This window comes from Treponema pedis (assembly GCF_017161325.1).
In the GTDB taxonomy this organism is placed as follows: Bacteria; Spirochaetota; Spirochaetia; order Treponematales; family Treponemataceae; genus Treponema_B; species Treponema_B pedis.
On record NZ_CP045670.1, the window covers coordinates 1 to 57,671 of the forward strand.

Annotated in this window: 46 protein-coding genes, 1 other RNA gene, 1 pseudogene and 1 riboswitch (1 of these 49 running past the window's edge); of the genes and pseudogenes, 24 read left to right on the plus strand and 24 right to left on the minus strand. The window is 37.1% G+C overall.

Translation table 11 applies throughout. The features are described 5' to 3' along the window. Together dnaA and ssrA are read left to right on the plus strand one after the other, a co-directional pair. Positions 1-1,389 carry a chromosomal replication initiator protein DnaA gene (gene dnaA / locus DYQ05_RS00005; protein WP_024468789.1) on the plus strand — a complete coding sequence of 463 codons (1,389 nt, stop codon included), beginning with the start codon at positions 1-3 and terminating at the stop codon, positions 1,387-1,389. Between the two features lie 78 nt (positions 1,390-1,467). Further along, positions 1,468-1,817: a transfer-messenger RNA gene (ssrA, locus tag DYQ05_RS00010) on the plus strand. A 113-nt stretch (positions 1,818-1,930) separates the two neighbouring features. Here the strand turns inward: ssrA and arcA are convergent. Continuing rightward, positions 1,931-3,160, minus strand: coding sequence for an arginine deiminase (arcA, locus tag DYQ05_RS00015; RefSeq protein WP_194076034.1), 1,230 nt, complete (start codon positions 3,158-3,160; stop codon positions 1,931-1,933). A gap of 380 nt (positions 3,161-3,540) precedes the next feature. Here arcA and asnS point away from each other — a divergent pair, with 380 nt between their 5' ends. From asnS to DYQ05_RS00030, 3 genes are read left to right on the plus strand one after another with little or no spacing between them, the layout of a single operon-like run. Then, positions 3,541-4,962, plus strand: a complete 1,422-nt coding sequence (gene asnS / locus DYQ05_RS00020) for an asparagine--tRNA ligase (protein ID WP_206183602.1) — start codon at positions 3,541-3,543, stop codon at positions 4,960-4,962. A gap of 50 nt (positions 4,963-5,012) precedes the next feature. Further along, positions 5,013-6,419, plus strand: coding sequence for a D-alanyl-D-alanine carboxypeptidase family protein (locus tag DYQ05_RS00025; RefSeq protein WP_206183603.1), 1,407 nt, complete (start codon positions 5,013-5,015; stop codon positions 6,417-6,419). Positions 6,420-6,441: 22 nt separating this feature from the next. Further along, positions 6,442-7,044, plus strand: a complete 603-nt coding sequence (locus DYQ05_RS00030) for a precorrin-8X methylmutase (RefSeq protein WP_206183604.1) — start codon at positions 6,442-6,444, stop codon at positions 7,042-7,044. Positions 7,045-7,123: 79 nt separating this feature from the next. Here DYQ05_RS00030 and DYQ05_RS00035 read toward each other — a convergent pair whose 3' ends face one another. Beyond that, complete coding sequence (locus tag DYQ05_RS00035; RefSeq protein WP_252722809.1) at positions 7,124-8,146, minus strand: radical SAM protein; 1,023 nt, start codon at positions 8,144-8,146, stop codon at positions 7,124-7,126. A gap of 250 nt (positions 8,147-8,396) precedes the next feature. Here DYQ05_RS00035 and DYQ05_RS00040 point away from each other — a divergent pair, with 250 nt between their 5' ends. Continuing rightward, complete coding sequence (locus DYQ05_RS00040; protein WP_206183605.1) at positions 8,397-10,538, plus strand: methyl-accepting chemotaxis protein; 2,142 nt, start codon at positions 8,397-8,399, stop codon at positions 10,536-10,538. A 99-nt stretch (positions 10,539-10,637) separates the two neighbouring features. Here the strand turns inward: DYQ05_RS00040 and DYQ05_RS00045 are convergent, their stop codons facing one another. The 7 genes from DYQ05_RS00045 to DYQ05_RS00075 form a co-directional block, all read right to left on the minus strand. After that, positions 10,638-11,567 (minus strand): tetratricopeptide repeat protein, encoded by a 930-nt coding sequence (locus DYQ05_RS00045; protein ID WP_024467601.1) that lies wholly within the window; start codon positions 11,565-11,567, stop codon positions 10,638-10,640. A gap of 119 nt (positions 11,568-11,686) precedes the next feature. Then, the gene (locus DYQ05_RS00050; protein WP_024467602.1) at positions 11,687-12,460 is read right to left on the minus strand and encodes a TPM domain-containing protein; all 774 of its coding nucleotides are present in this window, start codon (positions 12,458-12,460) and stop codon (positions 11,687-11,689) included. Next, a complete protein-coding gene (locus DYQ05_RS00055) occupies positions 12,454-13,503 on the minus strand; it encodes a TFIIB-type zinc ribbon-containing protein (protein ID WP_194076037.1) in 1,050 nt (349 codons plus the stop codon). Before DYQ05_RS00055 ends, DYQ05_RS00050 begins: the two co-directional genes overlap by 7 nt. Positions 13,504-13,539: 36 nt before the next feature. Continuing rightward, positions 13,540-14,727 carry an SPFH domain-containing protein gene (locus DYQ05_RS00060; RefSeq protein WP_024467604.1) on the minus strand — a complete coding sequence of 396 codons (1,188 nt, stop codon included), beginning with the start codon at positions 14,725-14,727 and terminating at the stop codon, positions 13,540-13,542. Between the two features lie 77 nt (positions 14,728-14,804). Then, positions 14,805-15,752, minus strand: a complete 948-nt coding sequence (locus tag DYQ05_RS00065; protein WP_206183606.1) for a cation diffusion facilitator family transporter — start codon at positions 15,750-15,752, stop codon at positions 14,805-14,807. A 133-nt stretch (positions 15,753-15,885) separates the two neighbouring features. Continuing rightward, a complete protein-coding gene (locus DYQ05_RS00070) occupies positions 15,886-17,892 on the minus strand; it encodes a DUF4139 domain-containing protein (protein ID WP_206183607.1) in 2,007 nt (668 codons plus the stop codon). 147 nt (positions 17,893-18,039) lie between these two features. Continuing rightward, on the minus strand, positions 18,040-19,101 hold the full coding sequence (locus DYQ05_RS00075; RefSeq protein ID WP_024467607.1) for an adenylate/guanylate cyclase domain-containing protein: 1,062 nt from the start codon (positions 19,099-19,101) through the stop codon (positions 18,040-18,042). Positions 19,102-19,296: 195 nt separating this feature from the next. Between DYQ05_RS00075 and DYQ05_RS00080 the strand changes: the two genes are divergently transcribed. The 4 genes from DYQ05_RS00080 (at position 19,297) to murJ (ending at position 23,944) form a co-directional block, all read left to right on the plus strand. After that, positions 19,297-20,430: an LptF/LptG family permease gene (locus tag DYQ05_RS00080; RefSeq protein ID WP_206183608.1), complete on the plus strand. Its 1,134-nt coding sequence runs from the start codon at positions 19,297-19,299 to the stop codon at positions 20,428-20,430. Next, positions 20,427-21,500: an LptF/LptG family permease gene (locus DYQ05_RS00085; protein ID WP_206183609.1), complete on the plus strand. Its 1,074-nt coding sequence runs from the start codon at positions 20,427-20,429 to the stop codon at positions 21,498-21,500. The genes DYQ05_RS00080 and DYQ05_RS00085 overlap by 4 nt, the downstream gene beginning before the upstream one ends. Positions 21,501-21,592: 92 nt before the next feature. Then, positions 21,593-22,324 (plus strand): adenylate/guanylate cyclase domain-containing protein, encoded by a 732-nt coding sequence (locus tag DYQ05_RS00090; protein ID WP_029410104.1) that lies wholly within the window; start codon positions 21,593-21,595, stop codon positions 22,322-22,324. 6 nt (positions 22,325-22,330) lie between these two features. Further along, on the plus strand, positions 22,331-23,944 hold the full coding sequence (gene murJ / locus DYQ05_RS00095; protein WP_206183610.1) for a murein biosynthesis integral membrane protein MurJ: 1,614 nt from the start codon (positions 22,331-22,333) through the stop codon (positions 23,942-23,944). 151 nt (positions 23,945-24,095) lie between these two features. Here murJ and DYQ05_RS00100 read toward each other — a convergent pair whose 3' ends face one another. Next, complete coding sequence (locus DYQ05_RS00100; RefSeq protein ID WP_024465513.1) at positions 24,096-25,472, minus strand: sodium/glutamate symporter; 1,377 nt, start codon at positions 25,470-25,472, stop codon at positions 24,096-24,098. Between the two features lie 199 nt (positions 25,473-25,671). On the opposite strand from DYQ05_RS00100, the gene DYQ05_RS00105 reads away from it, so the two are divergent. Beyond that, positions 25,672-26,208: a hypothetical protein gene (locus tag DYQ05_RS00105; protein ID WP_206183611.1), complete on the plus strand. Its 537-nt coding sequence runs from the start codon at positions 25,672-25,674 to the stop codon at positions 26,206-26,208. 223 nt (positions 26,209-26,431) lie between these two features. Here the strand turns inward: DYQ05_RS00105 and DYQ05_RS00110 are convergent, their stop codons facing one another. The 5 genes from DYQ05_RS00110 to DYQ05_RS00130 all read right to left on the minus strand — a co-directional run bounded on the left by DYQ05_RS00110 (position 26,432) and on the right by DYQ05_RS00130 (position 31,295). Then, entirely contained in the window at positions 26,432-27,544 is a 1,113-nt protein-coding gene (locus tag DYQ05_RS00110) for an amidase domain-containing protein (RefSeq protein ID WP_024468954.1), read from the minus strand. A 2-nt stretch (positions 27,545-27,546) separates the two neighbouring features. Further along, positions 27,547-28,044, minus strand: coding sequence for a hypothetical protein (locus DYQ05_RS00115; RefSeq protein WP_020963829.1), 498 nt, complete (start codon positions 28,042-28,044; stop codon positions 27,547-27,549). Positions 28,045-28,215: 171 nt separating this feature from the next. After that, the gene (gene miaA, locus DYQ05_RS00120) at positions 28,216-29,211 is read right to left on the minus strand and encodes a tRNA (adenosine(37)-N6)-dimethylallyltransferase MiaA (RefSeq protein WP_080658415.1); all 996 of its coding nucleotides are present in this window, start codon (positions 29,209-29,211) and stop codon (positions 28,216-28,218) included. Positions 29,212-29,237: 26 nt separating this feature from the next. Then, positions 29,238-29,444 carry a DNA-directed RNA polymerase subunit omega gene (locus tag DYQ05_RS00125; RefSeq protein WP_020963831.1) on the minus strand — a complete coding sequence of 69 codons (207 nt, stop codon included), beginning with the start codon at positions 29,442-29,444 and terminating at the stop codon, positions 29,238-29,240. Between the two features lie 237 nt (positions 29,445-29,681). Beyond that, complete coding sequence (locus DYQ05_RS00130; RefSeq protein ID WP_252723412.1) at positions 29,682-31,295, minus strand: ATP-binding protein; 1,614 nt, start codon at positions 31,293-31,295, stop codon at positions 29,682-29,684. 206 nt (positions 31,296-31,501) lie between these two features. Here DYQ05_RS00130 and DYQ05_RS00135 point away from each other — a divergent pair. From DYQ05_RS00135 to DYQ05_RS14255, 3 genes and pseudogenes are all read left to right on the plus strand, one after another. Next, a pseudogene (locus tag DYQ05_RS00135) lies at positions 31,502-32,401 on the plus strand (hypothetical protein). 10 nt (positions 32,402-32,411) lie between these two features. After that, complete coding sequence (locus DYQ05_RS00140; RefSeq protein ID WP_206183612.1) at positions 32,412-34,025, plus strand: hypothetical protein; 1,614 nt, start codon at positions 32,412-32,414, stop codon at positions 34,023-34,025. A 201-nt stretch (positions 34,026-34,226) separates the two neighbouring features. Beyond that, entirely contained in the window at positions 34,227-34,349 is a 123-nt protein-coding gene (locus DYQ05_RS14255; RefSeq protein ID WP_290121710.1) for a hypothetical protein, read from the plus strand. Positions 34,350-34,440: 91 nt separating this feature from the next. Here the strand turns inward: DYQ05_RS14255 and DYQ05_RS00145 are convergent, their stop codons facing one another. Further along, on the minus strand, positions 34,441-35,700 hold the full coding sequence (locus DYQ05_RS00145) for an OmpA family protein (protein WP_194076043.1): 1,260 nt from the start codon (positions 35,698-35,700) through the stop codon (positions 34,441-34,443). 215 nt (positions 35,701-35,915) lie between these two features. Here DYQ05_RS00145 and DYQ05_RS00150 point away from each other — a divergent pair, with 215 nt between their 5' ends. Together DYQ05_RS00150 and DYQ05_RS00155 are read left to right on the plus strand one after the other, a co-directional pair. Continuing rightward, positions 35,916-38,180: a methyl-accepting chemotaxis protein gene (locus tag DYQ05_RS00150; RefSeq protein WP_024466688.1), complete on the plus strand. Its 2,265-nt coding sequence runs from the start codon at positions 35,916-35,918 to the stop codon at positions 38,178-38,180. Between the two features lie 43 nt (positions 38,181-38,223). After that, the gene (locus DYQ05_RS00155; protein WP_206183613.1) at positions 38,224-39,447 is read left to right on the plus strand and encodes a M20 family metallo-hydrolase; all 1,224 of its coding nucleotides are present in this window, start codon (positions 38,224-38,226) and stop codon (positions 39,445-39,447) included. Between the two features lie 27 nt (positions 39,448-39,474). On the opposite strand, the gene DYQ05_RS00160 is transcribed toward DYQ05_RS00155, so the two are convergent. From DYQ05_RS00160 to DYQ05_RS00175, 4 genes are all read right to left on the minus strand, one after another. Next, positions 39,475-40,200, minus strand: a complete 726-nt coding sequence (locus tag DYQ05_RS00160; RefSeq protein ID WP_024468961.1) for a pseudouridine synthase — start codon at positions 40,198-40,200, stop codon at positions 39,475-39,477. A gap of 6 nt (positions 40,201-40,206) precedes the next feature. Beyond that, positions 40,207-40,758 carry an SMC-Scp complex subunit ScpB gene (scpB, locus tag DYQ05_RS00165; RefSeq protein WP_020963840.1) on the minus strand — a complete coding sequence of 184 codons (552 nt, stop codon included), beginning with the start codon at positions 40,756-40,758 and terminating at the stop codon, positions 40,207-40,209. Beyond that, positions 40,742-41,500 carry a segregation and condensation protein A gene (locus tag DYQ05_RS00170; RefSeq protein ID WP_024468962.1) on the minus strand — a complete coding sequence of 253 codons (759 nt, stop codon included), beginning with the start codon at positions 41,498-41,500 and terminating at the stop codon, positions 40,742-40,744. The genes scpB and DYQ05_RS00170 overlap by 17 nt, the downstream gene beginning before the upstream one ends. 77 nt (positions 41,501-41,577) lie before the next feature. Beyond that, a complete protein-coding gene (locus DYQ05_RS00175; RefSeq protein WP_152513032.1) occupies positions 41,578-41,802 on the minus strand; it encodes a hypothetical protein in 225 nt (74 codons plus the stop codon). Positions 41,803-41,945: 143 nt separating this feature from the next. Between DYQ05_RS00175 and DYQ05_RS00180 the strand changes: the two genes are divergently transcribed. Further along, positions 41,946-43,505: a hypothetical protein gene (locus tag DYQ05_RS00180; protein ID WP_024468963.1), complete on the plus strand. Its 1,560-nt coding sequence runs from the start codon at positions 41,946-41,948 to the stop codon at positions 43,503-43,505. A gap of 130 nt (positions 43,506-43,635) precedes the next feature. Here the strand turns inward: DYQ05_RS00180 and DYQ05_RS00185 are convergent, their stop codons facing one another. From DYQ05_RS00185 to cfpA, 3 genes are all read right to left on the minus strand, one after another. Continuing rightward, entirely contained in the window at positions 43,636-46,566 is a 2,931-nt protein-coding gene (locus DYQ05_RS00185; protein WP_024468964.1) for a putative PEP-binding protein, read from the minus strand. 16 nt (positions 46,567-46,582) lie between these two features. After that, complete coding sequence (locus DYQ05_RS00190) at positions 46,583-47,632, minus strand: hypothetical protein (protein ID WP_206183614.1); 1,050 nt, start codon at positions 47,630-47,632, stop codon at positions 46,583-46,585. 92 nt (positions 47,633-47,724) lie between these two features. After that, positions 47,725-49,776, minus strand: a complete 2,052-nt coding sequence (cfpA, locus tag DYQ05_RS00195) for a cytoplasmic filament protein CfpA (protein ID WP_206183615.1) — start codon at positions 49,774-49,776, stop codon at positions 47,725-47,727. 167 nt (positions 49,777-49,943) lie between these two features. Here cfpA and DYQ05_RS00200 point away from each other — a divergent pair, with 167 nt between their 5' ends. From DYQ05_RS00200 to DYQ05_RS00225, 7 genes are all read left to right on the plus strand, one after another. After that, positions 49,944-50,606 carry a vWA domain-containing protein gene (locus tag DYQ05_RS00200; protein ID WP_024468146.1) on the plus strand — a complete coding sequence of 221 codons (663 nt, stop codon included), beginning with the start codon at positions 49,944-49,946 and terminating at the stop codon, positions 50,604-50,606. A gap of 206 nt (positions 50,607-50,812) precedes the next feature. Beyond that, positions 50,813-51,184: a hypothetical protein gene (locus DYQ05_RS13315; protein ID WP_252723414.1), complete on the plus strand. Its 372-nt coding sequence runs from the start codon at positions 50,813-50,815 to the stop codon at positions 51,182-51,184. Next, entirely contained in the window at positions 51,162-52,295 is a 1,134-nt protein-coding gene (locus tag DYQ05_RS00205; RefSeq protein WP_252723415.1) for a pallilysin-related adhesin, read from the plus strand. The genes DYQ05_RS13315 and DYQ05_RS00205 overlap by 23 nt, the downstream gene beginning before the upstream one ends. A gap of 71 nt (positions 52,296-52,366) precedes the next feature. Then, entirely contained in the window at positions 52,367-53,083 is a 717-nt protein-coding gene (locus DYQ05_RS00210) for a rhodanese-like domain-containing protein (RefSeq protein ID WP_024469826.1), read from the plus strand. Between the two features lie 37 nt (positions 53,084-53,120). After that, a riboswitch (cobalamin riboswitch) is annotated at positions 53,121-53,304 on the plus strand. A gap of 215 nt (positions 53,305-53,519) precedes the next feature. After that, positions 53,520-54,515, plus strand: coding sequence for an ABC transporter substrate-binding protein (locus DYQ05_RS00215; RefSeq protein WP_252723416.1), 996 nt, complete (start codon positions 53,520-53,522; stop codon positions 54,513-54,515). 11 nt (positions 54,516-54,526) lie between these two features. Then, the gene (locus tag DYQ05_RS00220) at positions 54,527-55,597 is read left to right on the plus strand and encodes a FecCD family ABC transporter permease (protein WP_206183616.1); all 1,071 of its coding nucleotides are present in this window, start codon (positions 54,527-54,529) and stop codon (positions 55,595-55,597) included. Continuing rightward, positions 55,598-56,362, plus strand: coding sequence for an ABC transporter ATP-binding protein (locus DYQ05_RS00225; RefSeq protein WP_206183617.1), 765 nt, complete (start codon positions 55,598-55,600; stop codon positions 56,360-56,362). It begins immediately after the preceding gene. Between the two features lie 569 nt (positions 56,363-56,931). Here DYQ05_RS00225 and DYQ05_RS00230 read toward each other — a convergent pair. After that, positions 56,932-57,671: the 3' portion of a M28 family peptidase gene (locus DYQ05_RS00230; protein WP_029410715.1), read on the minus strand. 229 nt of this gene lie beyond the right edge of the window; 740 of the gene's 969 nt are visible here — the last part of the coding sequence; its start codon lies beyond the right edge, outside the window — the gene reads right to left on this strand; it ends in the stop codon at positions 56,932-56,934.

Consider the following 57,671-nt stretch of genomic DNA (forward strand, 5'->3'; position numbering starts at 1 on the left):
ATGAGTGAATGGAACTACGAACTTTTTTGGGACGAGATTATTTCTCAATTTAAAAATGAATTACAGGAAGCGTCTTTTTCGATGTTTTTCGCAGTTATAAGATACAAAGCTTCAACAAAAACATCAATAATCATTGAGGTACCCTCACAGTTTATAAAAATTCAAATCATGCAAAGATACCAGGCGGATATAGAACGCAAGCTTTTGGAAATTTCAGGACAAAAATTGTTGGTCGAATTCGAGGTAAGCACGGTACCTATAACAAACAGCCAAAATGAACCCGAAGAAGATACACATTCTTTAAATACAAAAACAATCGTTAAACCGGCTCCGAAAAAAAACGAAAGCAGAGGTGCTCATCCGAGTTTAAACGAGGATTATAATTTTGATGATTTTATTGTAGGCCCCAACAACAACTTTGCCGTTAATGCCGCTCTTGCAATCACAAAAAATCCGGGGACATCGTATAACCCGTTTTTAATTTACGGAGGCGTAGGACTCGGAAAAACCCACTTAATGCAGGCTATAGGCAATGATATTTGGAAAAATACAAAACTCAAAGTAATTTACGTAACCGCCGAAAATTTTACAAACGAATTTGTAGAATGTGTTCAAAAAAAAGCAATGCCCTCATTTAAAAGTAAATACCGTACGGCGGACATACTTTTAATAGACGATATTCACTTCTTTCAAGGAAAGGCGGAAACCCAAGAAGAGCTTTTTCATACCTTTAACGAACTTTACGAAAGAAACAAACAAATAGTATTTACCTGCGACCGTCCGCCTTCGGAATTAAAAAACCTTTCAAAAAGGCTTCAATCAAGATTTGAACGCGGTTTAAACGTTGATTTACAAACTCCCGGCTTTGAAACACGCTGTGCAATTCTTTTAAAAAAACTTGAAAAACGCAGTGTAAAAATACCTGAGAAAGTCGTACAAATGGTTGCAAAAAACGTTTCTTCCAATGTTCGTGATTTGGAAGCAGCTCTTACAAAGCTGATAGCTTATGCCGAACTTACTAAAAAAGAGATAACGGAAGCCCTGGCCCAAAATTTACTTCGCGACTTTTTCGGCTCTACACGGCAGCGCAATGTAAGCGTCGATATTATTCAAAAAACCGTTGCCGATTATTTCCGCATTTCCATTTCGGACATAAAAGGCAAAAAACGAACAAAGAGCTTTGCATATCCGAGGCAAATTGCCATGTATTTATGCAGAAAAATGACGGAATGTTCTACAACCGAACTCGGAAATGAATTCGGCGGAAGGGACCATACAACAATTTTACACGGCTGTAATAAGGTGGAAGACCTTATGCGGGCGGACCCCGGTACGGAAACTACCATACATGAACTGCAAAAACAAATAAAAGAAAATATAAACAAATAAAACCGCACAACTGGGTTCAATCCGATAAATACTCTTGACTTTTCTTTAAAAATATAGTAATTTTAATCAACTATCTTTGGGGATGTTCCGGTTTCGACCGGAAAGACGGAGGCTTAGGCTGCAGGCGGAGTGCCGACCTCCAGATTCGGCAAAAATTATAACTGCCGAAAATAACGACAGTTTCGATTACGCCTTAGCTGCATAATCGCGGAACCTGCACTGCACTGCTCCGAGCGGAGCAAGGTTCCGACGCTGACCGGAGCTTAGCTTTTTAACGGTGTGCAAACGTTAAAAGGGACTTTTTTTGCAATAAGGATTCGACGCTTGCGGTGCTGCTACCGAATCCCGACAATTACCTCGCACCGATAAGCCTGTAGATGCTTCTGATTCCCTTTTCGGGACGGGGGTTCAATTCCCCCCATCTCCAAACCTTACACTTTTAAACGTACCGCAAAATCTGCGGCTGACTGCAATTTTTTACTATACAGTTAAACCGATTAAAAACCCTTCCGATTGGCATAAACAGTCGGAAGGGTTTTATTTACAAATCTTCACGGAATAAAGGCATACTCATACATCTCGGGCCGCCTCTTCCTCTGGAAATTTCGGCACTCGGTATTTCTACAACTTTTATTCCCTTTTTAAGCAACAGTTCATTCGTAATATCGTTGCGGTCATAAACGATTACCGTACCCGGTTTTATACAAAGAGTGTTGGAACCGTCATTCCACTGTTCACGTTCGGCTGCAATTTTATCGCCGCCCGCGCATTGTATTAAATCCACAGCTTTTGTACCCGTGTGTTTCGCAAGAATATTTTTTAACTCATCTTGAATAAACTCTACATGAAGTTCTCCGTCTTTTGCTCCGCGCGTTATTTCAAAAACTTCCAACGGCCCCAATATTCCGGGGTGTATTGTAAATTTATCATAATCTATTTGAGTAAATACCGTATCCAAATGCATAAAGGCCCTCTTTGCCGGTATTTTAAAAGCAAGAACGGTTTCTATTGAAGATTTTCGTTTAAAAAAGACATTGTGAGCCAATACTTCTATAGCGGAAGCCGTAGTACGCTGCGAAATTCCTATAGCCAATACCTTTTTGCTTATATTAAGAATATCGCCGCCTTCAATATTGTCGGCAGTATAACGGTCATAAAATTTTTCGACCTTACCCGCATAATCTTTATGATAGTTAAAAATATATTCCCCGTAAATGGTTTCGCGGCAGCGTGTCAGGGAAAACATTTTATGTAAACTTACACCGTTACCTATGCATGCAAAAGGGTCCCGCGTAAAATATAAATTAGGCATAGGGTCTACCAATAAACTGTCTTTATCCAAAACCCTGGAGGTTAAAGAATTGGGATTTGTTACTCCCAGCTCCCTTACCTTTATACCTGCCATTGTTTTTAAAATCAAAGCCTTAGAATCTTTTATACCGTTAAGAAAATCAAAAAGAGCCTTTTTATAAAATTCCGATGTAACACCCGCTTCATCTATATATTGCAATAAAAATTTTTCACGTATTTCAGAGCTTTGAGCAAGCACATCTTTTGCCAAATCTTCAAGATAAACAACCTCTACTCCATTTTCTCTTAATTTAGCCGCAAATTCGTCATGTTCTTTTTGTGCATTTTTTAAAAACGGAATATCATCGAACAACAGTTCTTCAAGAGTATCGGGGGTAAGATTTAATAACTCATCATCGGGTCTGTGAAGCAACACTTTTTTCAACTGCCCTATTTCGCTGGTAACATGAATCGGGTTCATATTGGTCTCCTTATATCTATATTATATTATAGGTCAATATTGTACAAAATAAAATAAAAAAATGCAAGTCCGAAATATAAATAAAGTATTTATAAAAATAAAAATTTTTACTTAAAAGGTATTGACATTTATTTTGAAATTCTGTATATTGTATTCACACACAGAAAATACACACTATTATTCTATTCACAAGCTGCCCTTTCTCCTCCTTTTCGGGCAGCTTCCTTTTTATTAAGCGGAATATCCATTGTTTTATCTTTCCATAGAATAAATTCTTTTAAACGGTAAAAAATTAAAATAAAAAATAACAACTCTTATAAAACCGTTAAAAAACGGCAGCCTTGACACTTAAAGGATTCTAAAATATAATACTCCCCATTATGATTGACTTAATAAAAGATATTTTAACCTCCGAACCTAAGGGCCAAACTATCGATGTTTACGGCTGGGTTCGCACAAAACGGGAAACTAAAAATTTAGTTTTTATCGAAATTAACGACGGGTCGTGTTTCGCTTCGATTCAAGCAGCTTTCGACCGCGAAAATAATCTCGATGAAAATACGGAAAACGTTTTAAAGAAAATTTCTACAGGCGCTTCCGTAAAAGTTTCGGGCAAATTAATTCCTTCTCCGGCTCAAGGTCAGGCCGTTGAAATCAAAGCGGAAAATATCAATTTGTTCGGTAATGCTCCCGTTGAAAATTATCCTTTACAAAAAAAGCGTCATACTTTTGAATTTTTGCGGGAGATTGCACATTTACGCCCGCGTACAAATACATTCGGTGCCGTTGCCAGAATGCGAAGTCAAATGGCTTATGCAATTCATGTATTTTTTCAAGAACGCGGCTTTCAATATGTGCATACGCCGATAATTACAGGCTCCGACTGTGAAGGCGCAGGTGAAATGTTTCATGTTACAACTTTAGACATTGAAGAAACCGTAAAAAAGGCATTAAAAGAAAAATGCGAGCCTGAAAAATTCAGCATTGATTATTCACAGGATTTTTTCGGAAAACAAACAAACTTAACCGTTTCGGGACAGCTTGAAGGCGAAACTTATGCTACAGCCCTTTCGCGCATTTATACTTTCGGGCCTACTTTCCGTGCGGAAAATTCCAATACTACGCGCCATTTATCGGAGTTTTGGATGATTGAACCTGAAATGTCATTTTTTACCATAAAAGAAAATATGCAGCTTGCCGAAGATTTTATCGTTTTCTTATTAAAATGGGCATTGGAAAAATGCGGCGAAGATTTAAAATTTTTCGACGAAAGAATAAAACAAGGTCTTATCGATACGTTAAAGCATGTAGCGGAAACCCCGTTTACACGGCTTACATATACCGAAGCGGTTGCGGAACTCGAAAAGCATAAAGATAAATTTGAATTTAAGCCGTATTGGGGCTGCGACTTACAAAGCGAGCATGAAAGATTTTTAACGGAAGAAATTTACAAAGGGCCTGTAATCGTTACCGATTACCCTAAAGAAATAAAATCGTTTTATATGAAATTAAACGATGACGGAAAAACCGTACGCGGTATGGACGTGCTTGTTCCGGGTTTGGGAGAAATTATAGGCGGCTCCGAACGCGAAGAAAATCTTGAAATTCTGCAAAACAGAATCAAAGAGCTTAAACTGCGCGAAGAAGATTATTGGTGGTACTTGGATTTACGCCGCTACGGCACGGTTCCTCATTCAGGCTTCGGCTTGGGATTTGAAAGACTCCTTTTATATGTTACGGGTATGGCAAATATTCGCGACGTTATTCCCTTCCCGCGTGCACCGAAATTGGCGGAATTTTAATTTTCCTTAATCGGAACATTATTTTAAATTTAAAAACCGGCGGAATAAAAATGATAAAAGGCGGCAGAATTATTTTAAAATTTATTTTAATTTGTTTTGCCGCCGTTTTTATTTTTGCTTCAGCGTGTGCCGCCTTTCTTTTTAAATACGGTACCGATTTAAAAAATGCCGAACCTTTTTTTGTAACGGAAGAAAAAAAAGAAAATGCAAAAAAAGAGTTTTATAAAAAAATAAATTTTAAACCTCAACACGTTCATCTTAATTCCGTAGAAAATTTTTTACCGGTAAAAAACAATCTTAATTTAAATGCAGCATCTTATATTTTACTTGATGCAAAAACGGGTACGATAATTTTACAACACAACGAAAACAAAGTAATACCTCCCGCCTCCCTTACAAAACTTGCCGCAATTTATACGCTTATGAAAAATAAAAAGTTTCAGGACGGAACAAAAATCGTAAAGCCCCCGAAAGAGGCATGGGCGGTTTTTTTGCCGCCCAATTCCGCGGAACTGGGGTTAGGAAAAGCACAGCAACTAAGCATAAAAGAATTACTTTTGGGAATGTCGGTGTGCTCCGGGAACGATGCCGCATTAGCCGCCGCAATAATTGCGGAAGGTTCGTCCGAAAAATTTGTAAATCTTATGAATTACGAAATGAAAAACTTAGGTTTGGAAAAAACTTACTTTACGGAACCTACCGGTTTAAGCGAAAAAAATAAGACAACCGCAAAAGAATTTGCAGCGTTTTCACTTAGGTATGTCAATACCTATCCCGATAATTTAAAACAGCTTCATTCAATTGACGAAATAGAATATCCTTGCGAACACAATATGATTATTAAAAAAAATAAAAACGGTCATATTGTAAAATACAGCCCTGTAAAAAAACTTGCGACAAATACTCTTTTAAAAAAAATAAAGGGCTGCGACGGTTTAAAAACCGGTTTTATTTATGAATCGGGCTTTAATATTTCGCTTACCGCCGAACGTAACGGAATGCGTTTTATTGCGGTAATCTTGGGCGGTGAAGGAAGCAGCATAAGCGAAGGAATTTCCATACGCGAAAAAAACGGAATTAAGATTATGGATTTTGCATTCGACAATTTTAAAACCGCAGATATTTCAAAAGAAAATATTATAAACAAAAAAATTATAGTTTTAGGTTCCGAATTAAAAGCAAACCGCTCAGCGGTAAAACCTATTCTTGCATGTACCGATTTTTCGGAAAACCATTTAACTCTTTTTAAAGACGACGAAAAGTATATTGAAAAAATTATAGAACTTCCGCAAACCGTAAATGCGCCGTTATATGCCGGACAAAGGTTAGGACAAATAACATATAAAATAAAAAATTCAAGTATAATTTTAAAAACAATTCCGCTTATTTGCCCTGCCGATATAAAAGCAGGTTCGGAGTTCAGAAAAAAAATAGATAAATTTTTAATGGGGAGTTAATTTATGTATATAAAAAAAACCTATGGAAATCGAAGCTAAGAGCATGGATATAATCGAACAAAGTATGAGCGACACCCGGTTTTCTCCTGAAGAAAAAATTATTGCAAAACGTATGATTCACACGACAGGCGATACCGATTATAGAAAAATAATCATTTTTAAAAATAATTTTGTACAGGCCGCAAAAAATGCAATGCAAAAAGGCCTTACAATTTTTACCGATACAAAAATGGTTTCAATAGGAATAAATAAACCCGCTCTTTTAAAAACAAAAAATAATCTTTTGTGCTTAATCGATGATGAAGAAGTTTTAGCACTTTCCGAAAAAAACGGTACAACCCGCTCTTCCGCAGCGGTAGATATAGCCGTAAAACGCGGTGCCGAAGCCTTTGTAATCGGAAATGCTCCTACAGCCTTATTCCGCCTTTTAGAATTGTGCAAAGAAAAAAAAGTTACCCCGGAATTTATAGCGGGAGTTCCGGTAGGCTTTGTAGGTGCGGCGGAATCCAAAGAAGCCTTACGCAAGGAAAACTTTCCTCAAATTTCCACGGAGGGAACAAAGGGCGGAAGTAATGTTGCAGCTTCAATTATAAATGCTTTATTATATATGCTGGTAGAAAGATAATTGACAACCTCGCATTAAAATCGCAGGCTACGGTTTACAGCCCGAAACGGATTAAACCCTCCCGAACGAATAAACCGCATTATAAAATTTCTCCTTGAGTCCAATGCCAAAGAGGCTTTGAAAGGGAAGATGAAAAAGTTTGTACGCGGTTAAAATCCGGAAGCCAATCATCAGAAGGAACAAGTTCTTGATAAAAACCGTTGTCTATTTTTAATGCCGATAAAAAATTTCTTAAAATTATGTCCTCAGAATTTTTAAGCATTCGGTTTTCAAAAAGAGAAACGAACTTTGCTTTAGGGTTTGCCTTTATAGGAGTATATTGCGTCATAAGGGAAAGCAAGGCTTTGTCTTTTAAGTTTTGCGAAAACCATTTTAAAACGGCCTTGGTATCTTCCATACGTGAAGGCAGAGCCAAATGCCTGACGATTACTCCGGAAACAAGTTTTCCGAAAGGGTATCTTATATCATCGGTATATTCCAATTTTAAAGGAGATATTTCAGCCATTTTTAAAATTGCTTTTAACGCCGTTTCAGGATAGTCGGGAGCTTTAAAAACTTGATAAGAAATTTCAGGGTTTAATGTTTTTAAATCCGGAAGCCAGCCGTCAACACAATCCGATAAAAGCCCTATAGCCTCTTCCGTTTCGTAAGCGGAAGAATTCCATACAACGGGAATATTCAGTCCTCTTTTTTTTGCAAGACTTAGTCCTGCCGCAATTGCAGGAATTGCATGGCTTCCTGTTACAATGTTTATGTTTTCGGCATTATTCGACTGTAAAAGCAAACAAATATCCGAAAACTCTTTTAGGGTTACACCCCTTCCAGTTTCCTCTTGCGATATTTGGTAATTTTGACAAAACGAACAGCGCAAATTGCAGCCCGTTATAAAAATCGTTCCCGAGCCGGTTTTTCCGGTTACGGGAGGCTCTTCTCCAAAATGAAGCCCCGCCCATGCGACCCTCAATAAATTCGTTTCTTTACAAAAACCCGTTTTTCCGGCATTACGGTTTACTTTACATCGTTTAGGACATAAAATACAGCTTTCATATTCTTTAAAAATAAATTCGTCGGACGTTAAAGAGTCTAAGGTACAAGAAGGCACAAAAAAATTCCCCATAAGAAATGAATATATAAGATACACGGCAAAAATACAAGAGCGGAGAAACTAATTATAAATAAAAAATCGATTTTAAGTTATCGATATGCTACTAGACCAAAAGAAAAGAAACGCTTATACTATTGGTGTATCAGGTGTATAAAAAAGTAATTTTCAATTAAGGAGAACTTGACAAAATGAAAGAAAAGTGTATAACCTACCCCCCCCCCCCCCCCCCCAACCGGGAGATAATAAAATGAAAGGGAAAAAATCCTTTTCTCTGCGGGCAAAGTTTATTATTATTCTCACCGCTGCAATTATTGTATTGGCGGCAGGAATTTGTACGGTTATCGGCATACAGTTGTATATTATGAATACGGAGCAATTCAATCGGTTTATCGAACAGGAATTTTCCGCTATTAACCAAACCGTTCAGCTATTCACACGGAACAATAAAAATACGGTAAACGTCCTTTCCGAACATTCGGCAATAAAAAATGCGGGAAAAACACTCCGTAACCAAACACCGGAAGGAGAGACATACGTACGGGACCGCACCGAAGCCGATATACAAAATGAACGGACAATACTTTCCGTATTGGCAAATATTGAAAAAAATTATCCCGAATTTGTAGAAGTATATATAGGGACGAAATGGGGAGGAGAAGCGACCTCTGCCGGAAAGGAAGAGGAAAAAGGATATGACCCGCGCACCCGTCAATGGTATAAAGAAGCTGAAAAAAATACAGGTAAAATAATTATTACAAATGCATATATTTCCACAACAAAGGAGCCGGTTATTACCTTCGCAAAAACGATAACATCGGAAACGGGAGAGTTTATCGGTTGTTTAGGTGCCGATGTCAGCCTTACCGAATTAACTTCTTTTATCAATACCGTCAAAATAGGTAAAACGGGCTATGCGATGTTGGTGCAAAATGACGGAATGATTCTTGCAGATCCTAAACACCCGCAAGCGAATTTTAAAATGCTTAAAGATTCGGGAGTTCACGCTTTTACACAATTACAGTTGAATAACAGTACGGCCGTATCTATTGAAATGGACGGAGAAAATTGGAGCGCTCGTATTTTTTCTATAGAAGAACCGGATTGGAAAGTAATTACCTTGGTTGAACAGTCCGAAATGCTTACACTTTTTACACGGCTCGTTCAAAATATGGCGTGGATTTCCGCAGTACTTATTATCGCCGTACTTATAACCGGCTTTGTTTTTTCAAGCCGGCTCGGCTTTTATTTTAAACAGCTGCAAACGGTTTTTGAAAAAATTGCCGCAGGCGACATTACCGATAGAATCCGTTATAAAAACAACGATGAAGTCGGACAGCTTATGTATTACTTTAATCAAACCCTCGATAATATGAGCGGCATACTCCGCTCCTTAATAAGCGAATCGCAGGAAATGAACCGCATAGGAGAGATTTTATCAAGCGATATGACCGAAGCGGCAAGTGCCGTGCAGCAAATAAACGGAAACATAGAACAGGTAAAAAAACAAATATTAACGCAATCGGCAAGCGTTACCGAAACGGCGGCAACCGTCGAGCAAATTATCCGCATTATAAAACAGCTTGCAGAAAGTATTAATGCGCAAAACGAAAGTATCGGGCGCTCCTCTTCTTCCATAGAACAAATGGTTGCAAACATAAATGCAATCACCGAAACCTTACAAAAAAACAATATTCTGATAAAAACGCTTTACGAAAAAAGCATAAAAGGAAAAGAAGGCGCAAGCACTGCAAATTCGGTTGTTATGCAAATAGCCGAAAAATCCGATTCTCTTTTGGAAGCAAGTCAGATTATTCAAAACATTGCGGAACAGACAAATCTTTTGGCAATGAATGCGGCAATAGAGGCCGCTCATGCAGGAGAAAGCGGAAAAGGCTTTGCCGTTGTTGCCGATGAAATACGCAAACTTGCGGAAGAGTCTAATTCGCAAGGTAAACAAATAGGAGCCGCCCTTAAAGAATCGATTGAAATTATCAATCATTTAATTGCCGCGGGTACCGGAGCGGAAAAAACATTTGATGAAGTGTATGAGCTTGCGCATAATATTTCGGAACAGGAAGATTATATTACCGCTTCGATGCAGGAGCAAACGGAAGGAAGCCGCGAGGTGCTTGAAGCTATCCGCGATATAAAAGACGTAACGGAAAAAGTAAGGTCGGGTTCCGAAGAAATGCTTATGGGAAGTAAAAATGTCGCACAAGAGATGAAAAAACTGAACGAGCTTACCGGAACTATTGCAGACAGTATGAATGAAATGGCTTCAGGCTCGGTACAAATAAATAATGCGGTACAGGAAGTAAACGAAATTGCACAAAAAAATAAAAACAGTATAGAAAAAGTAGTACTGGAAGTCGAAAAGTTTAAAGTATAAAAATTTTAAGGCGGTCTCCGAGCTCCTGACGGATTTTCAGAGGCCGCCCGATTATTTTAAAATCGATAAAACCGTTTTGTTACAAATCGGCAATTATCTTTATTTTTTATGTAAAATTTTTAAAACCCATTCTTCATAGTTTGCGGGCTTTTCTTCATTTTTTAAATCGAAATATTTTTCCGCATTTTTTTCAAAACCGTTCATATCATTTAAACAATAATCGGCAATTGCAAGATAATAATAAGCATCAGGATAATCTTTCCCGCAATTTAAAAAAGCATCTTTTTTTATCTGTTTATATTTATTCGTATTTATTAAAGACCACATATAATTGGCGTAAACGGCAAAATATTCGGGAAGCTCCGGCATATTCGGAGCGGCATTGTAATAAGCCTTTTTTAAATATTTATTATAATTATCAATATCTTTTAACATTTTATATGCCATAGCGGTATTATACAAAATATGAGGATGTGAAGGTTTAAGTCCTTCCAAAACCTTATAATACATTAATGCCAGCTCCGGCCTATTATTTTCTACTAATAAGCTGTCGGCAAGAACCGTTGCTGAATTAAAGTTAATTTTAGCCGCTTTTTTTAAATATTTATTAAATTCGGAATTTTTACCTTGGAGTCTCAATGTCGTACACAGATTTATATATCCTTCAAAATATTCGGGATAATACTTTACCGATTCCTTTCCATACTTTACGGCCTTATCCAAATCTCCAATCATAAGGTATAAATATGTAAGTTCGCTGCAAACATATTTATATTTAGAGTCCTTGCCGTACACAAATTGTAAAAATTTTTCGGAAGACTCAAAGTCTCCTATATCAATAAACGCAAGCCCCAAAAAATAGTTTACTTCTAAATTTTGAGGATAAGTACTGTATAACTCTTTCATTTTTTGAAGAGATTCGTTTACATATCCGTTATAATATAACTCTTTAGCTTCTTCGATATCATTTTGAGCGTAAATGTTAAAAGTTAAAAAAAACGCAACAAGAATAACCGAAATTTTTTTCATATTTTTCTCCTGTAAAAATTTTATAATCTAAGTTTAAAAGAATATACATACAAAACCGTTTATCTTAACTCCGTTTATTATAGCATAAAAAACGCTTTTGACTATCTTTAACACTTTTTCTAAAAACTCCTGCCTCCTCCTCCGTGGCTTTCACCGCTTGAAGAAGTATGCGTACTGCTTTTTCCGCTTGAAGAATTTTCGTTCGATTTCGGAATTATCCTGCTTACGGTATTTGTAGAAAGAAAAACATCTTTTACGGGATTAAACCGTGCAACGGAATTTTTATCCGTATTGTAAAAGGCTTGAACCTTCTTTGCCTTATAGCTGCTTTGAGTCCCGAAAAATTTAGCGAAAAACATCATAAGCCCGACCGCTAAAGAAACCGCAACTTCCATAAACGAAAGAGAATTATAAAAATAACCTGAAAGTCTTTTTATATATGCATTAAAAGCCGCCTTATATTCTCCGTCTTTTAACCCTCCGTCTATTACCGTGTCAAGAAGTTTTTCAATTCTTGAATCGGTTATTGCAAAGATTGTTTTTTCTCCATGTGTTGAAATATGCACATGACGGCTCCCCGACGTTCCGTTTCCCGTTACAAACAACAATAAGGAGCCTTCCTTTTCAGGCCCTTGACCGTAACCGTTATAATCGAAATAATCGTCGGCAAATTCTTCAGGTGTTTTTCCTCCGGTTTCCGAAACTATTACTATTACCGTATCGGATTTACTTTTTTCTGAAACCTTTTTAAGGTAGTCCGTAATTTCGGCAGCTTCATCGGCCGTTAAAATACCTTCATTATCCACTAAAAGCTCTTTTCCGAAAACAGGTATAACCGCAAAAAGAAAAAATAAGCATATAAAAAAAGATAAAGAAAATTTTTCGGTTACCATATAAATAAACCTCCTAAAATTAAAAGTCCTGCCGCAGCTGCTGAAACAAGGGCTGAAAACAGAGCCAGCCTTGTCTTATCGAGAGGCAGCTCGCCGAAGGATTTTCCCGTTTGGCCGTTGACGGCAAACACGTATGTTTTTCCTTTATAAAGGTAGGTTAAAATCCATGAGGGAAGAAGTACATAACGGCAATCTTTTATCGAATAAACGGACTCATCTTTTTCATCTTCGATTGAAGAATAATCGGCAGAATCTCTAATTGCATTTATAGCTGTTGTTTTTGCTTTTTCCGTAAAGACAGGTTCCGCTTCTTCTTTTTTTATATCGTATTGTTCGGCAAAAAAACCTGCCAGATAACCTGCAGAAAAATCTATTTGTTCATCTTCATCATAAATGCTTATTCCGTTAATAAGGTTTTTATCTATTTTTGTAAAGGCCAATTCTTTAATATTATTTATATCGATTTTTCCCGAACGGTTGATATCATATTTATCGGTTTTGGTATATTCCTTATCGCCCGATGTCCAGCTTGAAACCGAAACGCCTACCGCATGATAGTTTATATCCGCTTCGATATCCGCCTGCCAATACGGAAGATAAATCCCGGTTATTTTATCTTGAGTGCTTTGCGAGGTAAAATCGGAAGGCACATACCGTTTTCCGCGTACCCATTCTTTAAACTTCGATACGGCTTCTTTTTTATCAATTTTAAAAGGAATAACCTTATCCGGTTTAAATTCACCCGAAAGCCTGTCGTTTAAAATGACGGGGCTGTGGCAATAATAACAAAAAGAAGCGCTGGAAGTCTCCCCCGCCGCAACTTCAGCTCCGCAATTGCCGCATACATACTGTTTTATTCCGTTCCCGCTGCCGGAAGAAAGAGGCTCTTGAGCGGAATCTTTTTTTGCCGCCGACCTTTCAAGGTAACTTGTCAGCTCTTCTTCGCTGTATTTATTAAAACAATACTCGCATTTAAATCCTCCGATTTTGGGATTAAATTTTATAGGAGCCCCGCAGCCGGGACATTTGTAGTTTAAACTCATTGTATCCTCCTCTAAAAACAAAAAGTTTTGAATTACCTACTGTAATTTTGTTCCGCACTCAGGGCAGAATTTAGCTCCCGGTTTTATTTCGGCACCGCAATTGGGGCAGCCGCTTCCCGCCGGTTTAGGCTGTCCGCAATTTGAGCAGAATTTACCTCCGTTTTTTGTCCCGCACTCGGAGCAAAACCATTCGCCGGCTTGTTTTTCGCCTGCCGCCCGTTGAGCGTCTTGCCGTTGCTGCATATTGGTTTGGCTTGCCTGTCCCATAAAACCTCCGGCGGCATTCATACCCATTCCCATGCCCATAAACGCCATTCCGGCGCCTGCGGGGTTTGAGCCGGCCGCTTCCATACCGCGTGCAACGGAACCTTGTACAAAGCCTTCCCGAACGGACGGGTCGCCGAGCATTGCACCCTTATTGCGCATATTGATAAGTTCTTTCGATTCGTCGTCATAAGAAATACTTGCAATACCTACCGCAAGTACTTCCATACCGCGCAATTCTTTCCAAGAATCGTCCAATATTTGCGCCATATGCTTACTAAGCAAGGTTCCTTTTGAGGGCAGGAAAGAAATTCTCTCTCCTTCCATAGACATTTGACTTATGGCGGCTTGTAAGGCTTCTAAAAACTCCGTAAGGTATTGTTCATTTATTTCATCGATATGAAGATTAACGGCATCACGCGGGCAAGCTTCCTTAAAAAACTTTATCGGGTCCGTAATTTTAATTGAGTAATTTCCGAAAGCCCGCAAAAATAATTCCGCATTATAAAAGTTATCAAAGTACTGCAAGGGATTGGGCGTGCCGAATTTTATACCCTTTATTTCCTGCAAATTTATATAAAACACTTCCTGTTTTGACGGTGCCGTTCCCCCGAATTTAAAACGGGAAAAGGTTTCTTTTATTGCCTCCCCGAATTGCCCGCCGAATAAAGACGGAGCGGAAGAATTTTCCACCTTAAAATAGCCCGGTTCCGCAGAATAATCGACAATTTTTCCGCCGTCCACCAACATCATAAATTGGTTTTGATTTACATGAATAATTGACCCGTTGGAAATTATATCACTTGAACCCTTTTTATTTGTATTTCTTTTATCCGTACGTACGGGAACTCCCTTTGCTAAAACGATACCTTCACCCATTTCATCGGCTTCTATAACCTCAAGCCATTGGTCGGCAAGTCCGCCGCCCGCTGCTCCCAGTGCTGCTGCTATTAAACCCATATAAATCTCCTTGTTTATTGAATTTATAATACATAATATATCATAAATGTCCGATTATCAACATTTAAATAAAAAAATTATTTTTCTATTACGTCTTTTTCGCATAAGCCGAAACCTTCCTCTTCGTTATTTTCAACTCCGTAGGGCTCAATATGTACCATAATGTCATATACATTTTCGATTTTTTCTTTTACTGCCGAAGTAACCTGTTCGGCTATTTTATGAGCTTCATATACACTTATGTCCGCGGCAACTTCTATATCCAAATCTATATCCAAAAGATTTGCCATTCTTCGGATTCTTGCACGGTGCGGATTAAAAACTCCTTTAACGGAATTTACCGCTTCAAATAATTGTTTATATAAAATTTTATTTGTATTCCCGTCCATAAGCTCAACATTAAGCTCTATAAAAAGCTCAACTCCCGATTTTATAATCCACAATCCGACTAAAATAGCGGTAATCGCATCAAAAACGGGCATACGGAAAAAGTAAGAAATTCCTAAGCCGATTAAAACGGAAACCGATAAAACAACATCGTTTGTCATATTTTTTGCATTTGCCTGAATCATCATACTTTCGGCTTTTTTCCCCAGTATGTGTTGATTTAACGCCAAAAGAAGTTTAACCGCAATTGAACAGGCCGTTACCGCAACGGCAAGGATATGAGGCAGCTCCATTACCGCTTCGCCGTAAAATACTGCAATCAATTTTTTTGAAGAGGCTATAAAAAGCTGTAAGCCGGCTGTTAAAATTATAAATGCCAAAATAAGAGAAGCCATAGTTTCGGCACGTTGATGCCCCCAAGGGTGCTCTTTATCTGAAGGTATGTTAATAATAAAACTTACAAACAAGGTCATCATAGAAATTGCAATATCGGTTGCGGAATCTATACCGTCGCCCAAAACGGACAGGCTTCCGGAATAAATACCTATAACAAGTTTTGCCGTGCAAATAATAATATTACCGATAAGAGCCGTAAGAGAAGCTATTCTTACAAGCCTTATTCTTTCATCATGGTTCATACTCATAGGAAAATTATACAATAAAAGGGACGTTTATTTCTACATTGCAGAATTTATTTTTACCGTAAAATATGAAAATATATAAAATCGCCCCCTTTTAGAAACTCCCTTTTTTAAAAGGCGGTCGAAAATTTTACAGGTTAATCTTTTTTAAGTATTCCTTAAAATTGTTTTCCTCCGTTTTAAGTTTTTTATTCGCTTCTTTGATTTTAACTTTTAATCCGTCCAAATCGTTTTCCAGTTTTAAAAGTTTGTCTAAAAATTCTTGTCCCTGACGGCTTTCGGAACCTACAGCTCCAAGATTTTTTCTTACACGGTCCTGCTCTTCGGAAAGCTGTTTAAATTCACTTTGCAAATTATTGTATTCGCTTTTTGCAAATGTAATTTTTTGTTTTTCTTTTATAATCTCTTCAAAAACCTTTCTCAATTTTTCCGGCATATCGGCATTGGAGGCTATCGAAATATATTCCGAATCGCTCATATTATAAACGGTATAAACGGATTCTTCAATTTTTTCTTCCTTCACGGTAAATTGTATTTTATTCCGTCCTTCCGCATAAACTTTAAAGCGGTATTTGTTTGCGGTTTTTTCCATTAAGTTTTCTTCGGTTAATAATTTAAAATCGTATCTTATAGGATGCTCTATAACCAAGGTCTTTTTTTGTTTTCCCGCATTTTTAACCGTATAAGCGGAATCTAAAATCGTTTTGTTTAAAACGGTTAAAACGCCTTCTACAATTTTTACCTTTTCAATATTATATACGGGCTTTTGTATCTTAAAGGCTTCGACTTCGATATCATCGCCGAAAGCGATTATACGTTTTTCACCTTCAGGTAAAAATTCCAAAAGCGCATCTCCTACATATTTTCCGTTATCGAAAACCGTAATGGGCCCGGGAGGCAGTTTTAACCCCGAAGTATTTTCAAAGCTGATACAAAGTTTAGGATTCACGGCAACCGTTCCCGGTATATTTGAAAATACCGAAAATTTTTCGGCAGGCATAGAAGAAAGAGATAAAGGAATCATTGTGCTTTTTTGTCTATCTAAAGTTATAGGTTTAGTCGGAGTAAACGCGAACATTTCACCTACACTGCTGTCGGTTTCAATTCGGTTTTCAAAATACTCGGCAGAATCGCCGTAAGATTCTTTATACTCTTCATCATATAAAGAAGCATTCGACTGTTCAAGCGCCATGTCCATTTCTTCGCTAAGTCTTCGTGCCGAACTTTTCGGAGCTTTCATGTCTTTCATTGACGATGAAAAGGTTTCAGCTTCCGCCGTTTGCGCAATAGCCAAGGGAATTTCAGGGCGATAAGTATAATACGGTTTATATAAATTTTGTTTAAAGCCTACGGGGCGGCCTGTCGTAAGAGTAAGTTTAATATCCTTCCAATCCAAATCGGTGGAGTTATCCACTATTGCCCATGCCTGAAAAGCAGCCGAATCGGTTCCCATATCTATGCGGTAAGAGGGCTTCCAAATAGGAGCTTCCATTATATACGATAAGCGAACCGTACGTTTCCCGGTTCCCCAGACGTTTACGGTAATTACTTTGCGGTTTTTCGCCGAGGCGTTTAAAATCAAATTAAGAGCTGTGTTTAAATCCGCATTTAATTTTTCATCGGTAAATTTAAAAGACTGAATATCGTTAAAAGAAACAAGACGAATGCCTTTTTCCGAAGCAAGCGAAATAAAAAAATCACCCTCCGAAGCCGCATTTTTAGTATCAACGCTTAAAATTTTACCCGTTATTTTATTCGGTGTAAGAATTTCGATTTCGGCTCCCTTTTGGGCTTTTAAAATATCGTAAATACTTGCAGATGAAAAAAGGTTTACTTTTAAACTTTCGAGGGCTTTTTGTAAAGTGTTTTCCGATTCATAATTTATATTCAGTTCTTTTGCGGCGGGGTCCATAAACACAAGCGATTTTAAAACATCATTTATTTGAGACGGAGAAAACGATAAATTAAGCTTTCCCTCTCCCGTTACCGCTCCTTCGTGCAAATAGTGTGCAACCCCGGAAGAGTAAAGCGTAACTTTTTTTAAAGGAATATCCTCTTCCCCGAAAAACCCCGAATTTTGTGCGGCAGCCGTAAGAGTACAGGCGGATGCGGCAAGTGCAAAAAAAATTTTTTTCATAACTTCCTCCATTATTTATAAACACAAGGTCTTTTTAAAAAGCAGGCTCCAAAACAAAGCCCGACACTTCTATGATATCACAGTTTTACTTAAAAACCAAGCGGGAGGATATTTTAAATATAAAGAAGCCTTACATAAAATTCAATTTTATTCTACTCGAACGTGATAAATAACCGATTCGTCTATTATCCCTTTAAACTTAATACGCTGTCTTTGGACAGTTTGGGTAATTGCGGAAATGGACTGCTTTATTCCGCTGTCTTGAAAAAGCTCTTCGGAAATAACAACCTCATTAGGTTTTGCGGCATTTTGAATACGGGCAGCCATATTAACCGTAGTACCGAAGTAATCCAGCCTGTTGTTTAACGTTACCACTATTGCAGGGCCTGAGTGAATTCCGATTTTTACCTCTATAGTTTCATTTTCAGGTTTACCCTTATATTTGGCTATAAGCTGTTTTTGAGCTTCAAGAGCCGCATCGACAGCCTTTTGAGGATTGACAAAAACGCCCATTACGGCATCTCCTATCGTTTTAACCGGAACGCCCTCAAATTCCTTAATTACATCAAACAGAATTTTAAAATGCTCCCTAACCAATCCGAAAGCCCTTACATCTCCGAGTTTGGAATACATATATGTCGAACCCTTAATATCCGTAAATAAGATTGCGGCTCTCATAATTTGAAGCGACTGGTCCGAAATGAGAACATCGGAGCCCATAAGGTCCCTATACATATTATTTTGAATTAAATCAATTCCTCTTATAATATTGGGATTAATCCATGTACGATAATTTCCGCTTGTAACATCTTCCATTATTTTTTTTAAATAATTTTCTTTTATGTAAGGCGGCAGTTGTTTTATATTGGGGTGAATGGAAAAGCAAACTTCAATGTTATCATCTAAGGTATTGGAAAAGGCTTTATTACATGCGGGGCAAAAATTCTCCGTTGTAGCTTCGTGCATAAATAAGGTTTCGTGAGCCACCCCTCCGCAGGCGGGGCAATGATATACCCAGTCAATGATAAAAAATCCGTCGCTTACGCCCTGTATAAAAATATTTAAGGCGGTTTCTCTGCTTAAATTCAAATTATCGGCCAAACCGTATACGTCAATATGAAATAGCCGTTCATCCGGCAACCCCGATAAAGCGGCGGCGACCTTATCTGCCGATACCTGTTCTTTTTGGTAGCGTAATTTTATGTCCATAGGATACCCTCCATAGTAAACTAACATATAATATATGCCGGCGGTTACAATTCGTCAATAGTATATGAAATAAATTTTATTGCATTTATTTAATCCGGAACATACCGTTTTTTTTAAATATTTTCATTTTTTACCATTATTGACGGTAACGGAGAAAAGGCGTATAATATTACTTTTAAAATAACAGCACGGATTATGGGAAAAATTCAGTTTAAAAACAAAATTATTTTTATGTATATCTTTAAAGAACTGCTTTTATATTTTGCAGTTTCTTTTTTATTTTTCTTTTTTATTTTCTTTGTAAACCAAATTCTTTTAATGGCTGAAGAAATCCTTTCAAAAAAAGCCCCCGTTAAAGATGTTTTGCTTTTGCTTTTTTATTCCCTCCCTTTTATAATAGCCACTACAGCCCCTTATGCTGCTCTTGTGGGAACCCTTATGTGTTTAGGCCGCTTTTCCGCGGATTATGAATTTATTTCTATGAATGCCTTAGGCATTTCTTCATCGTTTATTCTTATACCGGTATGCGCCGTAGGTCTTTTAATTTCGGTAGGCTCTTTTATTACAAACGATATATTAATTCCGTCCGGTACTATTAAATTTAATGAAGTGCTTTATAACATAGCTTCTTCAACTCCCGCCCTTGAGCTGGAATCTTATTCAATTAAAAGGAATGAAAATTCGGTAGTAGTTACTGGGTTAATAAAAGATAAGACAGTTCATAATCTTTTAATAATAGATTCAAGCCAAAAAGATGTAAAACGCTACTTATCCGCGGCAAAAACAAATGTCGAAAAGTCCAATGATACTGCAATCATTATGCAGCTTGAAATGCTGAACCCCAGACTGCTTAATTTGGACGCGAACGATGCTTCAAAATTCGATACGGTTTACGGAGAAAGCATTATTTACAATGTGCTTGCAAAAGATGTCGCCCCCAAGTTCATTTCCAGCGGCGGACCGGACAAAATGACATCGCGCGATTTAATAAAAGATATACGCGAAAAAAGGAGTAATCCCGATACCGACGAGCGGTATTTAAATATTTACGTTATGGAATTGCACAGAAAATTTGCAGTTCCTTTCGGAGCATTGTTTTTTGTTTTGCTTGCAGTTGCAATAAGCCGCTCCGGTAAAACTTACGACCAAAGCATAGGCTTTATCGTAGGTCTTTTAATTTCGGTTGCATATTGGGCATTTTTAATAGGCGGACAAATGCTGTGCCTTGAAGCCGATGTAAATATAAACGGGGCTTTCGTAATGTGGTTTCCCAATATTCTTTTGGCGGCGGTTACCGTAATACTTACAATAAGGCGGACATTTAAATGAAACTTATTCAACGCTATCTTTTACAATTATTTATACCCACGTTTATTGTTGCAATGTTGTTTTTTATCCTGCTGCTGCAATTGGGCGACTTATTTGCACACATTGTCGAATATCTGCAAAACGGTGCCGGAATGACGGATATTTTAAAACTGATGGCTTTATACATACCTAAATGTATTTCATACTCGGTACCGCTTGCAATTTTATTTGCAGGTTCTTATACAATGGGTAATCTTTATGTAAAAAACGAACTTACGTCAATTTTTTCCGCAGGTATTTCTCTGGGCAAATTTACCTTACCTATGCTTGCTTTCGGTTTTTTGCTTTCACTCGGAATGATTTTTTTTGAAGATAAAATCGTTATAAAATATTTTTTTGAAAAAACGAAACTTTCAAACCAGCTTTTAAAGAACGAAGAAAGTTTAAATTCTTCGGATATAGTAATTTTATCGGAACTTGGAAAAATAGTTTATCTTGCAGATTATTATAATGCCGTCGAAAAAACTTTATCTAACGTATCCATAGTTAAACGAGATGATAACGGCAATCTTTCATTGATAATAAAATCTCCTTATGCGGTTTGGAGCGAAAACGGTTGGAAAATGGATACGGTATCGGTATACACTTTTAATGAAAAAAACGAAGCGGCACACACTTCCGTATTTCCGGATAATTTAATTTTATCGGAACCGCCTGAAAATTTTCAACAAAACTTAAGCTCCGTAGATGAAATGACTATCGAAAATGCAAAAATATTTATTACAAACCTCAAAAAAAACGGGCTGCCGTATTATGAAGAACTTTCAAAATATTACCGGCGCTTTTCGTTTCCGTTTACTATTTTTATAGTACTGTTTTTTTCAATTTCGCTCGGAGGAAAATTTAAAAAGAATATCTTGCTTATGAGTATTTTATTCAGTTTAGGAATTGCAACTCTTTTTTATATCACCGAAATGATGACAATGATGTCGGCTAAATGGGAATATATTTCTCCGCTGGCGGGAGCATGGACCCCTATTTTAATATTTTTTATAATAAGCATTCTTTTGCTTAGAACCGCACGTACATAATATTTGAAATAAAATATTCATCTAAATAAATTCCCTAAGCATTTTCAATTTTACAGGTTGCTTTTTTTTTTATCCTTTGATATACTATGAATATGATTAGCTTAGATAACATTGAAAATTTAACGACGGCGGTATTCAGCGATGAAGTAATTGAAATAGATTCTTCAACTTTACAAGGTTTAAAAAAAATGCCGGTCGATATTTTCGATAATGTATATTTAGGTGAAGTCAAACCCGATGCCGTTATTCTTTGCATTGATATACGCGGCTTCAGCAATTTTTTTTGCGCTCATGATGAAAAAACCGTATTCTCGTTAATTACTTCGTTTACATCAAATTTTTTATCCTGTGTTAATCAGTTCGGATACAAGTGTTCATACTATAAACTTTTAGGCGACGGAGCTTTAGTTATTTGGGATAAAACGGATTCAGTTACTTTAAAAGAAGCTATTACGGTTTTTGAAACCTATAACGAGTTCCTTAAAGAAGAATTGTTCGCTCCGTATCCCGAACTGGGCTTGGGAGGAGCTCTTGTAATGGAGCAGGTTTATAAATATGAAATATCCGCCGAAACTTCGCAATTAAAATATAGAGATTATGTCGGCTACGGAATTAATTTAGTATGCCGTTTGCAAACTCTTGCCGACAAATCGGAGCTGTTATTGAATAAGAATCTTGCCGACCTTGGAGTTTTTACTACGGAAATAAAAAACTGTCCCGAGCGCATTGAAGATATTAAGCGTTTAAAAGGGGTTAAAAAGGAAGACCGCGAGAATCTTTATTTTTTTACGGGGATTAATCCATCCAATTCTTTCGGGATTTAAAGTTTTATGCAAAACACGTCAAATACAAGTTCAAGTAAATCTTTAATCAAAAGCGGCTCCAAACTTTCCGTATTGGTTTTAGCGTCCCGAATTTTAGGTCTTATACGTCAAATGACTATGTCTTCTTTTTTGGGAACTGGAGCTTTAGCCGATGCATTTACTACGGCATTTATGCTGCCGAATCTTTTTAGAAGACTTTTTGCGGAAAACAGCATAAACGTAGCCTTTATTCCCACTTTTAACGGTTATTTGGAAGAATATAATTCTGCTGAAAATAAAACTTACGCAAAAAAAGAAATTATCGAATTTTTAAATGCCGTTTTTACGCTCGTAAGTTTTGCCACAGCTTGTGTTGTAGTTTCAGGTATTATTTTAGCCCCGCTTATTATAAAATATTTTTTTAAAGGCCTTGCAGATTACGATTCGGCGGTTTTTTTAACCAGAATTATGTTTCCGTATTTATTTTTAATTTCGCTTGCGGCTTTTTTTCAAGGGATTTTAAACGGCGTTAAAATTTTTACGCCTTCGGGAATAACACCTATTCTATTTAACCTGTTGGTTATTTCATGCACATATATTTTTGCAAAACCGTTCGGTAACCCTGCAATTGCAATGGCTTACGGAGTTTTGCTCGGCGGCTTTGTTCAAGCCGTTTTTCAATTACCCTTCGTATTAAAAGCGGGTTTTATTTTTAAACCTGTAAATTTAAAAAAGACTTTTAAAAATAACGGGACAAAAAAAGTTTTGCGCCTGATAGGGCCTACAATAGTAGGCGTTGCGGCTTATCAAATCAACGACGTAGTTTCAACCTCTCTTGCAGCGGCTTCGGGACTCGGAATCGCTTCAAGTTTACAATATTCGCTTAGACTTCAAGAACTGCTATTAGGTGTTTTTGCGGTTTCAATCGGAACGGTAATTTTACCGGACCTTTCGGGACTGGCCGCTAAAAAAAATTGGCAGGCATTTCAAGAGCTGTTACTTAACTCCATAAAAATTATAGCTTTAATTACAATCCCCGCAACATTTTTTTCTCTTTGCTCGGGAGAACATCTTATTACCCTTATTTATAAAAGCAAAAAATTCGATTCGGCTTCGGTAAATTTAACTTTAGGAATATTCAAATTCCACATTGCAGGACTTTTTGCAATTGCCGCAAACAGAATTATAGCACCCGCTTTTTATGCGCTGAACGACTCAAAATCTCCGACATTGGCGGGAATAATTTGTTTCGGAGTAAATATTTTGCTTGCCTTTACTCTGCGGTACGGTATGGGCGGAAACGGTCTTGCTCTTGCCCTGACACTCGCAAGTTTTGCAAATACGGTAATTCTATTTATCTTTCTTCATAAAAAAAGAAATTTAAATATGCTTAATTTAATTTTGCAATCGTTTAAATTTATTTTTAAAATGATTGCTTTTTCAATCCTTGCTTCTTTACCGCTTTATTTTTTCGGAGAAAAAATTTATGCGCCGTTTTCCGGTTTTAATAAACTGATTGCACAAGGGCTTCCTCTTTTTATTTCATTTATTATTTTTACATCAATAGGTTTTATACTTTTACTTACAACAAAAGATAAAACCGCTAATGTAATTTTACAAAAATTGTTAAAAAGAAAATAGAGTACAGTATTTATTTTATCCGTAAAGCTGTTTTTATTTTGCTGTTATAATAATCGATTCGGCACAAAATATACGGTAATTGTAAATAAAACCTTAAAAAGAAGTTAAGACTCCGCCGAAAATTAAACTTTCGGCGGAGTTCTTTAAATATTTATTTTACCAATCCTATAGTTATACCGATTATCATAACATTAAAAAAATCAATAAAAAGAGAGCCTACAATAGGGACAACAAAAAAAGCAATTTTAGAAAACCCGTATTTTTCGCAAATCGAACCCATATTTGCCATAGCATTCGGAGTTGCCGCAAAGCCGAAACCTACGTGTCCCGCAGTAATTATTGCCGCATCATAATCTTTACCCATTAAATTAAAAGTAACAAATCTTGCATACAAATACATTACCAAAACTTGCGCGCTTAAAATAATTAAAAGAGGTATTGCCAAACTTACCAGCTGCCATAATTTTAAAGAAACTAAAGCCATTGCCAAAAACATATTCAGTGAAATATTTCCGAGTGCATCAATTTCGTCCATATTCAGTTTGAATTTTTTCGTGGAATCGGCAAGATTGCGGATAGCGGCGGCACAAATCATTGCACCTATATAAATCGGGAATTTAAACTTCGGTGAAACGGAATTAAAAAAATTCGTTAAAAATATTCCGAAGCCGCAGGCAAGAACTAAAAGCATAAACGAAGCTAAAAGTTTTTCGCTGCTTAAGTGCTTTTCGGTTTTTGTCGTGGAATTATCCACCTCGCTTTTAGGTGAAACTTGATGGATAACTTCTTCCCGCACGGCTATAACCTCCTGCATTCCTTCCCTTATACCTTTCATCGGATTAAAAAATAAGCGTTTAAAAAAATTGGGTTTTACGGATTGAATTTCTTTTACAACTTTCGTAGTTTTAATAATATTTCCGGCTTTATCGAAACGAATACTTTCATTGGAAGGCATAGATGATAATCCGTATTTCTTTATTAACCCGTTTCCTATAGGCCCTCCCATAACGGAACTTATTATGGAACCGAAGGTGGGCACCGCTACCGCAAGGGATAAGGCTCCCAACGTGTTATCCGGGTCAACAATAGGAGCAAAAGAAGCTGCCGTCCCGAAGCCGCCCGTAAATGATGTTGAACCCAACATTACAGCTAAAAGCGGGTTAAAGTTTATCAGATGAGCTATCCCCTGAGCGACAACATTTTGCAGCACGGCAAAAACCACCGCAACACCCAAAAAGACAAACACTTTTTTCCCGCCTTCCCTTAAAATTGAAAACCCTGCATTGTATCCTACGGATGTAAAAAACATAACCATCCAGTAGGTTTGCAGGGTTGTATCAAATTCGAAATCGAGTATTTTTGCCGCATGGCATATCAAAGATATAAGGGCAAACAAAAACCCGCCCACAATCGGGGCAGGAATGCAATACCTTTGAAAAAACTCGATTTTACTCTTTAGAAATCGTCCGACAATCAACCAAGCGATTGCAAAGCCGAGCGACTGGTACATATTCATATGAATGACCATAATCCTCTCCTTCTGCGTGCGTCTAACGCAATTCGGATGCACGGTGAGTATAAGTCAATTCATAAAAGATGTCAATAGTTTTAAAAAAGAGTATCAAGATACCAGAAAAAATACCTTGACTAAAAATATAAAATAAAGTATCTTTTTCACCGGATATTTTATAAAAATGAAAAATAATATTTTTGTAAGGAGATTACCTATGAAAAAATTTATTATCGGTTTTATTGTATTTTCGGTACTGTTCGCAGGCTGTAATCAAGGCAAACAAAACCCGACAAAGTCCGGAGGCTCCGGAACAAATCCGGGAAGTACTTCTGCCCCCCCCCCTACGTCAAACGAGCAAACCGAACCTTTAGTTTTAAATCTTAATTGGGCGGCTGAAGCGGAGATAACTATTACCGACGGTAAACGTAATTTCAAATTTAAAATAAGCGACCAAAATAAATATCTTACCGTTTCCAATAAAGACGACCCCAATGACTATGGAGAAGTTTTTGAAATGCAATGGTACCCTGAAAATAAAAAGATTAGCAGCCCGGATAACAGCGATGCGGAATTTGAAATTACTTTTACGGAAACCCCCTTACCCGTATCGGTAAAAGACCCCAAACCATGGAAGGCAAAACTGAATGTTTTAAAAGAAGAAAGCAGAATATGCACAAAGCATAAATTTAAAAAGGGAGAGCAAGAAGTAATTTTTACCGTAACCTATAATAAAGATTTTGTAAAACAATAGGCAAAAAAAAGGGGCGGCAAGCGCATTCAGGCTTGTCGCCCTTTTCGATTGCCTGTGCATTTTTTTAACCTTTTCCGCATAATTCCCTTTACTTTAAAATTATCTTATCGGAACAAATTATAGTAAATTATAAAAAATTATCGGTACAGGTCCCCTTTTTAAAAACCGTACCCAAGTTTCGGAAAAGTTTCCGTTTTACAATATCAAAAACCTGTAAATTAAGCTAATTATTGGGTGTTAAATACATAGCTTCACTTTCATTTAAATGCGGGAACGAAACTCTTTTACGGTCATTAGTATGTCCGTTAAACAAAACCGTTATGCTGTCATTGGAGGTTACAAATACAACATGAGATTCCTTTATTAAACAAATAAAACCTCCCGCACTTAATCCCGAATAATTTGTTTGCGAAAAAATATTTTTCTTTTGCATATAAGTCGTTAAACCGCTTATATCGTGATATTTGGGACTTCCCGTACGTATCCAATAAAAGCTTTCGGGAAACCACGTTTTTGTCGGCCGTATCCCTCCTGCATAAATACACTGCGAAACAAAATTAGCGCAATCGTTTTCGTACTTTTTATATTTTTGATTCCAAACATTTTCATTTTTAGCCTTATTAAGCGGGTTTGATGTATACTTATCGGCATATTTAACGGCGGCGGTATTATCATATTCTATTTTGTCCCGCATATTTGAAACATATGAAATTATAAAACCGTATCCGTCTTTAATCATTTCGGAATCGCTTAAAGGCTTTAACCTCATTGCGGAAATTTCCGAATGATATGTCGCAATTTTTACTTTCGCATTTTCAAAATTATTTTCTTCCGAAAAAACAACTTTAAAAATATTGTTTTCAATTTGCGGTAATCCGATATATTTTTTTAATTCTGTTATGCGTTTATTATAAATCCGTTTTGCTTCTTTTATTCCGTTTAATTTATTAACGGCCTGCTCCATACCGATTACAAACGGCAGTTGAAATACCGAGCCGTATTTTAATTTTTTTTCTATAGTAACAAAATAATATTTTGAAGAGCCGTCATATTCAATATCCTCATCATCGGGGATATAATCGTATACATAAACATTTTGAATGTCATAATGCTCGGAATAAAGGTCTTGCATAAAATTTATAAAGAATAATTCTTCGGCCGTATTTCTTTTTAGCGGAGAAGGCGTTGAATTTTCATCATCACCGCTAAGCCCTCCGTCTATTTTTTTATGTTTATTTATTACGGAATAAATTTGAAAAACGGCGACAATCCAAAGAAAAGCGATAAATAAAATAAAAGTTAATTTGAGACGGCCTGTTTTTTTCTTTTTTTTCATAACTACATTTCTTTATGTAATGTATGAAAGGTCTTCATACTTTCATCAAACACATCTTCTATCTCTTCAGGTTCATCGGCTAAACAGGAACACGTAAATAAAAAGCAAACATTATCTATTTTAAAAATATAAAGATACTGTTTAAGCAAAAGATTTTCATAAACCGTTTCAAAAACTATTTTTTTTGCTTCCGCATTATAATCATTACCGAATTCTTCTTCTTTTAATATTTCCGAATTTAAAATATTTTTTTTCGCTTCTTCTACATATTCTTCAAGAGTTCCCGAATATTTTTCGCGCACTGCGGAAATATTTTGTGTAAAATTTTCAATTGTTAAACCGGCGGCAAGTTTATATTGGGCTCCGCTTACATTTACGGCGGTCCACCCGTCGGGCATTATAAAGGTAAAATTCCCCGATTTATCGGTACAGCTGTTTTGCGCCGAAGCTGCGGCAAAAAATAATGTGCAAAATAAAACCGCTATAAACATTTTTTTCATATTAAATTCTCCGAGTTATATAAAATCTCTCAAGTTATAAATACGCTTTTACTATACAAAAGCGCAGCATTATTGTCAACCCGCTTTTAAAACCGCCTGAACCGCCTTACGTATTATCTAACTGAAGTTTTAGGTTACAATTTTTTTTGATAAAAAATTTACAACCTGAAATCAATTTTTAAAATGCTTTTTATAAAAACACAAAATATCATTGTAAAGTTTAAAAAGCGAACTTGCATTTTCGACATTATAATGACTTACCCCTGAAAGAGCTTTAAAAAAAGTTTCTTGGCGTTTTGCATAGTGTTTTGTATTTTGTTTTATCGAATTTACAATTTCGGGTATTTCACTTTCCCGTTTAAGCTTATGTTCCGCGGTAAAAAATTCGCGGTACCCTATAGCCTTTAATGCGGGACTTTCGCTTGTATATCCTGCAGCATAAAGATTTTTTACCTCATCAATAAGCCCTTCCGCAATCATTTCGTCTACGCGTTTTTCAATTTTTCCGTAAAGAACTTCTCTGGGGCGGTCAATGCTTACCGTAAAAAAATCGTATTTTTTTCTATAAGTATCCGGCAGATGAAACGTACTTAAAGGTTTTCCCGACGAAGCATAAACTTCCAAAGCTCTTATAATTCTGTATTCGTCATTGGGGTGAAGCCTCTCCGCCGATGCCGGGTCAATTTTTTTCAGTTCTTCCAAAAGAATTTTCGCCCCTTCTTTTTTTGCTCTTTTTTGCAAAGCCTCACGGACGGCGGGGTCCGCTTTAGGCGTTACGGGAAGCCCGTACATAAAATTCTTTAAAAAAAATGCGGTGCCCCCCAACAAAACCGGCAATTTTCCACGCTCAAAAATTTGAAGACAAAGTTTATCGGCTTCGGAAACAAAATCGGCTGCGGAAAATTCTTCATCAGGTTCTTTAACGGCTATTAAATGGTGAGGTAAATCGGCTAAGATTTCTTCCGAAGGACGGGCAGAGCCTATTCTTAAATATTTGTAAACTTGAACCGAATCCGCACTTATAATTTCCGCACAGCCTGAAAGCTCGGAAGCAGCTTCGTTATCGGAGAAATTTTTAGAATGTTTATAAGAAAATATTTCAGATGATATGCCGGTTTTTCCCGAAGCGGTTGCTCCGAAAAAGACAAGCACCGGTATAGGTGGAATTCCCTGCAATTTTAAAACGGCAGAAGTTAATTATGGTCCGGGTGATATTCAACCTGATAATTAACTTCTCCTGTGAAAATCTGCTTTGCGCCCAAAGATACCATCTTATCGCTGCTTCTCTCGGAATCCGGCTCTTGGATTTTTGCAAGCTGATATGCTCTTCTTGTAGAAGCACAGGTAATTTCGTAAATATTATCATCAAATTCGATTAGTTCTTTTAATGGAAAAATCATTTTATCATTATATCCTTTATTATTAAAAAAGTCAAGATATCACACTTCCTCTTATTGTCTTTTTTAAATTTTATTGAATTTTTTTAATTTTTTTTCTTTGTTTGTTCTCTAGGTGAAATTGTAAATGCCGTAACTCAACAGAATCCGACACCTTTTTGTTATAGCCTGAAGTATCATACATTTTTTTTCACTTTATTACAGTTTGTAAGAAGGTTTTAATCCGAAAGATTTTGAGCTTTATACCGTTTCGCTTATCCACTCTTTTACGGTTTTTTCTTCCGCATTAAAGCTGACACCTATAAGCACTATCTTTTTATGGTCGGCCTTATACCTTTCGGCATAGTTTTTTTCTTTTATTTGCTTTAAGGCCTCTTCCGCATCTTCTTTTAACTTAAACTCAAAGATGTAAATTGCCTTTTCGGTTTTTACAAGGCAGTCGGTTCTTCCTGTAGATGAAGGAGTTTCTACTTCGACAAACTGCCCCATCAAAGCAAAAACCAAGTAAACGCAGACTTGAAAATTATGCTCCCTCAATGTAACGCTTTCATTGCCGTCTTTCTTTTCTGTGCCGTAAGGGATACTCGCCATTATCGACTTTAACCTTTGCATAAACTCATCTACCTTTCCCGCTCTTAAATCCTTTGTAAACTGCACCACATTAAAAGAGGTATTGGTAAAGCTTATATTTGAATATTCGGGTAAAAGATTATATAAAAAACCGTAACGCACTTCTTCATTAGGAAAGCCAAGTCTATACATCTTATATTCTTTATCATAGCCTTTTATTGTTAAGTAACCCGATTGAAACAGTACGGGTATAACCGAATCCACACCTACCCTGTAATCGGATAGAAAGGCCGAACTCATTTCCACATTTCCGTCCAAGTCGGGAATGTTGTAGTCGGCCCTTTTTAATTCGTTTACCAAAAAGGTCGGAGTACCGGTTGCAAACCAATAGTCTTCAAATCGTTTTGAAAAAAAGACATTGAGCAGACTGAATGGGTTATACATTGTTTTCGTTCCGTAAGAAAAACAATAACCGTCATATTTTTTCTTTAAACTTGCAATACAATCTTCATAGTTTAATTCGTTTCTTTCGGCTAGGGCTTCTATTTCGGGGCGGAAGGTTTTTACTAATTCTTCTTGACTTATTCCGCAAATAGCTGAGAACTCAGGGTTTAGACTTATATCGTTTAGATTGTTTAAATCGCTGAAAATGCTTACCTTGCTGAATTTGGTAACTCCCGTTAAAAAGGCAAAGCGTACATATTGGTCGCTGCTTTTTAATACGGAATAAAAGGCCTTTAAGACAGCCTTGTATTCTGCGTTTAACTCTTCGTTTACTCCCATTGTTTGAAGAAGAGGCTTATCGTATTCGTCGATTAGTATAACTACCTGCTTGCCTGTTTTTTCATATGCCCTTTTTATGATGCCTTCAAAACGTTTTTCAAAATTATTTTCAAGCTCATTTGCTCCATATTTTTTTTCAAGTTCCGACAAAAAAATATTAAAATTCGTGTTTAGAGTTTCTATACAATCATACTTGCCTATATTAAAATCCAAATGTAAAATCGGATATTCCTGCCAGATTTCTCTTTTTTCTTTTTCGGCTTCTTCAAGTTTTTCGATTGCCAGACCTTCAAACAATTCTTTTTGACCTAAAAAGTAGGCTTCCAATGTTGAAAGAAAAAGACTCTTCCCGAAACGGCGCGGGCGGCTTAAAAAGTAAACCTTACTTACACCGGCAAGACGGAAAACATATTCCGTTTTATCGACATAGAGGAATTCTTTTTCTCTTAAATCTTTAAAACTCTGTACGCCGATAGGCAGTTTTCTACTTAAATCAATCATAGCTATTAGTTTATCATAAGGATTGAGAGCTTGTCAATTATACGCATTTTCCATTTTACGCAAATCAAAAATGGGCAAAAAGCGAACCGATTTCCGCAGGATGAATTTATATCTTTAAAATCGCTTTAATTTCTTGATATTTACTGTTTAATTCCCATATTGACCATTCAGTAAAAAAAATGTATTATTTGAAGATCGAGGTGTTTATGAAACCGATTAGAAAATTCATTTTTTGGTTATGTTTGTGTTTGTAAGTTTTTCGGCCTTTGCTTTTGAAGAAGGCTTTACTCTGGGGCTGAGAGCTAATTTCTCCGGTTCCTACACCGACCCCCACATAAATGAGGCTGATAAAAATATCTGGGCGCTGATTTTATGCGCGGTATGGTAGGTTTTATTATGAACGGAGAAGCAGAGCTTATTTATATTTTTGATTCAAAAAGATACTTTAATTATACAAATAATAATATCTTCGGAGGGCTTGGACTCGCCTTTAACCTCGGCGTAGGGCAAGGGTTTTCAGGTCAAATTTCGGGAACACAGAATATAACTTTTTCTGCCTCCGGTGGAGGCAGCTATACAAAAGATATTGAGGTATATTGCCGTGTTTATATGACGCCAGTTGTAACTTTCGGAACAACGGTTAAGGCCTTGCTTTTAAAAAATAGGCTTGTCGTCGGATTGGGCATTGGCGGCAAGATGTTAGCGGATCCGCAGCCTACTTATGAGTTGTATACCAATTTGACGGATGAGGAAGCTGATATGCTGTATAACAAGGGTAAGGGCCCCGACTTTTTTCCTGAAACTGGCACACTATACATACCGGAATCCATGATGAAAAAAATGAATCCTCTAGGGTTCACTCTAAAAGCCGTAATTGACTATAATATACCGCTGATTTCAACGATGGATGTTGTTATGGGATCATATGCCTCTTATACCATTTATAAGCCCAATATGTTTCTTTACCGAAAAAAATTGCAAAAGCAGCTATAGAAAACGGAAAATTAAAAGGTATAGATGTCAATTTTGAACGGGACCCTATAAAGTCTTTTTTTATGAATAGTCTTGATTTCGGTATAAGTCTAGGACTATTATTTAAAATTTAAGGAGAAGTTTATGAAAAGAGAAAAATTATTTGTTTTAAGTTTACTTATTTTTACGGCTGCTTATATATGTTTTTCGTGCCAGCCGGCCTTGGGTGCTTCGTGGTACAAACGTTCATTATCGCAAGGAACAGAAAACGGCACACAGCCGCCGATAGATGATGGAGACGAGGAAGAGCCTCAGCAACCTGAAAACCCGAGCGGTTATACGGAAGTCAAACCTTTTGAATACTTTAACGAAAATTATATATACCCTGCCTCTAAGTTTGACGAATGGGTATTATATATGACGGATATAACGTCTACGAATATAGCCTCTTATAAATTTGAACCTGTTACCCCTTGGACTGACAATGGCAGCGGTGAATATGAATATATAGGCAGAGACGGTAAGGGAAAAGTTATAGGGGAAGGGCAGCAAAACAAAACATGGGATTTAAAATACTATATGTATAAAACCCGGAAAGATCGCTGGGCAAAATCCAATCATTTTGATCCTAACCTTGACAGCGAAGAAGCGGAAAAACAAAAGCGGTTTTACTTTTACCGTTTTACGGGAAAAGCAGCGGCCGGTACCAATTTGGATAATTCGACATTCTGTGTTGATACATACTCGAAATTCCTCTTTTTTTACAGCGAACCTGCAACTAAAAAAGTAATTTTCGGTAATACAATTCCTTCGGATTGGAGAGATTACGAAGCGGAATCGAGCGGTACGCATACAAAGCGGGATAAAAAATTTTACGAATATGACCCCGTTGGCTTCGTACGGGAAGACGGTTCTGTTGTTATTTACAACTGGTTTAAGGCGAAGATTGTTGACAGCAACTACAGCCCTTCGATGAAAGAAAGGTATAAATATGTTGCAAAAGCGGGTAAATCGGGAGAAAAAGGCCGCGCAGGGCATTCGCCGTATAAATATGAAAAACTAAAGATTTACGGCTCTGAAGAAGATGACAACAGTTCCAATCCAATTGTATGGCTGCGGGCAAAAAGTTTTAAAAACAGCACGATGGCGGGTTTAAAATGGACAACATGGCTTTTCAAGTGGAGTTCTGCCCCTGCGGATCCTCTTTTTTCTTACTCTTTAAAAGGGGAGCTTTCATATACACAAAATGAAACACCGGTAAATAAGACAATCGAGTTTGTTCAAAAAAACAACGGCAGTAATTCGGGTAGTGCAAAGGATTTTCACGCCATAAAAACAGGAGTAGAAATATTTTTTGATTCTTCAAAATTTTTTCAGCAGGAAATACCAGCCGACAGTAAGGGTCAAAAGCTTTCGTTTGATATGCAGATTGTAAAATCGAATAGGAAAGGAGCTGCAGGGTCTGAAAACACACTTTCCGAGCCGTTTTTCCTTTATGAATTCAGTAATCCCATTGATATAACGTATGATAAGGATACCAAAACATGGAAATGTCCTGCAGTAACCGATAAAGAAATCATTTCGGATGGTCCCGATCAGCCTGTTGTCAAGATGTCGTACCCCGCTTTTGAATTAAAACGGGGACAGATGAAAGATTTTGTCATTACTTTGAACAGTGCAAAGAAAGAAACTCACTCAGGCTGGGATATGGCTTCGGAAGGGGAGATTGAGGTAATTTATACAATAGGGTTTAATTAAAGGCGTTTCTTGCTTAGGCAGCAATTTAGTCAAAAATTATATGGAATCGACCGACTTTTCTCTTTTGTCCATTTAGGCAGATACAATAAATTATCTTGTGTTACGCCCAATACGTGGAAATAACGTTTTCGCTTTTTTCATCTTCCTTGACTTTATAGACGCAATCACATATACTTTAAGCCGCTTAAGGAGGAAACATCTATGCAGACATTGAAAGGGATTGTGCATGGGAACACGATCGTTATTGAAGCGGCTGTTGCCGAAGAGTATCAGGGTAAAACCGTCTCCGTAACCATCGTTGATGATGAGGCCGAAAAAAAATGAAAAATATACGGACATAAATCTTGATATTTTTGTAAAGCAGACTGAACGGGGTAAAAATACTGATATCGACATTATCGTTAAAACTTAACTCTTATTGTTTTAAAATAGTAATTTCAACGCGGCGGTTTTTCGCCATATTTTCAGGAGAATTATTCGGAACGACTGGCCTTCTTCCGCCGAATCCGCGCGTATATACATGCTCTCTACTTTGCACGCCAAGTTCTATCAAATAATTTGCAACGGCGGCGGCGCGTTCTTCCGAAAGCGTTTGACGAGCTTCAGCAGTGCCTGCAAGAGCAGTATGTCCGGAAATAAGAAATTCTCTATCTTTAAACGGGATTAAAATTTCGGCAATTTTCTTTAACTTTTCTTTTTCGGAATCAAGTAAAATTGCGGAATCGGGTAAAAAATTTATTTTTTCCAAACTGATTGTAAGACCTTCTTCGGTTTGTTTTACTTCCGTATTTTCCAAATTTAAATCTTTTATGTTTTTTTTAAATTCTTCTTCCGCCGTAATATCCGGCTTTTTTGTTTCAATTACTTCGGCATGAGCCGTTCCGATAAAATCCAAAACATAACCTGAAAGTAAAACCAGCTTTATCTCAAATTCTTCATCATAACAAAAAAGGTTTCCCTTTTCCTCGTCCCAATATAAATTTTGCTTGGAGCTTCCGAAAGTTTTAATCGGAATATCAACCTCTCCCTTATATTTTTGCAGTACTTCTTTAGGCACGCTGTAATTTAAATTATACCGGGCACTAATGCGGCGGTAGGTTTTTCCCTTTATTTCCGCAAAACCCTCATATCGGTATTCAACTTCAAACGGAACGGCAAACGGTTTTTCAATGCCGAAAGCGTCACGGAAATCGTGAACCTCATGACCCCTGCTTTTCCAGGTTTCAAGAGGTTTAACGGCTTTTTCCGGAAAAATGGGAACGTCCCGAACTACAGGCATAAAATATTTATCCTCTATAGTGTAAACGCCCAATTCATCTCTCCGGAAAACGGAAGGATACGCCCTGTTCCAACTGAAGGTTTTATTCGAATTTTGTTCGCTCGTCATAAACTCGCATGAAAAAAGAGCGGAGGCTAGGCTATTCCCGCTTGCCTGCTGCACATCCGAAACTTCTACCGTTATTCTGTTTATAATTTGAGCTTGATGATGAAAACGTCCGTTAGCATAAACTTTTTCATCGACTACGGAATGGATTTTATAAGCATCGCCTTTATTAAATTTAAAACGGAATAAAAATTCCGAGCCCTCTTCCGTCTGAGCTTGCAAAGCTGAAAGAGATATACAGAAAATAAGAATACGGAAAAGTTTCCGCTTTTTTAACAGCGATAAATTCACATTCTCTTATCGGCCGATTTAAGTAAAAACTTTAATATGACTTTAACAGTCCACAAATTCGGGGAATTTTAGAGATATCTTATATTTTTCATTAAATGACAATAGTAATTTTATTTTATTTATGCTATACTTTACATCGGATAAGCTGAGTAAATTCGTAACAAGCATTTAAAATGCCGAACCGCTCAACTTAAAGTATAAAAGGAAGTATAATTATGAAATGTTTAAAAATACTGATAAGTGCAAGTTTTATTTTAACCTTGTCTGTTTCAGCCTTTTCTTATGAAGTAAAAAAAGGAGTGTTGGATATAAGAGCCAACGATTTTACCGAAACGGTATTTCTTACGGTAAAAGGAGAATTCGGATTTTTTAATGAAAAATTTGTTTTTTCAAAAGAAGATATAGATAAGACCGATGTTTTTATACCGTGTCCGAAAGAATGGAGTACGGTAACATTATCGGACGGAACACAGCTTTCGAGATTCGGCTTCGGAACATATACTCTGAAAATTTTGCTTCCGGCATCGCATCCTGAACTTACTTTAAAAATTCCCGGCCCTCTTTCGGCATGGGTATTTTTTGCGGACGGAGAAAAAACGGCGGAATCCGGCAAGACAGGAATTTCCAAGGAAACTTCATCACCCGGGCTTGGAAATATTATATACAATATACCGGAAAATGCCGAGGAAGTTTACATAGCCGTTCAAGTTTCAAACTTTTTCCATTCGCGCGGAGGAATATACCATTCCATAGAATTAAGTTCTGCAAAATATTTTAAAAGAGTAAATACCTTTAAGCAGTTTATAGACGTTTTTGTTTTCGGTTTCGGCATAGCCATTATTTTATACCACATTGCATTATTTATATTTCAAACAAAAAATAAAAGTCTTTGTCTTTTTGTATGTTTCAGCTTATTGGTAGTAATAAGGAACGCGGTAAACGGTACGGTTTTCGACTATGTTTTCGGAAATGATATGTGGGCTTTCGCAACAAAACTGGATTATCTTACATTTTCGTTGTTAGGTTTTTCCATATTTGCATATTTTAAATCTATGTATAGAAAAGATATACACGGTATTGTATACAAAATGATTATGGCGGAATCCTTAGCTTATGCCTTATTGATTACAGTTACACCGCCTACAATATACGGAAGACTTATTACAGTGCACCAAATAGTTTTATTGTTGGAAGCACTGTATGCTTTTTACTTTATTATAATCCTGCTTGTAAAAAAACGCGTAGGAAGCGCTCCGATATTTACTGGAGTTATGTTTTTGGTTATTACAACTATAAACGACGTTTTGTACAGTATGATGCATTCATCTGTCGGGAATATCCTGCCCTTCGGTTTCGCCGGATTTTTATTTGCTCAAGCATTTTGTATTGCATGGAAAAATTATCTGGACGGCAAACAAGCTAAAAAGGTCAGCAAAGAACTTTTAGAATCTTATAAAGAAAAAGATACTATCTTTGCGGAAATAAAAAATACCGGGAACGAATTAAAACATAACGAAGCCGTTCTTTCTCAAAATATGGATACGGCGGAAGAAGCTATGAATAAACTTTCAAAATATGCCGAATCGGTTAAATCCGAAATTTCCGTTCAAAATAATGAATTGCACGGCACACAGGAAGCGACGAGTTCCCTAAATTTATTTTTAGATAATATAAGCTCAGGAATTGAAAGACAATCCGAGGCGGCGGAAAATACCGTTATGCAAATCAACGAGTTAAATAACGCAACGGACGAATTGTATAAAAAGTTTGAATTGATAAACGAAAATTTCTCGCATATTTCATCGGCCAGTAAAATCGGAAAAGACAATTTGGCAACGGTAACCTCTATAATACAAAATATTTATCACAGTTCGGAAGGCTTGTTGGAAGCCAACGAATTGATAACCACATTTGCGGAGCAAACAAATTTACTTGCAATGAATGCGGCAATTGAAGCCGCTCATGCGGGAGATGCGGGAAAGGGGTTTGCAGTTGTTGCGGATGAAATAAGAAAACTTGCGGAAGGTTCCGCGGCTGAAGCCGAATCGACCGGAAAAATTTTAAATGTAATAAATAAAAACATCAGCGAATCGGCTCAAGCGTCAAACGTCTTGGAAAAAAGTTTCGAAGATATTAACCAAAAACTTTCAGGCTTTCAAACCGTTCTTTCCGATATTTCAAAATTCATTTCCGATGTAAAAATTCAAACCGAAAAAATGAATTCCGTAATGAATTCTTTATTAAACGAATTCGGCAAGGTACAGTCCGAAAAAGAAAACATAGAGCAAACACGCTCGAATATTTACGACAGCTTTAACAGTCTGCTCAATGCAACCGAACAGTTAAATTCGGAAATTTCGGAAATGTTAAACAGTATAGAAACCATGCATAACACCATAGAAAAAACACGCGAACTTGAAGCAAGCACGGGAGAGTCCATTTCCAAACTCGGAATTTTAATAAAGACCGATAAAGATTAAAATGCTTCTTGCAATCTTTATAAGTTTTTGGTACAATTAAGCTATGAGTAACTTTAAGCAAATTACGGACTTTATCGAAAGTAAAAAACTTGAAATGATTGAGCTTGAAAAGCTTTTAACTTCAATCCCTGCGATGGCACCGGAATCCGATGGTGAAGGAGAAATAAAAAAGTGCGAAGCTTTGGAAAAATATTTACGCAGTGCAGGCTTTACCGATTTTAAACGGCTTGACGCTCCCGATTCAAGAGTTCCTTCAGGTATACGCCCCAATTTAATAGTTACAATTAAGGGCAAAAACGATAAAGAAAAACTTTGGATTATGAGTCATCTCGATGTTGTTCCGCCCGGAGATTTAACAAAATGGGAAAGCAATCCTTGGAAGGTAATTGAAAAAGACGGAAAAATTATCGGAAGAGGTGTAGAGGATAATCAGCAGGGACTTGTGTCTTCCGTGTTTGCCGCTTTAAGTTTTATCAAATTGGGAATTATTCCCGAAAGGACTATTAAACTTCTTTTTGTAGCAGATGAAGAAGTGGGCTCTCAATACGGCATTCTTTATCTTCTTAAAAATCATAACCTTTTTACAAAAGATGATTTAATTTTAGTTCCCGACGGAGGAGACCCGGAAGGAAAGCATATAGAAATTGCGGAAAAAACAAGCCTTTGGATTAAGGTAATTACCGAGGGCGTGCAAACTCACGCTTCAATGCCGGATACGGGAAAAAACGCCTTTGTTGCCGCATGCGATTTAGCCTTGCGTTTAAACGACTTGGAAAATTTTTTTAATAAAAAAGATAATCTTTTTTCGCCTGACTATTCCACTTTTCAACCTACAAAAAAAGAAGCGAATGTTCCTAACATAAACACAATTCCGGGAGACGATGTTTTTTATATGGATTGCAGAATTCTTCCTTCGTACGATATGAAAGAAATTTTTGATGAAATGAATAAGCGGGTGCGGGCGGTTGAAAAAAAGTACGGTGTTTCAATTACGCTCGAATACGATGAACCCGAAAGCTCTCCTTCAACTCCTGCCGATTCTAAAGTAGTTCAGATTTTATCTCAGGCCGTGAAAAAAGTTTCGGGAATTGAAACTTCCACAATCGGAATCGGCGGCGGAACCGTTGCCGCTTGCTTAAGAAGTTACGGATTTAATGCCGTTGTCTGGAGCTCGCTTGATGATACATGTCACCAGCCCAACGAATATGCGGTTATAAAAAATATAGTAAACGATGCAAAAGTTATGGCTGTAATGGCGGGCGTATAATTTTTACGGAATAAAGAGAGAGTGAACTTAAGTTTTTATTAAGCCCTGAATTTCCTTTTCGGTAAGCGGACGGTGTTTGCCTGCCGGCAAATCGCCCAACATAACGGGTCCTATCCGCGTACGCTTTAATTTCTTTATTTTGATGTTAAAGAATTTTAAAACGCGGCGTATTTCTCTGTTTTTTCCTTCAATAAGAATTATGCGCATTTCGGTTTTTGAAATTCTTTCGGCGGCAAGAGCCTTATAAAAAACGCCTTCAATGCGTACGCCGCGCAAAAATTTTTCCAAAACGGAATCGGGAAAAGCGAAAAGCGTTATTACTTCATATTCTTTTTCTATCTCGGAAGACGGGTGTTCCACCTTTGCGGAAAAATCTCCGTCGTTTGTAAAAATAATTGCACCGCCTGAAAGCATATCCAATCTTCCGATATTGTAAAGTCTCTCGGAATATTCATCTTTTAAAAGAGACGCCGCAATAGGTCTGCCTTTTTCATCTGCAAGAGTGCAAACATAACCTTCAGGCTTATTTAAGAGAACATAGCGTTTTTCTTTTTCCAAAAAAACCTGTTTACCGTCAACGCAGATAAGTTCGCTGCCTAAAACCTTTGTTCCAAGTTCGGTAACGATTTTTCCGTCAATACTGACTCTCCCGTTTAAGATAAATTGCTCGGCGGAACGCCTTGAAGCGACGCCGCAATGTGCAAGATATACTTGCAGTCTGATTTTTTTTTCTTCGTTACATTCGTTTTGCATATTTGATTATCTTGCAAGCTCAAAGCGTTCGCTTTCGGTTTCGTCGAGTTTCGGTAAATCCGAAATACTGTTAAGTTTAAATACTTTTAAAAATTCTTTTGTTGTACCGAACATAATCGGTTTTCCGGGAATGTCTTTTTTTCCAACTTCTTTAATTAAATCTTTTTCAATTAAAAGCCTAATCATATTATCGGCGGAAACACCCCGAATGGCTTCTATTTCGGCTCTGGTTACAGGCTGAGAATATGCAATAATGGAAAGGGTTTCCATAGCGGCACGCGAAAGTTTTCCTTCGTTTTTTTTACCGTATCTGTCTTTTAAATGTTCCCATAATTCCTTTTTAGGCATAATAACCCAGCCGCCCATCATCTTGGTTAATTCGATTCCGCTTTGCGGCGACGAATAATCTTCCTGTAAGGCGGAAATACAGGCGGTAATTATTTCAGGTGAAAGGCCTGAAATTTTACAAAGGGATTCATCGGTAAGGGGCTCTCCTTCCAAGTATAAGATTGCTTCGACTAAGGCCGTTTCTTTTTCCAAATTATATTCCTGTACCATTTTCCTGCTCCCACGCCTTTATTTTTATGTCTCCGAACATTCTGTTTTGCCAAATACTTGCCATTTTAAATTTTACCGCTTCTAAAATTGCCATAAATGCACAAACTACGTCCAAGAGGTTCCCCTTACGGATAATCAAATCGGTAAACAAACACTCTCCTTTTTTTTCCAAAAGTTCGTTCATTAAGGTAATTTTTTCATTTACGGAAACTTCTTCATATAAGTCAAGAATATGCTCGGTTTTATAACTGGACATAAGCTGCGAAAATGTTTTTAAAAGTTCCCATGTGTCAAGCCTTTCCCAAAGTTCGTCTTCGTTAAAGGGAAGAGCCGTTTGAATTTTTTTCCGCTCAAAATACCACTCGGCATCGTTTTCCTGTTCTTCCATAAGCTCGGAAAGTTTTTTATATTTTTGATATTCGATTAATTTATCTACGAGCTCGGTTCTGGGGTCTTCAATATCGCCTTCATCAAGCTCCACTTCAACCGGTAAAAGCATTCTGCTTTTTATGTAAAGTAAGTTAGCCGCCATTGAGTAAAATTCCACAAGGTTATCCAAATCGGGCGAAACGGCATAATCCAAGTATTGCAGATATTGCTCCGTAATATCCGAAATGGGAATATCGTAAATATTAACTTCATTTTTGTTTATTAAAAAAAGGAGAAGATCAAGCGGCCCTTCAAAATTATTTACTTTAAATTCCGTATTTGAAACTTCCGCAACCTGTGTGTTATCGTTCATGCAAACCCCTCTTATAAAATTCGGCAGATTGTAGGAAAACTTAAGGCCGGTTAAAACATAAAACCTGGGTCGTGCCGCTATTCACCGGGATTACAGACCTTACAAGGTTTATAGCCTTTTTCCTTTGCAACTTTTATTGTAAGCTCGGTAATTTTTTTTGACCTTTGTATGGTTTTGCAAGTTTTATAATGGTATTTTTTTCCGTTTCCCGCTATATATACTTTTTTTGACGCACCGGCACCAAAAAGACTTAAAAGAGCGGCAAATAAAAAAACAAACATCGCAGTTTTTCGTTTATTCATGGCAGGGTAAGAGTATCATAAAAAATAAAAATAGGCAAGCGGAAAAATTTTTACTTATAGCATTGCGTATAAAAACTGCTTGACAAAGCCTTTTTTTATTCTTATTATACTTCAACTACAAAACATTGGGAGAACCTTGATTTATGAACAAAAACAACAAAAATCCTTGCAGTTTAAACGGTTTAAAGTTCGGATTTGCCGAACATTTTTCTTCAGGCGATATTGAAGCGTTTTTCGGCGTTTTTGCGGACGTATTTTCAAAAATTTCGGTTATTATCGGAGTATTGCTTTTCGGTGAAAAAATGCCCAAGGAATTGGTTTTAGGCCGTATCTTGCCCGGTATCGCGGCAGGCTCTATTTTAGGCTGCTTAATATATTTTTGGGAAGCTCATAAGCTGGGTATAAAAGAAAACAGGAAGGACGTTACGGCATTACCTTTCGGTGTAAGCTCTACACATGTGTTTACATGGCTTTTTATTATTATCGTACCGGTATATAGGCAAACCGGTGATGCATACTTTGCATGGCAGGTAGGACTTGCAAGCTGTTTTTGCGGAGGCTTTGTAGAAATTGCAGGAGGTTTTATTGCACGCCCCATTAAAAAGTTTTTACCGCAAGCGGCATTGCTTTCCAATATGGCGGCGGCTTCTTTAATTTGGCTCAGTTTTAACAGTATGACGGCAATATTCAGTAAGCCCCTTATTGCCGTACTGCCCTTGTTTATGGCTTTTTTAACGCTTTCATGGCATAAAAATTTTATCAGGTTTATTCCCAATTCGGCTTTAATTTTTCTTGCAGGTTCGTTGGCCGCATGGTTAAGCGGAGTTTCCGGAGCGGCTCAAGTGCAGGAAGCGGTAAACGATACAGGTCTTTATTTACCTTCATTGTATATAAAAGATATTTTTTTAGGTCTTAACCGCATTACACCTTATTTATCTACAATAATTCCCTTGCAAATTGCAAACTTTTTAGTAACTATGCAAGCCGTCGAAAGTGCGGAAACTGTCGGCGATGCCTTTAATATGCGTGAAACTATGATAAAAGACGGAATAACTTCAATTGTTTCGGCCCTGTTCGGCAGTCCCTTTCCCACTACCGTATATTACGGGCATACAGGCTGGAAACGGAGCGGTGCGCGAAGCGGGTATATGCTGCTTCTTATCCTTCCGTATACGGCAATGTTTTTCGGAGCTTCTTTATTATTATCCGCCGTAATCCCCTTTGAAGTAATTATGGTTTTTCTTTTAACCGTAGGAATAACCGTAGCTATGAAAGTACAAAACGATTTACCGCACGATTACAGTGCCGTAATATACGTATCTCTTTTTCCGATTATGGCGCAATACATAACCTCGCTGCTTGACAGTGTTTTACATTTTTTTAACAGCTCCATATTTTCTTACGGATTGGAAAAATTTGATGCGGGAGGGACTGCAATACGAGGTTTATTTTATTTATCAAACGGAGCCTTTGCCTCAAGTTTTATGTACAGCGTTTGGATTGCATATATTCTTCAAAAAAACTATCTGCGCGCGGCAACGGCGGCGTTTTTATTAGCGGTGCTGTCTTCGGTAGGATTTATTCATCAGCCGAGTTTATCATGGTTGCCTAAGGATAATATAAAATTCGTTTCGGTATATTTACTGATAGGAATCTTTTGTTTTATTCTTTATAAGAAAAATAAATCCGAAATACCGTTATAAAAAATAAACCCTACAGGGGATTTACAAGCCCTGCATATTAGAACGGGCACAGGACGTCTAAATGAGCGGTTCATTTTAATAAAAAAGCCTCTAAAATAAATTTTAGAGGCTTTAGGTATTTGTTTACCGTTTACTTCTTTTTTGCACCCTTGCCCTTGGCGGGAGCCGCTTTTTTAACCTTGGCTTCAGCAGGTTTTTTTGAGGCGGACTTTTTTAAAGCCGGTTTTTTAACCGTTTCTTTTTTAGGGCTTCCTTTTTTTACAGCCGATTGTTTGGCGGCCGGTTTTCCTCCCGAAGTCTTTTTAGGAGCGGCTTTTTTTACGCCGGATTCAGTCCGTACGGCATTTTTAGGTGCCTGTTGTTTTTTAGCCTTTGCTCCAAAGCTCCTTGATAAAATACGTTTATGCTCCAATTTTCTACCCTCTTTTTCCGCATTTTCAAGTTCAACTTGGGCAATTGAAAGAAGGGCTATAGGAACGGAATAAGAAGAACAGGAAACATAATTTAATCCCGCTTCCATACAAAAACGGACATTCTCGGGTCTGGCTCCATGTTCTCCGCAAAGACCCAAATGCAAATCAGGTCGGGTAAGTTTACCGCGTTGAATTGCAATTTCAATTAAATCTCTTACACGGCTGTCAAGAACTGCAAAGGGGTTTCCGTCGATAAGGTCGTACATTGTATAATCGGGCATAAAGCTGTTAAAATCATCTCGTGAAAGGCCCAATGTGGTTTGAGTTAAATCGTTTGTACCGAAAGAGAAAAATTGTGCATATTTTGCAATCTCATCGGCGCTAAGTGCCGCGGCAGGCAATTCAACCATAGTACCAACCTTGTACTCAAGCTCGCTTCCGCCCATCTTTTTCCGTACTTCTTCGGCAATAGCGGAAATACCGACATAAGAATGACCTTCTATTTTCTTTCCGTAAATAATTTGCTTTAATTCTCTGAAATTCATAATTAAAGGAATCATAATTTCAGGGCGCACATCCACCTTTTCCTTTTTCAGCTTATAAGCCGCTTCAAAAATGGCGCGTACCTGCATTGCATAAATTTCAGGGTAGGTAATGGCAATTCGGCAGCCTCTGTGTCCCAACATCGGATTAATTTCAGAAAGCATATCTATTGCGGATTGTAAATCCTTTTTATTCACTTTTTTCTTTTCCGAAGCGAGATATTTAATAAAGCCGTCAAGCTCCATCTCGTTATGAGGAAGAAATTCGTGCAAGGGGGCGTCCAAAAGACGTATCGTAACTTCTTTTCCGGCCATAGCTTTAAAAATTCCGTAAAAATCTTCCGCTTGGAATTTTTCAAGTTTATTTAAAACCTTTTGCCTTTCATCGGGAGATTCCGCAAGAATCATGCTGCGGAACATATTTATTCTTTTTTCGTTAAAGAACATGTGTTCGGTTCGGCAAAGACCGATACCCTCCGCACCGAAGGCGACTGCAAGCGATGCATCTCTGGGGCTGTCCGCATTTGCTCTAACGTAAAAGTCCGAAACAAAGCCCTTAGCTAAAGAAATAAAGTCCAATAAACCTGAAGTTGTGGGGTCAGGCTCAATTAGCTTGGCTTCTCCGAAGAAAACGGTAGAATCGCCGTAATACGGAACATTAAGAGTAATATAATCTCCTTCGTTAATCGTAACACCGTCAATAATTGCCTTTTTTTGCAAAATCTTCATATCGGGGCGTACGAGCGAAATTTTTCCGTATTGGCGGGCAACTACCGAAGCGTGAGCGGAATATCCGCCTTCGTTTGAAATAACACCTGTAGAAACCTCTATACCTTTTACGTCGCCCGCATAAGTTGCCGGCATACACAAAATACATCTGGTATCTCGGCCTTCCAGTTTGGCAACACGCTGCGCCTCGATAAGAGAATCGGCGGTAAAATAAACCCTTCCTACGGCAGCCCCCGGAGCACCTGCAATTCCGCCTTTAGAAGATTTAAGCCCCTTGGTACTCATAATATCGATTACGGGGTGAAGGATTTCATTTAACTGTCCGGGTTTTACAGTACGTACAACGTATTCCGCATCGACAATTTTTCTGTTGTAAAGGTCAAGTAAAAGCTGAACTAAAGAAATCGTGCTTTTTGCTTCAACCGATTTTTGTTCAATCAGCCAAAGTTTTCCCGCCTCGATTGTAAAGCGGATATTTCTGATTTCTTTACTGTGGTCTTCCAAAAGCCATGCAATTTGCTGTAAACTTTTTAAATATTCAGGCTTAATCGAGTTAATATCCTTACCTTCGGCATTAATTTCATCGAATTTTTCCGCAAAAAATTGCCCTTGTAATTTCTTTTCCCCCGTAACGATGTTTCGGCTAAAGAAAGAACCTGAATAGGAGTCTTTTCCGTAGTTTCCGTAAACCATAGGCTGAATTAAAAGAGCTACATCGTTATCGTTATCTTCTTCCAATTTTAAAAGGCGGCTTATCATACGTACGGCTTCTTCAAGCTGAACTTCCGCATCTTCAAAGAAATTTTTCGGAAGATATTTTGCATATTCGTCCATAATTTTACACGGACTGGAGGTTATTTTGCCGCTCTTTAAGATTTGTTTAATTTCCTTTACAGCCTTATCAAAAACGGCAGCTTCTTTTTCTTTTTTTTCAAATTCCGCAATTTTATAAGCAACCGTTAAAATTCCGTTTAAAAGAAAAAGAGTTTCGTTTGCGGCAAAGGTTTCGCCTACATTTTCCTGAAAACCTATAACGGTATCTTTTGTAAGTCCGAAATTATGCAATGTAGGATAATTGGCAATTACCATATTCGGGGAAACAACCAGCTTTAAAAGAAGAGGATTATTCGCATCTCCGTAATTTTTTTGTACTTCGGTACCGAATTTTTTAAGATACGGAGCAAGTTCGGAATAGATAGGTTCTTCACTTAATTCCTGCATTACGGAAGATTCTATTATAACTCCCGGCAAAATAGGCAGCTTTAACACTGCAAATTCATTTGCCTGCCTGCCGCGTATACCCAGTAAGTTTCTCTCGACATTTGCACCTACGGTTTCTTTACTGTTAAAAAAATGTATATTTTTTGAAAATTTCATTTTTTACTCCTTTTAACTAAAACAAATTTAATACGGTATCGGGAGAACCGTGTAAAAATGCTTCAAACATAGGGCTTGCACCCTGTCTAAAATATTTCGATAACTTTGAAAGGTCGTTAATTTCTTCCGCAGAAATTGCAAATTGAATTGAACTTCCGTGTTTTACCTTTCCCCATTTAAAAAGAGTGTTTATATCTACAATTCTTTCGCCGTCATAAAATATCATAACTTCCGCATCGGGATACTTGGCATTGTAGCTTCTTATAATTCTTTTCCATGCTTCAACGTTTCCGTTATGGAACAATTCGTTTGAAACAGGAACCGAAACAAGCTGGGACATTTTTTTAGGTCCTGTAGAAACTGCCGAAGGCCTTTCAAGATGAGAAGGCACTGAAGATGATTGCTGAACGGAAGCGGGCGTTTGTACGACAGGCGCGGCTCTCTTTCCGGCGGGAGCACGTTTAACCGTTTTTTTGGCGGCAACTTTGCGCTCTTTTACGGGAGCGGCTTTTTTAGGTTCAACATATTTAAACGGCCCCGTCTTCGCTTCCGCGGGAACGGCAGCCTGTTTATTTTCAAATAATTTAAGAATTCCGAAAACAATTGTCTTTGCAAGACTGTCCGACACTTCTCCCTTATCCTGTTTTCCTACATAGATAAGAAGAAGTTCATTTTTTCTAAACCCCTGAATAATTGAAGCGGCTCCCGGGTTTTTGGGATTTATAGCCAAAAAACCCAAATCGGGGTGGTCATAGCCTAACACTATATCAATTCCATTCCATTTCCCGACTTCTTGGGTAAACTTGGAGGCATCTTCCAAAACATATTTTATATTTTCGGATACGACTTTGTAATTCCACTTATCTAAAAGCGAAACCGAAAGAATAGACCTCACCTGTTCCGGTTTAACCGTTTTTTCACGAATCATATTGTTTATTGTATCCGCAAGGTTTTCCGTAGGATTACATTTATCGAGAATTTCGATAACGGACTGAATATGCCTTACGGACATATTAAAGTCGCTTTTTTTAGCAAGCGGTACAAAAAAATTGGATATATTAACCATAACATACTCCTTTGGTTTTAAGAAAAAGCCCCCCGAAACGGGGTGTTTCAGGGGGCTTAAATTTTAATCGGTATAAAATTTATAAGCCGAAATTAGATTTCCTTAATACCGGACTTAGTCCTTCTTCTTCCTCGACCTGAATCTACCGAACCTTTTTTTGCCGTTCTTGCAACACCTTTTCTCGGTCCGCCGCGTCTTTTAGCGGGAGCCGATACGGTTTCAGCAGCTGCGGGAGCCGCGATAGCGGGTGTGCTGTTCAGCATATCGATAAACTGTGAACGTCCTGCAGGATTTGCCGCTTTGGGGTCTTCCTCTGCGGTAGCAAAACTCTGTGCAATATCCGCACGAACCGTAGAACGTCTTCGGCTGAACGATGCGAACGCTGCGTCCGCAAAGCCCTTGGATACGCCGTGTAAGAATTCATTAAGAACGTTAGCCATACCGTCAAGAGTTGCCTTCTTTCGCTTAATTGAAGTAATATCAAGGTCAAGCAAAAGACCGGGCTGAAGATGGAATGGATTAATAAGATAATCGAATTTGTTGAATTCGGCTTCGAGGAACGAAAGCCTGTCTTCTACAACGCGTCTTTCGATGGGATATTGATATGTATACAAATCCTTCATTTTTTGGCGCATAATGATAAGCTTTTTGCGGAGCTTGTCTTTTTCGTAGATATAGGTTCTGTTCATCTTTTCAACTTCGGTTTCCGGAGTTTTGATAAAAGAAATCTCGTCCCAAACCTTAGCCGTATCTTCATACAAGGGGTCTCCCGTCTTATCTTTGAAGTTCTTTTTGATGTACTTCTTATAGCGGGCTGCCAAGTCGTCAAAGTCCGTGATTTTTGTCATAAACTTGGATTTATCGTAAGTTGTGCGTACAACGTCCCAAAGATGCTGAATTTCGGTTTCGAAAGAGCTCATCATAACTTCATAAGCCTGTCTTTCGGCCAAAAGCTGGGCATTGTCGTAATACTTAAGCTTAATTTGGTACCTTTCATCGGGAAGATTTGCAACATCGGTATCGTCATACTCGCGTAAAATCAATTCACGGGCATTCTTTAAGTTTTCGATGTATTGATAACCCATTTTTGATGTATCGAGAATGGAAGTAAGAGAGTTAATAGCTGTGTTAAAACCTCTGTTTCTGATATTTTCAAGGTCGATAATCTTCTTTAAGTTTTCGCGTATGTTCAACTGGTCGAAGGTTTCGGGGTCGATTTCCGCGCGGAGATTGTTGATTCTTTCCATAAGGTCTTTTGAAACAACATCGTATCTCTTGCTCTTGGGATTATCGATATCATCATCGGTAATCGTAGAAACCTTTTTCATTTTTTCGAAAATGATGGCACCGTCGGATAATTCTTCCAAACCTTGGTCGATTCTGGCATCTTTCATTTTTTCGATTTCTTTATCAATTATATCCATGTAATGATTCGACAAAAGGTCTTTAATGAGATACTCTACAGTCGATTGATATTGGAAAATAGGACTGATAAGTTCCGAGTCAAGAATGTTTACGGAAAGTTTAACATCGGTTACGGTCTTGGGCTTGTAAAGATTGTCTTTAAACGCACACTTTACAATCGAATAAGCGTTTTCACCTCGAACGAAAGCGCCTACGTCAGTTTTTTGCCTTAACAGCGAGTTGGTAAGAGTTTCCAAGTCGTTTACACCGCGCTGTACGTGTCCCTGTAAGTGACCGTACATATTAACGATTGATTTTTCGATTTCGCCCGTGTTAAACTTATCGGCGCCTCCTACGGCATCAAGAAGGGTTGCGATTTCTTTCGGAGTATAGCGGTCGAGAACCTTCATTTCTTCCCGGTCAATAAATCCGCGAACCTTTTTCAGCATTTCATCTTCAGCCGTTACCATGTATCGGTTGAACATGTTCTGGTAGTTTTGGTTAAAGTAGTTATACAACTTTTCTTTCACACCGCCCATGACATCCAATCTTTCGAGGACTTCTTTGGGAAGTTTGGTGTTCAAGTGGTGTAACACTTTATTCGTTTCTTCTTCAATCAGCTGATTTACTTCTTTCTGCTGATCTCGATAATCTTGAGCCAACGAGTTTCTCGAACCGACAGCACTGGGCTTTTCGGGATGGAATACATTCGGGCTCTGTGGTAGATCTAAATTTGCCATTATTACATCTCCTTAACTTTAGCAATTTTGTTACAATACAATATACAACACTATCATACAATTATAAACATATTTTGCAAAATGTAAAGAGTTTTTTTTTATAAACTTAGTGATTTTTTTTAAAATATGTTATATAATAAGTTAATATTGCTGAAAAAGGAGCAGTTATGTACAATAAAAAATTTTTTTCGGTATTTTTAACGGCTGTTATTCTTATTTTTAATTTGAATGCAGGAGAAAGAACTATTCCCGTCGATATGGTTATTATGATTGATAAATCATTGTCTATGGAGGGAACGGGTAAATTCGACAGTTTAAAAAAATGGGTTTTAGACGAACTTGTAGAGCAAATGCTTACCGCAGGAGATTGGGTAAGTGTATATCAATTTTATGAAAATCCCGAACACTTGCTTTCCGTAAATGTAAACACTTCACAGGACAAACAAAAAATTGTAAATACTATAAGCTCAATAAAACCGGACGGAAAATATACCGATATCGGAAAAGCTCTTGATAAAATGCAAGAGGTAATGAAGACAAGAAACAGTAACGGAAGATACAAAGTGTTGTTATTAGTAACGGACCTTGAACAAGATGCACCTTGGCCTTCAAAATATTCGGGGAAGCAAAAAAAGTTTTCAAGTCCGTATCTTGTAGAATCAAGAATAATAAAACACGACAACTGGTACGAAATTACGGTTGATATGGGAATTGAAGAACGCGTAGTTACTACAACGTCTTCTCTTTTTTCCGACATTATAAAAAATGCGGGAAAAGAACGCACAAAAGCAAATGAAAAAGAAGCGTTAATTAAAACCAAAAAACCGTGATTGTAATATCGGCTTTCAATTTAAAATCGGACATCTTGTAAAAAACCGAATTAAATAGTTTTTAAAAGATGTCCGATAAACGGTACTTACAGGCAAACTTTGTTTATTTGTAAAAAGTTTAAGTTTTAAAAATACCGATTATAAATTGAAAAGCGTTAATTGTTCGCGATATAAAATTTGCAAATTCATTAAAGAGGTTTTAATTTATGTTTAAAAGAGTATTATACGCCTTATCTTTTGCAGGGGCACTCATTTTGCTTGCAAGTGTAATTTTTTTTCAGATGAAAAGAAAAAATTCCGTACAGGAAACAAAACCCGCAACAAAAACAATTATACCTGCCGCATCTTCAAAAATAGATAATCAAACGGGCAAAAACGAAACCGATTCAAAGGGTGCCGATGCAAAAATATTTTTGGAATTATCAAACGATGAAGTATTTATAGACGCAATTACAGGCGATTTAAACGGCGACGGAGTAGAAGACCAAATAGTTGCGGTAAAAAAATTGTTGGACCCTTTTTTTATATTTGATTATTTCCATTCAAGACCCGATTATGCAAAAATGCAGCCGTATTGAAGAAATACGAACACCCATTACACAGCCTAAATCTCTTACGTTTTATATTATGGAACCGGACAATTCCGCACCTGCAATTCTTTATTCGGGAATGACTTCAGACAACGGACAAAGTTTTTCAATTCAAAAAATAAATAAAGATAAGGACGGAGTTTTTTTCTTTACGCAAATTGCGGATATACATGCAGATATACAAATTCTATTACAGGAATTAAAAGGACAAAACATTTACGAAGAAGGATTTGCCGCATATAGAATACTCGCATATAATTCGGACAGTTCGGCACCCAATACGCTTAATCAAATTCAAACGGAATATGTATGGAACAATAAAACAAATATGTTTGAAAAAGGAAGAGAACAAAAAATTCCGGGAGAAAAAATAGAAAGCACTCTTTTACGCAAATTGCAAACCGGTAATATGGAATCGTTTATAGATTTTTTATCTCAACTTTGGTATCAATCCGAAAACGGTAAAAATTCGGGAAGAAGTATTTATTTGGATAAAAACGACAACAACATAATATTCAATTTCGACAATATTGAAGAAATATACGAAATAAAAACAACCTTACCGCGCAGATACGGTTTGTTTTTTACCGCAAATAATAAATCAATTCCGAACATTATACGCAGAGTAGATATAGAAATTAAGGGTGTAGATGAAATTCAAATACGGGTTATAGAAGACGTAGCCAGAATCAAATTCGGTACATCTTCTCTTTGGAACGGAACTTATAAAAAAAACACCAACCTTTTGCATTACACGAATACAAACAAACAAGATAAGGTTGAAAAAATAAGAAAAAAATTGGAACAGCCGGAAAGCAAATGGGAAACGCAAAACGGACAAACAATTTCTTTTACGGGAAATAAATATACTCTCACAAAAGACGGAAAAGATTCTTCAGGATACTTTAATATAATCGAAATTGAAAATAAAACCGTACTGCAAATGAAAACTTCGGAAAGTATGAATAAATTTTATTTAATCAATCTTGAAGAAAAAAATAAAAAGCAAATACTTACGTTAATTAAAATAAAACTGAACATAAACGAAATAATTCCAACCGGAGACGAACCGTCGGTATTTGTAAAAGATGCGGAATAGTTTATAATTATTCAAGTTGACATATATATTAAAACTCAATATAATTTAAATTAAATATTATGGAGAAAATGATGAAAAAGGTTTTTATTTGTTTTATCGTATCGGCCGTTTTTATTTTTACATCTTGTGCCGAAATAATAACTGTAATTGATGTAAAAGGTTCGGACTTGGAAAACTTAAATGCAGAAGGAACAAAAGACACTATTTTAATTATAGATACACGCCCGTATACGGAATATAAAAACGGACACTTGCCTAATGCAATAAATATTCCGAAAAGCGAAATAAATACGCGTGTAAACGAATTTGAAGATTGGAAAGAAAAACCTATTTATGTGTATGCCGATACCGATGACGACAGTTTTGAAGCTGCAAAGATTTTTGTCGAAGCCGGTTGTAAAATTATATATAATGCCGAAGGAATAAAACAGTATTCATACAAAACAATAAAATACGATTGTATGAGAGGTGTTGTTTTTGAACAAAAAATTAATTCTCCTAATATAATAATTATTGATTGCAGAACAAAACAGGCCTATGATATGGGGCATATACTCGGGGCAATCTCCATTCCGTCCATTCCCATTGCGGAATTTGAAAAAAATATTGCGAACCTTCCTAAAGATAAAAAGCTGTTTTTATATTGCAATGTAGGCTCCGCTTCGGCGAGAGCCGCACTGACATTATCGGAAGCGGGCTTTAAAGAAATTTATAATACCATAGACGGAGTTAGAGAATATCCTTTTAATCTTATACAGGAAGAAACTCCTCCGGACAAACGGCAATAATAACTTGACATAAATAAAAAAAACGCCTAAAATAATTTTACTTAAAACCCGTACCGGTACCGCAATTTCAGGTTTAAAAGGGAAGCACGGTGTAATTCCGTCACGGTCCCGCCGCTGTAAGAGTTCAATCTTTTTAAAAATATGTCACTGAGAAATCGGGAAGGCTTTAAAAAGGTGTTAAAGCTCGAAGTCAGAAGACCTGCCGGTATGCGGAATTATACTGTACTTTACGGTCGATAAGGTTCAGAATACAAATTATGTTTCTCATAAGGTTTTCTTTTTCAAAGTTCGTATTTAAAAAATTTATACTTCTTTGAAATCAAAAAGTATATTAAGAAGACTTTATAAATTTTTACTGTACTCTGTTATTTTTAATGCACACGTAAAGCGGTTTAAATTTAAGGTTTTAATCTTTTTATTTTCAAGGGGAAAAATTATGAACACCAAAAAGAAAATTTTCCGTTTTATGTTTCTTTTATCGGCGACGGTTATTTTTTTAAACTGCACAAAAAAAGAAGAAATGCAAAATGCAGGCGATTTTATGCAACCTGCCGGCGACGCTTATCCCGTAACAATTACCACCTACAATTATGCGGGAGAACCTATTGAATTGACTTTTGAAAAAGCTCCTGAAAAGGTTATAGCTTTTTATCAAAGTCCGATTGAAACTATGCTCGCTTTAGGCCTTGCAGACAAACTGATTCTTGCGGTAGGTCTTGACGACCCCGTAAAAGAAGAATTCAAAGAAGATTTCGGTAAGGTTAATTATAAAGACAAAAGACCGTCGAAAGAAGAAATTATAGATATGGAACCCGATTTTATTTTCGGCTGGTCATCGCTGTTTAATGAAAAGCGTTACGGCGATGTAAACTTTTGGCACGAACGCGGTACAAAAACATATATTTGGCAGGATTCCGGTTTAAAAAAACAAGAGTCGGTGGAAAACGAGTGTCAGGATATTCTCAACATAGGCAAAATTTTTAATGTAGAACAAAAAGCGCAAGATATTGTCGATAAGATGAAAGCCGAAATAGAAGCCGCAAAAAAATATGTTGAAGGTAAAAAAAAGGTACTGGCAATTATCATTGAAGTTGAAAAAGAAGGACAGTACAGAGTCTACGGAGCAAAAACAATCGGAGGGGATATTGCCCTTCAAGTAGGAGCTGAACTTGTAGGTACAGATAAAGGTTATATAGGCAAAGAAGAATTGATAGAACTTAACCCTGAGGTTATATTTTCGGTATATTACGGAGACGCAATTATAAAAGAGCAAGCCGTAGATATGCTTATAAAAGATGAAGCCTTAAAAAGTATTTCCGCCTTAGAAAACAAAAAAGTATTACCGATTACTTTAAGTGAAGTATATGCAAGCGGAATAAGAACTTATGACGGAATAAAAACGATTATTGCAGGTTTATATCCCGAACTTTAAAATTCCTAAATATGAACAAAAACAATAAAGATAGAGTGCTGAAAGCGGTATTTATCTCTTCGGCACTCCTATTCCTTTTAGGGCTTCTTTTTGTTTCGATTGTTTTATCGATAGGATTCGGAGCGGTACGCATTGTGCCTAAGGATATCCTTCAAATAGTTCAATTTAAAATTTTCGGAACGGGAACGCTTACTGCCGTTAAAAAATCCGCTATCGATATTGTATGGGTTATAAGGCTTCCGAGAATTATCTTAGCCTGTCTTACGGGTATGGGGCTTGCTCTTACAGGTGTAATTATGCAGGCGGTCGTAAAAAATTCTTTAGCGGACCCTTACATACTTGGCATCTCTTCCGGAGCTTCACTCGGAGCAACCCTTGCCATCGCTTTAGGAATAGGAAGCGGTTTAGGCCCCAACTACGTAGGTCTTTGCGCCTGTTTTTCAGCCTTCGCGGCATCTTTAATTGTAATGAAAGCCGCAAATATCAACGGAAGAGCAAATTCCGTAAAACTTCTTATGGCCGGAATTGCGGTAAGCACAATTTTTTCAGCCTTTTCTTCATTTATCGTCTTTACCGCAAAAAATAGGGAAGCTATGCGCAGTATTTCATTTTGGCTTATGGGCGGCTTCGGAGGTGCAAAATGGGAAAATCTTGGCTTATTGTCAAGTATTATACTCGCAGGGGTTTTCTTTTTTATGACGCAATACAGAACCCTTAATCTTATGCTTTTAGGAGACAGCGTATCCATTACCCTCGGAAAAGACCTTCATTATTATAGACAGGCCTATTTACTTTTAAGCTCGATTATAGTCGGGTTTTTAGTATACAATGCGGGAATTATAGGCTTTGTAGGTTTAATAGTTCCGCACATTGCCCGCATTTTTTGGGGAACTAATCATAAAAACATAATACCGGCCTCGGTTTTAATAGGAGCCGTAATTCTTATATGGGCAGATGTACTTGCCCGCTCAATTTCTTCATTAGGAGAAATTCCTGTAGGAGTGGTTATTTCTCTCATCGGAGCCCCCGTATTTTTATATCTTTTAATAAACAAAGAATACGGTTTCGGAGGAAGGACATAGATGACCTTGGAAAGTACGGCCTTGTCATTCGCCTTCGGCAATAAAGATATTTTACACGGTATCACTCTTTCGATAAAAAATAAGGGCATAGTCGGAATTATCGGGCCTAACGGCTCGGGGAAAAGCACCTTGTTAAAATGCCTTTACAGGGTTTTATCGCCTAAAAGCGGCATTATAATGATAGACGGAAAAAACATAAAAGAATACCCTTTTAAAGAAACGGCAAAAAAAATAGCGGTAGCGGCTCAACATAACGAAACTCATTTTGATTTTAACGTACTTGAAATGGTTTTAATCGGACGCTCCCCGCATAAGCGGTTTATGGAAAGGGATTCCGCAGAAGATATTAAACTTGCATACACTGCCTTAGAACAGGTAAATATGGAATCGTTTGCAGACCGTAATTTTTCCGAGCTGTCAGGAGGCGAAAAGCAGAGAATAATTTTAGCGCGAGCCCTGGCACAAAATACCGATTGTCTAATTCTCGATGAACCGACAAACCACTTGGATATAAAACACCGGCTTCAGTTTATGAGTCTTGTAAAAAAACTTAACATAACGGTTATTGCAGCTATTCACGACCTTAATATTGCGGCGATGTACTGCGATAAAATATATGCATTAAAAGACGGAAAAATAATAGCTCAGGGAGCCGTAAATGAAGTAATTACAAAAGATATAATAAAAACCCTTTATGAAGTAGAGGCTGAAATAATATATTGCAAAAAAGATGATAGACCGCATATAATTTATAAAGAAATTTAACTAAAGGTTTATGCGGACAATTTTTATTTTAAAACAATAGAGCTTGCCCTTAGCGAAAAAAAGCTATAGACTCGGTAAAAGCTTAAGTTATAATAAAAGACATTGCCTATACAAAATAATATTTTATAATTCTTACGGTTATTAACTTTAAAGGAAGTTAAAAGTGGAAAAATATAATAATAAAAACATAATTAACCACGGGCGAACTTAACGTATATATCAAAGATAGTGTGTAAATAAAAATAAAGTTTTAGGATACGATAAACGGCTTAGATGATAATGTTGCACAGGCACAGCTTGATGCATTAAAAAAAATAGATATTCACTCAAGAAACTGTTCGGCTGTTATTGTATATATTGTAATACTCTTCCGGTTGGCAGGCTGTACTAGACGGTTTTTTCTATAAAAGCTGTCGGGTTATCATACCAGCCTAATAATAAAAATTACAATTTAATTGTTATTCTTAATTAAAGCCATGAATATCAAAACCGAACTACCATTTAAACTTACTTAAAAATTCGTAAATTTAAGTTTTTTTCGGATTTATTCTATAAAAAATTTACCGATTTTAAATTCCCGCTAAACAATGTAAGTAATTTTCGATAAGAAAGAATGCCGAGGGGGTTAGAGTTTCTGCAGTATCGTATATTGTGTGCATAAGCTGCCAAGTTTGAGGAATTATATTTTTAAAAGGAGAATTTTTTTGAGGTTTTTTATTTTTAATTATCAGCTCTATTAAACTATGAATTGCCGTTTTGTTTTTTTCTTCGGTAAATTTAAAAAAATGAGAAGAAATATTTTTAGGTAAATATTGTAAAAGCAATTTTGCTTCATCGTAAGGCAATACGGTAATAACTTGAGCGGATAAACCTGAGGCAATAAATCCCGCATTATCACTGTAAGGCGTCAAAAGTGAAAGCCAGTTATTCGGACAAGCTTTTTCGGCATAAGCACAAGCTTCCGAATGTAAAATATCTAAAGCTAAAACTCTTTCCTTAGGACGCCCGCAAATACCGGATTGGGATAAAATTAAGGTATCTCCCCTTCCGCACATATCAAAAACAAAAATATCGGAGTTTTCCATTCCAAGTTTTTTTAAACCCGTTCCAAGTAAATATGAACCCTGCTTTGTTATGCCTTTTGCCCCGGCTTCTTCTCCGTCAGTAAAAATTATTATTATGTTATGCACGGAATTAATTTTAAGAAGGGTTTTTGCAAACAACATAAGTTGAAAACAAGCCGCAGAATTATCGTTTGCTCCTTCCGTGTTTTTTTCACGGTCATAATGAGCAACAAGGGTTTTTACCT

Coding starts and splice junctions, on each gene's coding strand:
- DYQ05_RS00055 (WP_194076037.1), bottom strand. CDS start 13,503: ATGAGTTTAAACTACAAATGTCCCGGCTGCGGGGCTCCTATAAAATTT.
- cfpA (WP_206183615.1), bottom strand. CDS start 49,776: ATGGCAAATTTAGATCTACCACAGAGCCCGAATGTATTCCATCCCGAA.
- DYQ05_RS00030 (WP_206183604.1), top strand. CDS start 6,442: ATGGAAATCGAAGCTAAGAGCATGGATATAATCGAACAAAGTATGAGC.
- DYQ05_RS00125 (WP_020963831.1), bottom strand. CDS start 29,444: ATGATTTTTCCATTAAAAGAACTAATCGAATTTGATGATAATATTTAC.
- DYQ05_RS00115 (WP_020963829.1), bottom strand. CDS start 28,044: ATGAAAAAAATGTTTATAGCGGTTTTATTTTGCACATTATTTTTTGCC.
- scpB (WP_020963840.1), bottom strand. CDS start 40,758: ATGGTACAGGAATATAATTTGGAAAAAGAAACGGCCTTAGTCGAAGCA.
- DYQ05_RS00025 (WP_206183603.1), top strand. CDS start 5,013: ATGATAAAAGGCGGCAGAATTATTTTAAAATTTATTTTAATTTGTTTT.
- DYQ05_RS00185 (WP_024468964.1), bottom strand. CDS start 46,566: ATGAAATTTTCAAAAAATATACATTTTTTTAACAGTAAAGAAACCGTA.
- DYQ05_RS00045 (WP_024467601.1), bottom strand. CDS start 11,567: ATGAAAAAAATTTCGGTTATTCTTGTTGCGTTTTTTTTAACTTTTAAC.
- DYQ05_RS00155 (WP_206183613.1), top strand. CDS start 38,224: ATGAGTAACTTTAAGCAAATTACGGACTTTATCGAAAGTAAAAAACTT.
- DYQ05_RS00105 (WP_206183611.1), top strand. CDS start 25,672: ATGAAAAAATTTATTATCGGTTTTATTGTATTTTCGGTACTGTTCGCA.
- DYQ05_RS00065 (WP_206183606.1), bottom strand. CDS start 15,752: ATGAACCATGATGAAAGAATAAGGCTTGTAAGAATAGCTTCTCTTACG.
- DYQ05_RS00070 (WP_206183607.1), bottom strand. CDS start 17,892: ATGAAAAAAATTTTTTTTGCACTTGCCGCATCCGCCTGTACTCTTACG.
- DYQ05_RS00175 (WP_152513032.1), bottom strand. CDS start 41,802: ATGAATAAACGAAAAACTGCGATGTTTGTTTTTTTATTTGCCGCTCTT.
- DYQ05_RS00210 (WP_024469826.1), top strand. CDS start 52,367: ATGAAAAAGGTTTTTATTTGTTTTATCGTATCGGCCGTTTTTATTTTT.
- DYQ05_RS00160 (WP_024468961.1), bottom strand. CDS start 40,200: ATGCAAAACGAATGTAACGAAGAAAAAAAAATCAGACTGCAAGTATAT.
- DYQ05_RS00170 (WP_024468962.1), bottom strand. CDS start 41,500: ATGAACGATAACACACAGGTTGCGGAAGTTTCAAATACGGAATTTAAA.
- DYQ05_RS00200 (WP_024468146.1), top strand. CDS start 49,944: ATGTACAATAAAAAATTTTTTTCGGTATTTTTAACGGCTGTTATTCTT.
- DYQ05_RS00075 (WP_024467607.1), bottom strand. CDS start 19,101: ATGGACATAAAATTACGCTACCAAAAAGAACAGGTATCGGCAGATAAG.
- DYQ05_RS00080 (WP_206183608.1), top strand. CDS start 19,297: ATGGGAAAAATTCAGTTTAAAAACAAAATTATTTTTATGTATATCTTT.
- DYQ05_RS14255 (WP_290121710.1), top strand. CDS start 34,227: ATGCAGACATTGAAAGGGATTGTGCATGGGAACACGATCGTTATTGAA.
- dnaA (WP_024468789.1), top strand. CDS start 1: ATGAGTGAATGGAACTACGAACTTTTTTGGGACGAGATTATTTCTCAA.
- DYQ05_RS13315 (WP_252723414.1), top strand. CDS start 50,813: ATGTTTAAAAGAGTATTATACGCCTTATCTTTTGCAGGGGCACTCATT.
- asnS (WP_206183602.1), top strand. CDS start 3,541: ATGATTGACTTAATAAAAGATATTTTAACCTCCGAACCTAAGGGCCAA.
- DYQ05_RS00190 (WP_206183614.1), bottom strand. CDS start 47,632: ATGGTTAATATATCCAATTTTTTTGTACCGCTTGCTAAAAAAAGCGAC.
- DYQ05_RS00215 (WP_252723416.1), top strand. CDS start 53,520: ATGAACACCAAAAAGAAAATTTTCCGTTTTATGTTTCTTTTATCGGCG.
- DYQ05_RS00180 (WP_024468963.1), top strand. CDS start 41,946: ATGAACAAAAACAACAAAAATCCTTGCAGTTTAAACGGTTTAAAGTTC.
- arcA (WP_194076034.1), bottom strand. CDS start 3,160: ATGAACCCGATTCATGTTACCAGCGAAATAGGGCAGTTGAAAAAAGTG.
- DYQ05_RS00220 (WP_206183616.1), top strand. CDS start 54,527: ATGAACAAAAACAATAAAGATAGAGTGCTGAAAGCGGTATTTATCTCT.
- DYQ05_RS00130 (WP_252723412.1), bottom strand. CDS start 31,295: ATGATTGATTTAAGTAGAAAACTGCCTATCGGCGTACAGAGTTTTAAA.
- DYQ05_RS00090 (WP_029410104.1), top strand. CDS start 21,593: ATGATTAGCTTAGATAACATTGAAAATTTAACGACGGCGGTATTCAGC.
- DYQ05_RS00050 (WP_024467602.1), bottom strand. CDS start 12,460: ATGGTAACCGAAAAATTTTCTTTATCTTTTTTTATATGCTTATTTTTT.
- DYQ05_RS00085 (WP_206183609.1), top strand. CDS start 20,427: ATGAAACTTATTCAACGCTATCTTTTACAATTATTTATACCCACGTTT.
- DYQ05_RS00140 (WP_206183612.1), top strand. CDS start 32,412: ATGAAAAGAGAAAAATTATTTGTTTTAAGTTTACTTATTTTTACGGCT.
- murJ (WP_206183610.1), top strand. CDS start 22,331: ATGCAAAACACGTCAAATACAAGTTCAAGTAAATCTTTAATCAAAAGC.
- DYQ05_RS00110 (WP_024468954.1), bottom strand. CDS start 27,544: ATGAAAAAAAAGAAAAAAACAGGCCGTCTCAAATTAACTTTTATTTTA.
- DYQ05_RS00100 (WP_024465513.1), bottom strand. CDS start 25,472: ATGGTCATTCATATGAATATGTACCAGTCGCTCGGCTTTGCAATCGCT.
- DYQ05_RS00205 (WP_252723415.1), top strand. CDS start 51,162: ATGCAAAAATGCAGCCGTATTGAAGAAATACGAACACCCATTACACAG.
- DYQ05_RS00060 (WP_024467604.1), bottom strand. CDS start 14,727: ATGGGTTTAATAGCAGCAGCACTGGGAGCAGCGGGCGGCGGACTTGCC.
- DYQ05_RS00150 (WP_024466688.1), top strand. CDS start 35,916: ATGAAATGTTTAAAAATACTGATAAGTGCAAGTTTTATTTTAACCTTG.
- DYQ05_RS00040 (WP_206183605.1), top strand. CDS start 8,397: ATGAAAGGGAAAAAATCCTTTTCTCTGCGGGCAAAGTTTATTATTATT.
- DYQ05_RS00225 (WP_206183617.1), top strand. CDS start 55,598: ATGACCTTGGAAAGTACGGCCTTGTCATTCGCCTTCGGCAATAAAGAT.